The following is a 57165-nucleotide window of genomic DNA, read 5'->3' as shown; positions in this document are numbered from 1 at the left end:
CGGCGGCAGGACTTGGCGGAAAGGAAGGACTTGGCGGAAAGGAAGATCGGCGACGACGCGCTGGGATCGTCTCCGGGACGTCATGCGGCGAGGTCGAAGACAACGGTCCCGCCACCGGTCGCCATGTCGGGCGCACGGGCCGGGCGGGCAAGACGCACGCCACGCATATCCGCCACCCAGCTAGAACAAAAAGCGTACAGCTACAATATCGGCGCTGAATTCCGCGCTCGGGCGGACGCTCGCCAAGCTCTCGCGACCGAACGCACCATGGAAGTGGGACACGCTCCTCTGCTGGAGCGGCACCCGACCGCGGTGGGTCGGCACGCATTTCCAGGCCTTCGTCTGCCGCGCTCCTGCTCGCCGAACCGCCATCCGGTTCGGCGCAGAACGCCCTAGACGCTCGTCTGGAACCCGCCGAGGGGCGCGACGACCCGGCAGATCAGCCCATCGGGCTCGTAGGCGAGGGAGACCTCGCCGCCGACGGCGCCGGCGAGCCCGCGTTCGATGAGCCGTGAGCCGAAGCCCTTCCGCGTCGGGGGGCTCACGGGTGGCCCGCCATGCTCGGACCATGTGAGGTGGATCGTGTCGTCGTCTCCCACCGCGACCACCCGCCATTCCACGACGACGCGGCCGTCCGGCCTGGAAAGGGCGCCGTATTTGGCGGCATTGGTGGCGAGTTCGTGCATCATCAGGGCGAGCGACAGGGCCGCCTTGGAGCCGATGACGATCTCGGGCCCCGACAGATCGAACCGCCCCGGCTGCTGGTCGTCGTGAAGGGACAGGGCGCTCTTCAGCACAGCCGAGATGGCGGCGCTCTCGCGCTCTCCGGTCAGCAGGATGTCGTGGGCATTCCCGAGGGCGATCAGGCGCGCGGCCAAGGCATGCTTGGCCGCTTCCACATCGGTGACGTTGCGCAGACTCTGCGAGGCGATCGCCTGAACCATCGCGAGGGTGTTCTTCATGCGGTGGCTGAGTTCGCGGTTGAGAATCCGCTGCTGCTCGTCCGCCTCGATCCGGATCAGGCTGCTCCAGGCCCGTTCCGCCACTTCGCGGACGAAGGCGATCTCGTGCGGCGTCCAGGAGCGTGGCGAGGCCTCCGTCGCATAGAGCACGCCGACGAGGCGGCCGCGCTGGAGCAGGGGGACGGAGATCACCGCCTGCACACCCTCCGCGATGTAGAGTTCCGCATCGCTTTCGAGGTCGGGGGAGGTCGCGAGATCGTCCACCGCGAGGATCTCGCCGCGCCGCAGGCCGGCGATACTCGCGGGAAATTCCTCGAGCCGCAGGGTCCGGCTCGGAAAAGTCTGTCCGTCCGAGGACCAGGAATGCGCCACCGTCACCAGCCCCGCCGGAAGGTCGACCATGCCGTAGCCGGCCCGCGTCGCCCCGAGGGCGCGGCCCAGGATCTCCGCCGTCATGGCCACGACATCGGCGTTCGAGCGCAATTCACGCAGGCGGTCGCCTAAGCTGATCAGCGCCTCGCGACGGGCATCCGCGCGTTTCTCCTCGGTGATGTCCTCGATCATCGCCATGGCGTGAACGGCGTCACCCAGGGTCTGGGAGACGAGGTTCACCCTCGCCCAGATGATCCGGCCGTCGCGTCTCCGGTAGCGCTTCTCGAACCGGTCCTGCAGGGTCTCGCCGGTGGCGAGGCGGCGATGCAGGTCGTCGCGCGCATCCGCATCCTCGGCGGGGGTCCATTGGGCGAGGGAGCGACCGACGATCTCGGATTCCGGCGCACCCCAGATCTCGCAGAGCTTGGCGTTGACCCTGAGCGCCAGGACGCTGCGGGGATCGAACTGGACGATCCCGATATTGGCGCCCTCGAAGACCGCGCGGAACTGAGCCTCCAACTGGCTTCTGACGGTGACGTCGAGCATCGCGCCGACCATCCGCACCGGCGCGCCCAAAGCATCGCGGACGAGATATGCGCGGTCCAGCACATCGGCATAGGCCCCGTCTCCCTTGAGGAAACGGTACTGGCAGCTCCACCTGTCCGAGCCTCCGTCGAGAAAGGCATTCAGCCCGGCGGAGACGATGGCGCGGTCATCGGGATGGATGTTGCCGAGCCACCAGTCGGAGCCGGGACCGATATGGGCAGGCCGCCAGCCATAGGACGTCTCGAGCGCCTCGTTCCACAGGATGGCGTCGCGCAGCAGGTCCCAATCCCAGACGACATCGTTGGTCGCCCTGGCCACGAGGCGATAGCGCTCGTCGGTCGACCACCGATCGAGGGAGGCGGCACCATCGCCGATGCCAACGGCACCGTCGGTCATACCACCGGCCGCCGTCCTTACCGGCGAAGGAAGATCGCGACGACTCCCTCGGAGGGGTGGAGGTACATTCGCAGTGGTCATCGGATGCGGGTCTGATTCCGTCGATCGCCATCACATGAAATGCAGTCGGACCTCGCAACGAACAAGTCTCGCCACGAGATTTCGCGAGATCCTCCCCACCCACAGCGTATCGAACTCGGATCGGAGACTTGACCCGGCACCTGTGCCCGGGATCGGAAAGCCTCGTCCTCCCGAGCGGACATCGAGCGATGCCGCCTCAGACAGCCGCTGCCGGGACGGGATCGTCCTGGCTCGGCTGCGTCGGAGGATCGACGAAGAGCATCCGCCCGTCGGCATCGTAGACGGCCCCGAGCACGGTCTCAAAATGGCTCACCACGGCGCCATGGCACTCGCAGGCCGCCTCCTGGATCTTGGCCCGGTCGAGAATGGTGATACGGCCGCGCCCCACCTCGATCAGCCCCTGCACCTGCAGGGTGCGCAGGATCCGGGTCAGGTAGGTCCGCTGCACGCCCAGCATGTTGGCCAGGAGTTCGTGGGTCACGGGAAGCGTTTCGGTGCCGATCCTGTCCTGCAGCGTCAGCAGCCAGCGCAGGCATCGCTCCTCGATCGGGTGGAGGGCGTTGCACGCCACGGATTGCAGCACCTGGCCGAGGAGGCAATCGGCGTAACGGGTGAAGAGGTTGCGGAGCGTAGTCGAGCGAAGCTTGGCGTCCTGCAATTTCGCGGCATCGAGCCTGAGGACCGGTCCGCCGATCTGCACCAGGGCCGTGCTGAACGCCGGAAGGCTGCCGTGACTGACGACGCCGCCCACGGCGCCCTCCCGGCCGATCGTGGCCGTCTCGGCGCTCCGGCCGTCCCGCATGGAGACGATCAGGTTGATGACCGTCTGATCGCAAGGAAAGGAGATGTACGAGACCCGGGACCCGACGGAGAACAGAACCTCCCCGCGCCGAACGACGGTCGGCTCGAAATGGGGCATGAGAAGCCCGCGATCCTCTCGGGACAGCGCCTTCAGCAGGAGATTGCCTTCGATGAAGGACTCTGTCGACGGGAGCATCTGATGCGCTGTGTTCACCTTCTGTCTCGCGCTTAGCTTATCACCGCCAAGGCGTCTGTCCACTAGTTGACGAAGGTAGCGAAAAATCTTGTCGTCGCGGCGGATGCCGCGCGCCTTCCGCCTGTCACGAGCGACTGGATTCACACATCTGCATTTACAGACATAGCGCGTCCCTCTCCCCCTTGTGGGGAGGAGGGCGGGACGGAGCTTCCCGCGAAAAATGTAGAATGCCGTAGCCGCAGGCAAGAAGGCGCCCGCGCGCATCACGCCCGGGCGCGGTGTCGGTTCAGCCCTGGCCGGCCTCGTCGCCTTCGCCGATGCAGTCGAGGGCCCGCTCCACGGCGCTGACCGCTTCGCGCAGGTTGCGGACGGTGAGCTCCATCTCCCTGCGGGGACGGCCCATGGCGGCGGCACGGTGGGCGACGCCCTGAAGCAGCTCCAGGGCGGCGAACAGATCGTCGGCGACGGCGACCACATTGGAGATCTGTGGTGCGGCGGCGGGGGGGCGGGAGAAGGGGACCACGTTGCTCATGTTGGACAAGGTGTCGCCCAAGGCCGGCCCGAGCACCAGATCCAAGGAGGCTAAATCCGCGTGATTGCGGCCCCCATGCCCGAAAGCCGTCAAGCGTAGTGAGCGTTTTCGTGGCGCGAGAACATCACTCTGCCCGTAAGCTGAGACGGTTCGTTATCCTTGTGCTTGACGCGAGGGCCAACCCGGCACCACGAAAGACCCGATCGGTCCAACCGGACCAGACTCCCAGGAACTTCCGATGCGTCCCATCCCCGTCCTCTTCGCCGTCGGCCTGCTCTGTGCCCTCGGGGCCTGCAACAGCGCCGACCGCAGCGGCTTCTCGGACAGTTTCAGCACCGAGAATTTCCGCCGCTCCAACGACACCAACGGCACGCAGACCCGCCGCGACGTGAACCGCGCCTACACCGCCCCATCGATGCCCTCCATCGTCAGCCGCGGCAACTGAGAGCCTGCTCGCGTTGCTTGTCCAAGGCCTTACCTCATCCTGAGGCGCCGCGGAGCGGCCTCGAAGGAGCCCTCCAGGGATCACGCGAGCACTGGAGGGCTCCTTCAAGGCCCACTGATGCGGGCACCTCAGGATGAGGAGGTCTGATTGGATGATCGATTCTGGAATGGAAATTCGTCGAAAAATCCAATCGAACAGGCTCCGACACTCGCCATTCAGTTCTTGGCCAGGGCGTCCGCGAAGGCGATCATGCGGTTGCGGGCATAGGTCGGCAGGCCGGCACTGATCGACGTGCCGGTGTTGAAGGACGAATTGCCCATCAGCACCTGGGCCGGGAGCAGGTTCTTCAGAACCGGCACGCGGGCATATTCCTGCTTGCGGTCGAGGACATCGGCCTTGATCGCCAGCGCCATATAGGTCGTCACCACCGTCTTGCCGGGGTCGTTCGGCATGGGTTGGAACACGGCGAGGAACTTGCCGAAGCGCAGGATCTGGTTGACCCAGAAGATCGTCTGTTCGAGGCCGCCGGCCACCGGCGTGTCGACCCGCGTGAGCGCCGCGAGCGAGGCCGCTTCGGCCGCCGGCAGGGTCCGCAACTCGCTCTGGAACGAGACGAACTCGGCCACCTTCTTCGAGGCGCCGTCCTCCAGCTTGTTGGCGAGCTTCACGCCCAGCGGCAGCTTGCCCTCGAGGTCGTAGCGGGATTCGATGCAGGCGGCGGCGCCCTCGCACCAGGCCCGGTCCGGGCGGCGGGCGAAGGCGGCGGCCGGGTCCTTGGTGGGCGTCACCTCGGCGGGGCTCAGGGTCTTGTGCTTGATGACGGGGTCCATCTTGGACACGAAGCCGAGATTGGCGAAGGCCGACAGGTCGATGGAGTCCGCGGGCTTGGCCACCACGAACCGCCCCTGCGCCACATAGACCTTCAGGGTCTCGTGCCGCTGCTTCGAGACGCCGTTGAGCGTCACGCTGTAATCGGGCTCGGCATAGGCGGGGTAGGGCGCCAGGGCCGCCTGCTCGGCCGGGCGCAGCTTTCGCCATTCGAGATAGGGCGTGAGGCCGCTCTCGGGGTTCGCCGGATTGTCCCGGTGGTCGGTGAACAGGATCGTGCCCGGCTTGAGGGCGGCAAGGCCCGACGGCTCGATGGCGGGAACCTCCTTGATCCGGTCGGCGGGGACCTGGACCTTCATCCCTTCCTGCGCGGAGGCGGGGAGGCCGAGTGCCAGGACGGGCAGGAAGCTGAGAATCTGGACAAGGACACGTGTCGCCGGAAGCTGCGTCTTCACGTCGGGGCCTCGATTGCTGATGAAGGGGGATCCGCGCCTTCAGTAGCGCGGGTCGTCGCCGAACAGGTAGTCGGGATCGCGGCGGCGAGCGCGGGGAGGCTCGTCCTCGCCGAAGGGCGAGCGCTGGGTGCCGGGCCATGCCGGGCTCCGCGACCCCTCGTAGCCATAGCCATCCCCCTGCGCCCGACGGCCGCGCGGCTGCGCCGGCCTCTCGCCGAAGGGGTCGAGGGGGTCCGGCTCGGCCCCGCGCCGGGTGGTGAGGTTGCCGTACAGGTCGCCCACCACGTCGGCGCCGTCGTCGAGGCCGCCAGTGTCGCCGTCCTCGGAATCCGGCCGCATGGCGGTCTGCACCTCGCGCGGCAGCAACTGGTACTGCGTGTCGGCCACGCGACCGTTGCTCAGCCGGAAATGCTCGAGGAAGCCGCCACCCGCGACACGCTCACCGCTGCGGGCGTCGATGGGCAGGTCGGCGAGGTCACGTTTCGCCTCCGGGGAGGGCGGGGCGAGGGGAGTGCGCGCCACGCCGTTGGCCCAGGCAGCCTGCAGGATGGTGCCGGCGATCGGCACCGCGAGATGCCCGCCGGTCTGGCCGCGTCCCAGGGTCCGGCGGGTACCATCGGCATTGTCGTAGCCGACCCAGACCACGATGGTGATCTCGTTGGTGAAACCGGCGAACCACGCGTCGTTCTCGTTCTCGGACGTGCCGGTCTTGCCGGCGATCGAGCCGGAGAAGCGGGCGAGGGCCGCCGCGGTGCCGTGGTTGGTGACACCCTGCAGCATGGTCTTCAGCTGATAGAAGGCCACCCTGTCGGCCGAGCCGATCCGCACCGGCTCCTTCGGCTCGCGCTTGTACAGAACCGTGCCGTCGCGCTCCACCGCCTCCAGCGCGTAGGGCGCCGGCCGCGCGCCCTCGTTGGCCACGGCCGCGTAGAAGGCGGCGAGATCGACCATGCGGACCGGCTGCGAGCCGAGGACGAAGGGATAGTAGCGCTCGCATTCGGCATAGAGCTGCGCTTCGAGCGCGAGGTCGCAGACGCGGGTGAGGCTCGCCGGCGGCGTATCGGCGATGCCGCCCTGGAGCAGGCGCGCGGTGACGAGGTTCTTCGAGAATTCGAGCCCGCGCCGAAGGGTCGTCGCGCCCGACCCGCCGCCATCGTAGTTCTTCGGGCTCCAGGACTGGCCGACACCGCCGATGGGCGGCAGGGTCACGCTGGCATCCATCACCAGGGTATTGGGCTGCAGGCCGGCGTTCAGCGCGGCGAGATAGGTCAGCGGCTTCAGGGTCGAGCCGGGCTGGCGCACGGTCTGCGTCACCCGGTTGAGCTGGCTCAGTGGGTAGGAGAAGCCCCCATCCATGGCGAGGATGCGCCCGGTGCGGTTCTCCAGCACCAGGGCCGCGCCCTGGACCGAGGGGCGCACGCGCAGCTCCGCGCGGAGAGCCTTGGCCTTCGGGTCGCGCAGCTTCACCCGCACCACGTCGTATGTCTGCAGACGGCCCTTGGCGATGCCGGGATCGAGGCTGACGATGCGCCCGTCGGCGAGCCCCGCCTTCACCGGTCCGCGCCCGGATTCGAGCACCACGGCGAGCGGCCAATGCACGTCGTAGAGCACCGGCCGCGCGCTCTCCAGGGCGCGCTGCCAGACGGGTTTCTGCGCCAGCGGCTTCGGCCCGGCGGCCGCCGGCGCGGACTTCGCGGCAGCAGGCTTGTCCGTGGCCGATCTGGGCTTCGCCTCGCCGCCGCCGACGAGCGGCACCGACTGGACCGATCCCTCCACGGCGGGCGTCGCCCCGCCGAGCTTGGCGATGCTGTCGGCGAGGTTGAATTCCGGCCCCTCGTAGCGCTGGCGCCCGGTGGCGCGCTCGTAAGTGGCGAGCCCGTCCTGCAGGGCGGATTCCACGGCGGTCTGGAGGCCGGCATTGATGGTCGAGCGGACCACGTGGGAGGCGGAGGTGAGCGAGTCGATGCCCGCGAAGGTGCGCGCCTCGCGCGTGAGGTGATCGACGAAGTAGAAACCCGAATCCCGCCGCGTGGTCTCGATCGGCTTCAATCCGAGGGGGGCGTTGGCCGCCTCGGTCAGCTGCGCCTCGGTGATGACGCCCTCGTCCTTCATCCGCGCCAGCACATAGGCGCGCCGCTCCTTGGCGCGGTCGGGATACTTGTCCGGATTGTAGAAGTTCGGCCCCTTCGGCATGCCGCCCAACAGCGCCGCCTCCGGCACGGTGAGCTGCCCCACCGATTTCCCGAAATAGCTCCGCGCGGCCATCTCGATCCCGTAGGAGCCGCGGCCGAGATAGATCCCGTTGAGGTAGAGTTCGAGGATCTGCGGTTTGCCGAGGATCCGCTCCAGGCGCGAGGCCACGATCATCTCGCGGATCTTGCGCTCATAGGTGACGTCGTCGCCCACCGACAGGTTCTTGACCACCTGCTGGGTGATGGTGGAGCCGCCGGCCGGCCGCCCCGGCGAGGCGAGGTTGCCGATGAAGGCCCGGATGACGCCGCGCTCGTCGATGCCCTTGTGGGTCTCGAAGCGCTTGTCCTCGGCCGCCACGAACGCCTTCTGCACCATCACCGGCACGTCGGAGATCGGCACACTGAGACGGCGCCCATTGGCCTCGAACGCCTCGGCGTAGCGCTTGCCCGCCCCGTCGAGGATCAGGCTGGCGCCGGGCAGCTTGCGGTCCTTCAAGTCCTGGGCCGAGGGCAGGTCGGCCACGGCCTTGTTGTAGAAGGCGATCACTTCACCCGCGTCGAAGGGCGAGTTCGCCGGGTTCTCGCCCTTGCAGAACTGCCGGTAGCTCGTGTTGAGCTCGCCGATATCGAGCCCGTGCAGGAGCTTCGGCGCGGAGGCACCGGCGATGGCCGAGGGGTCCTCCATCGCGGTGGAGATCAGCTCGTCGAGGTTGATGTCCTCGATGTCGAAGGCTTTCCGCATATGGGCGCAGCCGTCGCGCAGGATCTGCACCACTTGGCCCTTGTCGGCCACCGGATCGAACTGCGTCTTCACGGCATCCGGCCGCGTCGTCACCTGACTGAGCGTCAGCGCCGTCGCGAACAGCTTGATCAGGATGATGTTCATCGAGGAGCGGGCACCGAAATCCAGGACGCGTCACAGGGCACGGACGACAGGATCGGCAGCCGCAACGCACTCAGCCCAAGATGGGATGCACAAGGCGGCTGATTTAAGGAGACCGCCACCGGACCGGCCTCCCGCAACGCTTCCGTCCCCGGCGACGTTGCAGGCGGATGCGCCCGCCGGCGCGGCCCTCCGGAGACCTGCGTCGCATGATCAAGGACCTTTGGTACAAGAACGCGGTCGTCTACTGCCTGTCCGTCCGGTCCTTCCTCGACGGCAACGGCGACGGCATCGGCGACTTCGTCGGACTGGAGCGCCGGCTCGATTACCTGCAGGGCATGGGCATCACGGCGATCTGGCTGATGCCGTTCCAGCCTTCGCCGAAGCGCGACGGCGGCTACGACATCACCGATTACTATGGCGTCGACCCGGATTACGGCTCGCTCGGCGACTTCGTCGCTTTTACCCACGCGGCCAAGCAGAGGGGCCTGCGCGTCCTCATCGATCTGGTGGTCAACCACACGTCGGACCAGCATCCCTGGTTCCAGTCGGCACGATCGGACCCGGATTCCCCTCACCGCGACTGGTACGTCTGGTCGAAATCCAGGCCGCCGCATGCGGACGAGGGCATGGTGTTCCCCGGCGTCCAGACCACGACCTGGACTCGCGACGCCAAGGCGGGAGCCTATTACTTCCACCGTTTCATGCCGTTCCAACCCGATCTCAACACCGCCCATCCGGCGGTGCGGGCCGAAATCCAGAAGATCATGGGGTTCTGGATCCAGCTCGGCGTCTCGGGCTTCCGCATGGATGCGGTGCCCTTCGTCATTGCCAAGAAAGGACCCGAGGTCACGGGTGAGCCCGAAGAGCAATTCGACATGCTGCGGGATTTTCGCGAGTTCCTGCAATGGCGGCAGGGCGATGCCATCATTCTCGGCGAGGCCAACATCCTGCCGAAGAAGGACCTCGACTATTTCGGCGACGATGCCGACCGGCTCCACATGCTGTTCAACTTCCAGGTCAACCAGGCTCTCTTCTACGGGCTGGCTTCCGGCGACGGCCGTCCCCTCGCCAAGGCCATGCGCAAGACCTGGAACCGACCGGATTCGGCGCAATGGGCGGTGTTCCTGCGCAATCACGACGAACTCGATCTCGGACGCCTCACCGAGACCCAACGGCAGGCGGTCTTTGCCGCGTTCGGGCCGGAGAAGGGGATGCAACTCTACGACCGCGGAATTCGGCGCCGTCTCGCCCCGATGCTGGGCGGCGACCAGCAGCGCATCGAGCTCGCCTATTCCCTGATGTTCACCCTGCCGGGCACGCCGGTGCTGCGCTACGGCGACGAGATCGGCATGGGCGACGACCTCTCGCTCAAGGAACGCGACTGCGCCCGCACCCCGATGCAGTGGAATGCCGAGGCGCAAGGAGGCTTCACCAAGAGCGAAACCCCGACCCTGCCGGTGATCGGGAGCGGCGCCTACGGCTTCGACCACGTGAACGTGGCGAGCCAGCGCCATGACCGCGGCTCGCTGCTCAACTGGATGGAGAGCGTCATCCGCACCCGCAAGGAGGTGCCGGAGATCGGCTGGGGCGATTTCGCAGTGATCGAGACGGCCTCACCCGCGATCCTGGCGATCCGTTACGACTGGGAGGGCAACTCGGTGCTCTGCGTCCACAACCTCAGCGGAACGCCGATGGAAATCTCCCTCTCACCGGAGGTAGAGGGACCGGAGGGCCGTGTCCTGGTCGATCTCCTCACTGGCCGTCGCAGCGAGGCGGGTGACGATGGCCGGCACTGCCTGATGATGGAGCGCTACGGCTACCACTGGTTCCGGCTCGGCGGCCTCGACGCGCCGCTGAAGCGACGGGTTGGGTGAAGGCCTGTCTCAGGCCGAGAGCGCGGCGGACACTATCGATCCTGCCTGCCGCGCTCGGCGAGAATGCCCTATCGAAGCCTCAACTCGGATCAGCAATCCGGAAGATCGTCCAGGTTGTTTCGGGTGGTCTGATCGCGATCCGTGCGCAGGTATTTCCCGTTCGATCCCTGTACGACCCGTATCTCGGTCCGCCCGCTCGTCCAAGGAACGTAATAGGTATGAATCCCTCGTTCGATGTCGACGATGGCATCCAGCTTGGAACGGGGTGACCAGAAATCGCCATCATTGCAAAGGGAGGTGATATCTCCCTGAGAATTCTTTCCCGTCTTTCTCACTGCACGATCAGCCATGATGCATGGTTCCTTTCCGTTTGCCGCACATATCCGACAGCAAACTTGAGGTATTCACATCACGACAATTTTCAACCTAAGGGAAATTTACGTAGAGGCTCCGCCTACTTGTTCCGCCCCAGCAGCACGAGCCAGCCGATTCCGATCACGCAGACCATCGCGCCCACCGTGATGAAGGCCGGTGTGCCGAGATCCATGAAGCGGGGGGCGAGCTGCGTCGCGAAGGCGGCGACGATGAGCGCCACGGCGATGCGGGCGGCGGCGCGCTCGATGCCGCGGGTGAGCTTCTCGATGCCCTTCAGCTCGATCTCGACGGTGACGCGGCCCTGTTTCAGGCGCACCAGCATGAGGTGAATCAGGGTGGGCAGTTCGGAGGCCGCTCCGAACAGGCCCGCTCCCACCGCCTCGACCTTGCGGCTGATGCCCTTGATCGAGAACTGGGACGCGAGCTTGCTCTTCACCGTCGGGCCGGCGGCGGTGAAGAGGTCGAATTTCGGGTCGAGATGGCGCATCACGCCATCGGCGGTCACCAATCCCTTGAACAGGATGGCGAGGTCGGTGGGCATGGCGAGGTCGTTCTCACGGGCCATGGTCATGAAATCGGTGAGGAGGTCACCGAAGTTCAGCACCGAGCCGGCATGGCGGTTGATGAAGGCCTGGGACGAGGTCTCGAGCTTGGTGAGGTCGGGGTTGCTCGATCCGGTCCAGTCGAGGAGGACGGCCATCAGCCCATCGGAATCCTCCTTCAGCATGGCGCCGATCAGCATGAGAAGCTGGGTGCGGCGACGCTCGGAGAGGCGGCCGATGATGCCGAAATCGATGAAGCCGATGCGGTTTCCCGGCATCACCAGCATGTTGCCGGGATGCGGATCGGCGTGGAACACGCCCTCGATCAGCGCCATGTTGAGGAAGGCGTCGGTGCCCTTCTGGGCGACCTTGACCTTGTCGATCCCGGCCGCGTCGAGGCGGGGATGGTCGTTGGGCGGGATGCCGTGGATGAATTCCTGGACGAGGACGCGCTCGGAGGTGAACTCCCAGTGGATCTTGGGGATGACGATGTCGTCCCGGTCGGCGAAGATCGCCGCGATGGTCTCGCAGTTGCGTGCCTCGTTGACGAGGTCGAGCTCGCCGTAGAGACCGGCGGCGAGGTGGCGCATCTGCTCCTGGGGCTGGTAGCGCCCGAATTCCGGCCACTCGTCGACCACGATGCGGGTGGCATGGGCGAGGAGACGCAGATCCGCCTCGATGATCTTGCGCAGGCCGGGGCGCAGGACCTTCACCACCACCTCCTCGCCCGACATCAGACGGGCGCGGTAGACCTGGGCGATGGAGGCCGCGGCCAACGGCACCGTGTCGAACTCGGCGAAGATCTCCGAGGGCGGCGCCCCGAGATCGGCCTCCAGCTGCGGCCGGATCTTGTCCCAGGCGATCGGCCGGACCTGGCTGTGGAGCTTCTCAAGCTCCTCCGTCCATTCCGGCGTCAGCAGGTCCGGCCGGCTGGCGAGGATCTGGCCGAGCTTGATGAAGGTCGGCCCCAGGGCCTCGATCGCGCGGCGCACGCGCTGCGGCTGGGACAGGCGGGCCACGTCAACGTGGGGCCGGCGGCGCTTGGCGAACCGCGCCAGATGGCCGAGGCCGAGGCGCTCCACGACCTTGGTGACACCGAATCCGATCAGGACAGCGGCGATCTCGCTCAGGCGCTGCCTGTCGCGAGCGGCGACGAAGGCGGTTTTCAGCATGTGCGCAAGGGACTGCCCCGTCTGGCGTGAAGGTGGCCGCGTTGAAAAGTCAGATCGGCCCGCCTGTTCGGATCGTGCCGATCTGCGGCGCGGCTCCGTCTAGGGTGACGGCGAGGCCGAAATTTGGCAGCGCCGTCGCATTTGCCAGGACGGCAGCCTCGACCGGGACGGCAGCCTCCGACGGGATTAGCGCCGCCACACGCCCGGCGCCAGACGCCTTTTCAGCCCATGCGACCCCGGAAGCGCACATCGCCGACGCGAGGCATCCCCTCCGCGTGAAAATGAGCTAAACACGCGGACCGGACACGGGCGTCCCACCGATCGCGAACGAACGCGCGGCGGGGACGGGCGCCTCCTCAGACACGCAGTTCCACGGAAACGGAGACACGGTCCCGATGGCAGGCACGCCCCGCGCAGGTATCATTCCGGTGACGCCCTTCCAGCAGAATTGCACCCTGATCTGGTCCGACGAGACCAAGATCGGCGCGGTCGTCGATCCCGGTGGCGATCTCGACCGGATCGAAGCCGCGATCCGCGACCAGGGCATCACCATCGAGAAGATCCTGCTCACCCATGGCCATATCGACCATGCCGGCGGCGCGGACGAGCTGCGCGAGCGGCTCGGCGTCCCGATCGAGGGCCCGCACGAGGCCGACCGCTACCTCCTCGACAGCCTTCCCGAGACGGGCGCGAATTACGGCATCGACGGGGCTCGCGCGGTGACACCCGACCGCTGGCTCGCCGAGGGCGACGCGGTGAGCGTGGGCGAACTCGGCTTCGACATCGTGCACGCGCCCGGCCACTCGCCCGGCAGCGTGGTCTTCGTCAGCCGCGACGCGCGCTTCGCCCTGGTGGGCGACGTGGTGTTCAAGGGCTCTGTCGGCCGCACCGACCTGCCCGGCGGCAACCACGACCAGCTCATCCGCGCCATCAAGGACAAGGTCCTGCCGCTGGGCGACGACATCGCCTTCATTCCCGGCCACGGCCCCACGAGCACGCTGGGCGAGGAGCGGATGACCAATCCGTTCCTGCAGGAGTGAACTTCGGAGATGGGTGAGAGCGTCATCGCCTGGCCCCGTCGTGACTACGCTGTGGGGCTGCGAGAGACTGTCGGCTCTTGTCTCTTGCCACTCCCCGCGGCGCCACCTCATATCCTAGCGGCGGACGATCATGGATCGCCTGCACGTTCGAGGACCAGGATCGATGTCGGACACAGTGCGGTTTGATCTCGAGGAGCAGCGCGCCCGAATCGAGCGAGCTCAGGAAGAGACCCGCAAGTTTGTCGCCGAGCAGCACAAACTGATCGCCGAGCAGAGCAAATTCGCTGCCGAGCAGAGCAAACTTGCCGCTGAAGCATCGAAGCTGGCGCGAGATCGGATGCTCGCCCCGTGGCAGATCGCCCTTTCGGGTATGGCTGCCGGCGCCGCGTTCTTCGGCGCGGGTGCGGCTTTCATAAAGGTGCTCGGGCCGTGAGGTGAGTTCGGCTCGTTCGGGCTCCGAAACGGCCTGCCTTTCTCGCCTCCTGCCCGACGCTCGGACATCTTCCGCCGCCCTATCGGCTCGGTTCGCCACAACTGGGCTGGAGCGGTGCATTTTCAAGACGCACCGCTTATATATAGCCCACTGAACGAATCGCAGGCGTACCCGGGGACCGAGCCGGGGCACGAAAATCAAGCAAAGACCCGCCTGCCTGGGGAACTTGATGTCCGACATGACCGACGACGACACCTCCCGCAACCTGGCGGCTACGGCCTATGGGGCGGAATCCATCCGCGTGCTCAAGGGGCTGGATGCCGTGCGCAAGCGGCCCGGCATGTATATCGGCGACACCGATGACGGGTCGGGCCTGCATCACATGGTCTACGAGGTGGTGGACAACGCCATCGACGAGGCGCTGGCGGGCCATGCCGACGTCGTCACCTGCACCCTCAACGCCGACGGCTCGGTGACGGTGTCCGATAACGGCCGCGGCATCCCCACCGACATCCACAAGGAGGAGGGGGTCTCGGCCGCCGAGGTCATCATGACCCAGCTCCATGCCGGCGGTAAGTTCGACCAGAATTCCTACAAGGTCTCCGGCGGCCTGCACGGCGTCGGTGTCTCCGTCGTCAACGCCCTCTCGCAATGGCTCCGCCTGCGCATCTGGCGCAACGGCAAGGAGCACGCGATGGAGTTCCGCCACGGCGACGCGGTGTCGCCGCTGGTGGTCGTGGGTGACGGCAACGGACGGCGCGGCACGGAAGTGTCGTTCCTGCCCTCCACCGACACGTTCACGATGATCGAGTTCGACTACGCGACGCTGGAAAAGCGCCTGCGCGAACTCGCCTTCCTCAATTCCGGCGTGCGCATCGTCCTCACCGACGCGCGCCATGCCGAGCACAAGCGCGAGGAGCTGTTCTACGAGGGCGGGATCGAGGCCTTCGTGCGCTATCTCGACCGCTCGCGCAAACCGATCGAGGGCATGACGAAGCCGGTCTTCGTCCGGGCCGAGCGCGACAACATCCGCGTCGAGGTGGCGTTGTGGTGGAACGACTCGTTCAACGAGACCGTGCTGCCCTTCACCAACAACATCCCGCAGCGTGACGGCGGCACCCATATGGCGGGTTTCCGCGCCGCCATGACCCGGCAGATCACCGGCTATGCCGAATCCACCGGCATCACCAAGCGCGAGAAGATCACCCTCACCGGCGAGGATTGCCGCGAGGGCCTCACCGCCGTGATCTCGGTGCAGGTGCCCGACCCGAAATTCTCGTCCCAGACCAAGGACAAGCTGGTCTCGTCGGAAGTGCGACCGGCCGTGGAGAACGTCCTCAACGAGGGCCTCTCCAACTGGCTCGAGGAGAACCCGGCCCAGGCGAAATCCGTGATGGGCAAGGTCATCCTCGCGGCCTCCGCCCGCGAAGCCGCGCGCAAGGCCCGCGAGACCGTGACCCGCAAGGGCGTGCTCGACATCGCCTCGCTGCCCGGCAAGCTCGCCGATTGCCAGGAGCGCGACCCGTCGAAATGCGAGATCCTGCTGGTGGAGGGCGATTCCGCCGGCGGCTCGGCCAAGCAGGGCCGCGATCGCCACTTCCAGGCCGTGCTCCCCCTGCGCGGCAAGATCCTGAACGTCGAGCGCGTGCGGGCGGACCGGATGCTGTCCTCGGCCGAGATCGGCACGCTGATCACGGCGCTCGGCGCCGGCATCGGCCGCTCCTCCACCGACCGCGAGGGCTTCAACCCGGACAAGCTGCGCTATCACCGCATCATCATCATGACCGATGCGGACGTGGACGGCTCCCACATCCGCACCCTGCTGCTGACCTTCTTCTTCCGGCAGATGCCGGAGCTGATCGAGCGCGGCTACGTCTACATCGCCCAGCCGCCGCTCTATAAGGCTGCCAAGGGCAAGACCGCGATCTACCTCAAGGACGAGCGGGCGCTGGAGGATTACCTGATCGATGCCGGCGTCGACGGGGCGGTGCTCCGGCTCGCATCGGGCGCCGAGTTCGGCGGGCCGCAATTGAAGGCCCTGGTGGAGGAGGCGCGCCAGTTCCGTGGCCTGATGCAGGCGCTGCATACGCGCTACGACCGCGCCACGGTGGAACAGGCCATGATCGCCGGGGCCTTCCGCACCAACGTGGACGAGAACCCCGACGAGGCGACGAAGCGCGCCACCGAGATCGCCCGTCGCATGGACGTCATCGCCGACGATATCGAGCAGGGCTGGGAAGGCTCCGTCAGCGAAGGCGGCTACATCCTCAGCCGGACCCTGCGCGGGGTGCGCCAGGTCGTGACCTTGGATGCCTCGCTCATCGCCTCGCAGGAGGCCCGCCGCCTGTCCGACCGGGCCGAGGCCCTGCGCGAGATCTACGGCGAGCCGGTGACCTATGCCCGCAAGGGCGAGGAGACCGTCCTGCACGGCCCCGTCGGCCTGTTCGAGGCGGTGATGGCCTTCGGCCGCAAGGGCCTGCAGCTCCAGCGCTACAAGGGGCTCGGCGAGATGAACCCGCAGCAGCTCTGGGAGACCACCCTCGACAGCGAGGTGCGCTCGCTCCTTCAGGTTCGGATCAAGGATACGCAGGATGCCGACGACCTGTTCGTGAAGCTGATGGGCGATGTGGTGGAGCCGCGCCGGGAGTTCATCCAGGAGAACGCCCTCAGCGTCGCCAATCTCGACGTCTGAGCCAACGCGACCGGGAGGGTCGATATGAGCAACATCATCCGTCCGACCTTCGGTCAGCCGCGTCGGCCCGAGCCCGTCAGTGACGACGACCGGGTCGAGGTCACGACGCAGCGGGTCTACGGGGAGGCCGGCGATCACCGCGTCTGTCTCGTCCGCGACGACGACGCGCCCGGCGGGGAGGTCTACAAGGTCGTCGTCGGGCGTCTCTCCGGACAGGAAGTCAGCACCGTGGCGATCCTGCCGGCCACGGCCGAGGGCGAAGTGGATGCCGAGATGGTCGCCCTCGCGATCCTTCGCACGCTGAGCCTGATCGACGAGGACGACGACACTCCGGGCATCGCCTGAGGGCCAGTCCTCCAGCCCGGCCGAGTTCTCCATCGCCGGCGCGAGGCAGGCGACAGGATGTCCCATTTCTTGCGAGCGACCACCGCCGAAGAAGCCCGCGCTCCGGGCGCGATGGCGGCTGGCGGCACCCGTTTTCCGTACTGCCGATAGCGTAAGCGTCTGCACCGGCTCCACTTACCGAGCCTCGGCGCCGCCGCGCGGCCGCTGAATCACGTCCGCCGGCACAGGCGCCTCCACCGGCGCAGTGCTCGGCAACGGACCTTCCGTAGTCCGAGGAACCATTGACGCCAGATTGGACTTATTCTAATTAGTAACTGAGGGGCAGGCGCATCGGGGGCGTCCCGAGCCGGCCCGGACATATTGGAGAGACCGATGGCACAGATCACCAGCGCAGCTTGCGAGGCCTGCCGCTTCTTCGACGACCACAAGATCAATGGCGGCCAGGCTGCCGCCGATCAGGGCCTCTGCCGCTACAACCCGCCGGTGAGCCAGCCCGAGCCGAAGTCGCCTGGCCTGTGGCCGGTGGTGGCCTCGAAGGATTGGTGCGGTCACTTCACCTCCGGCATGACCGCCGCCGAGTAAGCTCCAGCCGCCCGCCGGACCCGTCAGGCGAGACCGATCGGTCAAGCTTAGAGAGGGTTGGCACAAGGTCGGTTCCATCACGAAGGGCGAGATCGGGGCCGGTGCGGAAGCACCGGCCCTTTCTCATGTGTCGAATACGGTGGCGTCTCTTCCCGAACCTCACGAAGAATTCTCTCGCACGCGTCCCGAATTCCGTTAGGACGCCGCGAGCCGGTCATGATCCGGTCACCTTCGCGTCCGAAGCGGGGACCTTCAGACGATGGGCGGCTCCTGCCATCGCGTCCTGTGTCACGCCTCCGTATGGATGGGCGGCACAGGGACGGGCGGTTGCGTTTCGGGGCGGGTTAAGGATTTTTTCTGGATGACGTATCGACCCATTTCGGCAATGGCCGGGCGCCTCTTGGCCCCGATGGCCGGCCTCGCGCTCAGCGCGATATCGGGCTTCGCCGTGGCCGCTCCCAACGATCCGAGCGGAACCTGGCTCACCGAGGACGGGCGGGCGCGGGTCCGCATCGAGAAATGCGGCGCCAAGAACGATCACGTCTGCGGCTACGTCGTCTGGCTGAAAGTGCCGCTGAACGACAAGGGCCAGCCCCGGGTCGATTTCAAGAATCCCGACCCGAAGAAGCAGGCCCGCCCCTCCCTCGGCCACCAGCTCATCATGGGCATCAAGCCGAACGCCGAGAACCATTACGAGGGCAAGATCTACAACGCCGAGGACGGGTCGTTCTACGATGTGACGATCTGGAGCGAGAAGCCCGGCGAGCTCACCGTGCGCGGCTGCATGCTGCGCTTCATGTGCATGTCGCAGGCCTGGACCAAGGTGACGGACACGGCACCGGGCCAGATCACCGGCCCGACCAACGGCCCGGGCGGCCCCCGCTCCGATCCGGAATGGGCGCCGAAGGCCGCGCCGGCCGGGGGAGCCGGCACGCCTGCCGCATCCTCCGCCAAACCGGCCGCCACGGCACCGAAGCCGGCAGCCAAGCCGGCCGAGTAAGACGACGGCCGGAACCGTTCGATCCGGCCGAGGGTCGTTGATATGATCGACGGCCCCTCGATGACGTCCTGCACGGCCGGATCGTGCCGCTACTGTGCGAACTCCTGACGATCAGGGAGTTCGCACGGTAAGCAGGCGTCGGGAGTCGGGTTGCACGACAAGACCTATCCTCGGATCACGACCCGTCCTCGGATCAAGCCCCTCCCTTGGCCAGGGAGCCGTTGCCCACCGGCATCATCGCGAAGCTGCCACCCCTGACCGTCTTCGAGCCGTCCGGGGACGTCCCCCCGAACCAGGCGCACGGCGGACGAGGCGACCGGGATCACTCGGCGCTCGACGTAGCGGTTCCGGCAGGCCCGAGCGGCTGCAGCCACACCGGAGCCGCACCTCCGACGTTCGATCCCCAAGACCCTCGACCGATCCCCAAGACCCTCGACAACGAAGCCACCCACGAGCGCCCGACGGTGCGCGTGGCCGGCTTCATCGTGTGAGGGACACTCGACGCTGCGCGTCTGCGCCACGTCCGGTCGGGAACGACCGCCCGGAGCCGGTCTGTTTCCATCGAACAGGGCCCCATTCGGCCAAACGTTGAGTGCGCCGCAGGCTCGACATAGACTTTGCTTGTCCAAGACATCGGTCGACCTTTGTAGAGGGGTCGATCGATGGATCGGCATTGCGGAGATCCAAGTCAATCCATGAATTTCAGCTTGAAATCCCTTGTCATCCTTGCGATTTCCGGAGCACTATCCGGGGAGGCCAAGGCAATCGATTCCGGCTTCTACAATGGCAGCCATGTTTGCAACGGCGCGTTGACGCTGGACGACTGGGAATTCCGACAGGAAGGGTCGTCATTCGACGTCTTCTTTCGCAAGACGACGGCGTCTTCCTTCCAAAAGCTGGAGTTGGTCGCTCAGGATACGGATGGTGGTCTTCTCCTCGTCGATCGGCGCGGTCGCCCTTGGATCGCGGTGCGATTCGGGCAGAACGGCGATAGCCTCCAGGGGCGGTGGCTCACCGGCCAGGGCAAGCCGCAATCCGATTGCGAGCCGTTCACGCTCTCCCGGAGCGAGAGCGCGAAGGCTCGCATGGATCGCCACTTCGGTCTGCTTGGCGAGGCCCATCCGACCGTCGAAACGGTGCGGACCGTCGCCGAGGAACAGCAGAAACTCCCGCCGATCGACCTGCTGCCGGATCTGGACCAGCAAGCCTATCGCCAGCGCTACGCCGAGGCCGCGCCGAGCTTCTGGAGGCGCTTTTACGACGCCGAGCGCAAGCGGCTCGCGGAACTTCCCGTCGCACCGCCGGACGCCCGTGATCGGGCCGTCGAGGAAATGCGTGCGGTGACGAGCCTCACGCTGGCGCCCGAGGGGTCGCTCGACCGAAACGGGGCAGCCCGCCAGGCTGCCCTGGACTTCCTGCGCATCGTCGCCGACCGCCTCGCGGCGAGCGGGCGACCGCTCGAGGCCCTGCCCGGGGATACCTTGTGCGAGCGAATGTCGACGTTCGGCTCTATCGACGTCGAGCGGCTCGAACTGGCGGTCGGTCTACCGGTCGAATACTGGGACCGTGCCTTCACGGAGGACCTTCTCCAGAAAGCCCAGTCCTGCAAGGACGGCAGGACCATCGGGCGGTTGCTGTCTCAATCCTATCCCGACATCGAGAAGCGCCGGAAGGCCGCCCTCTGGCTGCGCGAGGAGCGGGAGCGTCTCCTCGCCCTTCCCCTGACCCTGACGTCGTTCCGTGACACGAACGGGTTGCAGCTCAGCAGGGACGAACTCCGCCGAAACGACGTGTCGCGAATGGCCTATGACCGCTTCCTCGGAGCCCCGCTCGAAACCCGTCGCACCGAGATGGAGCAGGCCGCCGCTCGGGAGCTTCAGGAGGTGTTCGGCGGCGACAGCCTCAAGAGCCTCCCCCTCAACGAGGCTCGCTCGCAATGTGACCGGCTCGTCGGCACGCCATGGGGCAACGAGGCCCTGTCGCGCCTCCACAAGACCTGCACCGGAATGGCGGAAGACTACGTGGCGAGAAGCGTCCGGCAGGTCTTCCAGGAGCAGGTCGGGCGGATCGAGGCCGCACCGAGGACGTTCGCAGGGCTGGAGGCCAACAACTGGTTCCTGATGGGCACGGGCGATGTGCGCGGGATCTATCCGCCGACGGCCCTCGTCACGGAGTTCAACGGCAAGGTCGCCGACGCCCGGGCCGAGGCCGTCCGCATTGCGACGGGCGAAGTCGACAAAGCCTTCGCCGCCGCCGATCCTGTGTCGGACGTCACGACGTCGCCCCTCCTGCAATGCGGGCGCGGCACGATTCCGTCGCATGAGAGTCTCAGGCCCCTCGTTCAGGCCTGCCAGGAGGGAAGCCGCGCCTTGGCCGCCCGGCGCGACGAGCTCCGGTGCCAGGAAGCCCTCAAGGCATCCGGCGGCGGCTCCGGCCTGCTGGACGCTGCGATCAGGCCGAAGGCCGCAGCGGGCAACAGCTTCCGGGTCCGTCAGCTCGTCTGCGAAGCGGCCAGGCAGAAGGTCACGGTCACCTTCCCCACCTCCGGCATGTTGTGGTGGTCCAAGCAATATGTCGAGGCGCGGCTTCCGGCCGAGAGAGGCCGCGACCAGGTCCGCGCCCTACGCTGGCTCATCGAGCCTGTCGCCGATGCGAAGGGAGAATGGGCGATCTCCAGGCTCGAATCCAAGACAGGGGAGGTGGCGCTGCCTTTCCCCGAAGACAGCCTGCTGCCCTGCCTCGCGCGGCAAAGCCTCTGCCGCTGACGTCTCTGCGCGACCTCGACACCGGGGCGGCCGAGATGGGTCTTTCGTCACGCCGGTCGATACCGGCTCGCGCTGCCCCGGATCTCAGGTCCGGGGCGACGCATCGTTTAAAGCCCCGTCACTCCACCAGGGCGGCGTAGGTCAGCACCCGCAATTCCCGCCTGATCGGCAGGGCCGAGGAGGGGATGAGCTGGGCCAGCATCACCACGGCGAGGTCTTCGGCCGGGTCGATCCAGAACGAGGTGCTGGCCAAGCCGCCCCAGGCGACCTCGCCGGGGGTGCCGACGATCTGCGCCCGCGCCGGGTCGAGCATGACCGAGAAGCCGAGCCCGAAGCCGATTCCGGTATAGGAGGATTCCGAGAAGCGCGGCTGGCCCATCGAGGCGAGGTCGCCGCCCAGATGGTTCATCAGCATCAGCTCCACGGTCTTGCGCCCAAGGAGCCGAACGCCGTCGAGGGCGCCGCGCCCGAGGATGAAGCGGCAGAAGCGCATGTAATCCGACGCCGTCGAGACGAGGCCGCCCCCGCCGGAGGCGATCGCGGGCTTGGTGGCGAAGCGGCTTCCCACCGCGTCGTCGTAGAGCTTGAGGCTGCGGTCGCGGAACAGGCTGTAATTGGCCGCCAGCCGGGAGACCTTGTCGGCGGGCACGAAGAAATCCGTGTCGACCATGCCGAGCGGGTCGATGACCCTGGTCTTCAGGAAATCGCCGAACTCCTGGCCCGAGACCACCGCGACGAGGTGGCCGAGGAGGTCGGTGGCGACGCTGTAGTTCCATTCCACGCCGGGCTGGGCGAGGAGGGGCTGCCGCGCCAGCCGGGCGACCACCTCGGCGAGGCTCGCATCCTGATTCTCGCCGAAATCGACGCCGTTCTGCCGGTAGAGCGCATCGACGAGGGTCGCCTCCATGAAGCCGTAGGTGAAGCCCGCCGTATGGGTGAGGAGGTCGCGAATGGTGATCGGGCGCTGGGCCGGCACGGTCTCGGCCTTCACCCGGTTGCCTCCGGTGAAAACCCGCATGTCGGTAAATTCGGGCAGGAAGCGGGTGATCGGGTCGTCGAGCTGGAAGCGCCCTTCCTCGTAGAGCATCATCACCGCTACCGAGGTCAGCGGCTTCGTCATCGAGTAGATGCGGGTGATCGTATCGGCGGCAAACGGCGTCGCGCGGGCGATGTCGGCCAGGCCATGGGCGCGGAAGAACGCGGTCTCCCCCCGCCGCGACAGCATCACCGAGAGGCCGGCGAGCTTGCCATCGTCCACCAGCCTGCGCATCCAGCCGTCGACGCGCTCGAGCCGCTCGGGGCAGAGACCGAGGGCCTTCGGGTCGGTTACGGGCAAGTCCTGTACCGGGGTGTCCTGCATGCGCGCTTCTCCGCCTTTACCGCCCTCGCGCGGCCGTCTCGTCGAACCTGACCCCGGCCTTTAGAGCATCGTTCGGCGCCATGGGTACCGGTATTTGCCGGCTGTCGGTCAAACGCCGAAGAGCCGTCGCATGGCGCATCGAAGGGCCGTCGCGTAACGCATGGAAAGCGCGGGACGTGGCACTCACCAGCCCATGCTGCCCGGTCCGCCCTTGAACGGGCCGACGACCTCCGGCGTGATCCAGCCGCCATAGAAGCCGCCGGGCTGCGGCTCGGCCTTCACGTCGCCGACGAAACAGGCCTCCATCGCCCCGGCATAAAAGGCGACGAAGCCGGCAATGGCCGTGAAATCCGGTGTGGGTTCCGGGTAGGCCCAGGCCGCGCCCGGCGCCCGATGGCCGCCGGCTAGGACATCGTGGAGGACGGCGCGGCCCTTCCATTCGCAGATCCCCGCCATGATGGGCGGCCCGAGCACGCCATCGGCCACATCGCCGGGGGGCAGGTAATAGGTCGGCGGATGGCTGGTCTCCAGCACGCGGTACCCGGCCACCGTGTCGGCGACGGTCGCACCGGCGAACACCACGCGCAGGCGCCGGGCCACGCGCTCCAGCCGCGGCGGGCGCGGATAATTCCACACGCTTTCCTGGCCGGGGCCGAAGGGCAGGGGGGTGGGGTGCATCGGAATCATCCAACTTCTAAGGCGTATCAATGGGTTACCGGGAGAACACCCTTCCGGAAACGGGAGACCGTTTTCGCGATGGGGGCCGGCACGCAGGCGATATTCGAGACGCGGCGTTTGCGCGTGGCGCGGGCCATGCTAGCCCGGCTCGCGACGCGGATGATAGAAATTCGGCCGCTCCGATGGATCGGCCGTCTCGGTGAGCCGGCCATCCCGAGCCAGACACCCTGGGACAATGCCTGTGACGGATTTCGCCCTCTTTCTCGATTTCGACGGCACCCTCGTGGAGATCGCTCCCCGACCCGACCAGGTGGTGGTGCCCCCGGAGCTCGCGCCCGCGCTCCTGCGCCTGCGGGACCGGCTCGGCGGAGCGCTCGCCATCGTCACCGGCCGCCCCATCGCGGTGATCGACGACTTCCTCTCGCCCGCCAGGTTCGATGTGGCGGGCCTTCACGGGGTCGAGCGGCGGGTCGACGGGGTGGTGTCGGGAGGCAGCGCCGAGGATCATCCTGCCCTGCGCGCCCGCATCACGGGGTTGAAGGACGCCGTGCGCGACCTCGAATCCGTACTGATCGAGGACAAGGGCGCCTCCGTCGCGGTGCATTGGCGCCTCGCCACGCCCACCGACGCCGCGCAGGCGGAGGAGGCCGTGAAGGCGGCCGCGGCCGATCTCGGTGACGCCTATCGGCTGCAGCTGGGCAAGGCGGTCGGCGAGATCGTCCCGGCTTCTGCGACCAAGGGCCATGCCATCCGCGCCCTGTCCGAGGCGCCGCCCTATGCCGGCCGCCGCGCGATGTTTCTGGGCGACGACCTCACCGACGAGAAGGCCTTCGCCGTGGTCAACGAGGAGGGCGGCGTCAGCGTCCGCATCGGCGGCAGCGACACCATCGCCACGCGGCGCCTCACCGATCCCGATGCGGTGCGCGCGCTGATCTATGCCTGGGCCGACGGCGCGCCGATCGATCCCGACGCCCTGCCGCCCGCCTGAGGGCGCGACTGGCCGCGATCCCGCATCGGGGCCGGTGCCGCAGACCAGACCGTGACGCCCCGCACCCGCATCGAGGGCGGGCGAGATGTGAAATTCCGGATTCCAGCGCGAAGGACAACCGCACGCATGTTCGAGTTCCCGGTCCTCGTCGGCGATATCGGCGGCACCAATGCCCGCTTCGCGCTCGTGCCGGAGGCGGGCGCCGGGGCGGAGATCGTCGGCCATGTCCCGACCAACGCCTTCCCCGACCCGAGCGCCGCGATCCGGTCCGTTCTCGAAAAGTATGACGGACCGGCGCCGCGCTCGACGATCCTGGCGGTCGCCGCCCGGATCGATGGCCCCGCCGTCCGTCTCACCAATGCGAACTGGGTCATCGAAGGCGCGCGGATCGGCCGGGATTTCGGCCTCTCGCGCGCGGTGGTCGTCAACGATTACGTCCCCGTCGCCGCCGGCGCCGTGGATATCGCCCCCACCGACCTGACGCCGATCGGCCCCTATCGTGATGGCGGGCTGAAGGGCGACCAGGGGACGAGGCTCGTCCTCGGCCCCGGAACCGGGTTCGGCGCAGCGGCCGTGATCGCTTACGCAGATCATCTCGCCATCGTCTCTACAGAGGCCGGCCACGTGGATTTCGGCCCCGCCGATGCGGCCGAGGAAGAGATCTGGCGGCATGTGGAGCGTATCGAGGGACGGGTGACGGTGGAGGCGCTGCTCTCGGGACCCGGCCTCGCGCGGCTCTACAAGGCCATCCATCTCGCGCGAACCGGGCGAGAGGCGGCGGATGCCGAGCCCGCCAAAGTGACCGATACGGGTATCGACGGCAGCGACCCGGTTGCGGCCGAGGCCGTCACACTGTTCGCCAAGCTGCTCGGCCGAGTCTGCGGCGACCTCGCCCTGACCTTCCTCGCCACGGGCGGCGTCTATGTCGGCGGCGGCATCGCCCCGCGAATCCTGCCCATCCTGAAAAAGGGCGATTTCCGGCGGTCCTTTGAGCATAAGCCGCCCTTCGTCACGCAGATGGAGGCGATCCCCACCAGCGTGATTTCCGTCCAAGATCCAGCCTTTTCCGGTCTCGCCGCCCTGGCCAACCGGCCCGAGGTGTTCGTGTATCACGGGCAGGTCTGGACCGAGGACTGATCCGGGCGGCTACTCGTCCGACTCGTTGTCGACGTTCTGCTCCGCCTCGTCGTAGGTGTACCCTTCGAGCCAGTCGGCGCTGTTCTGCGATCCGGCGGGGTAGGGGTTTGACGCATCCGTCTGGCCGGCAATCTTGGCGGCCTTGCCCTCTTCCATCACGGTCTTCGAGACGTAGCCCATCGATCGATTCCTCCGCGCCGGCGCGATACCGGCCGTCACCGTGCAAGATGAGCGAGCGCCCGGAATTTCAAGGGCGCGGCTTCGTCAGATGCCGTCCCCCGCCACTTCGCGGGCCACGGCCCGCCGGCCGATGTCCCGGCGGCAGAAGCCCTCGGGCCAGTCGATCCGCGACACCGCCGCATAGGCGCGAGCCTGAGCCTCCATCATGCTGTCGCCGGTGGCTGTCACCGCCAGCACCCGGCCGCCATCGGCGACGATACGGCCATTCTCCGCCCGCGTGCCGGCCTGGAAGACGATGACCGCGTTGTTGGCGCCGGCTTCGGCGATCCCCCGGATCGTCGAACCGCGCATCACCGCGCCGGGGTAGCCGGCTGCCGCCATCACGACGGTCAGTGCGGCGCGATGAGCGTCGAACTGCAGGGTGATGCCAGTGACGTCGCCCTCGCAGGCGGCGAGCAGGGCCGGCACCAGATCGGAAGCGAGACGGGGCATCAGCACCTGCGCCTCGGGATCGCCGAACCGGGTGTTGTACTCGATGAGCTTCGGGCCATCGGCCGTCAGCATCAGGCCGGCATAGAGGATGCCGGTGAAGGGCGTCCCGCGCTCGCGCATTCCCGCCAGGGTCGGGGCGATGATCGTCTCCATCACCTCCCGTTCGATGGCGGGCGTCAGGATGGTGGCCGGGGAATAGGCGCCCATGCCGCCGGTATTCGGGCCGCGATCCCCGTCGAAGACGCGCTTATGGTCCTGCGCCGTTCCGATCGGCACGGCGCTCGTCCCGTCGCAGAGGGCAAAGAAGCTCGCCTCCTCGCCGAACAGGCACTCCTCGATGACGATCTCACCACCCGGTTCGCCAAGCATGGAGCGGACAGCGTTCTCCGCCTGATCCAAGGTCTCCGCCACCACGACGCCCTTGCCGGCGGCGAGCCCATCGGCCTTCACCACGATGGGCGCGCCGGATTGCGCCAGATAGGCGAGGGCAGCGTCCTGATCGGTGAACCGGGCGAAGGCGGCGGTCGGGATGCCGCGTTCCGTGCACAGATCCTTGGTGAATCCCTTCGAGCCTTCGAGCTGCGCCGCGGCCTTGGTAGGTCCGAAGGCACGGATACCGGCCGCCTGGAGATCGTCGACTAAGCCCGCAACCAGCGGCGCTTCCGGCCCGACCACCACGAGGCCGATCCCGGAGGTCTCGCAGAACTTCTTCACCGCCTCATGATCGGCGACAGCGAGATCGGGACGGTTCTCGCCGTACTCGGCCGTACCCGGATTGCCCGGGGCCGTGAACAGGCGGGTGCAAAGCGGACTTTTGGCGATCGCATAAGCCAGCGCATGTTCGCGTCCGCCGGAGCCGATGAGGAGGATGTTCATAAGTCACGCTTCGAAGGACACGGAAGGCATGGCGAGATGCCGAACCGGTATGGACAAGAGCCTGCACAATGCGCCGAATGGCTCTCCATCATAGCATTGTCCCGGCCTCGCAGCGCCGCCCCCTAAGCATCCCGGCATGGCGTTTCCCCCGAAAAGCAGGGGATGGAAAGTCCCGGCCACGGTCCCGGTCGCGGATTCCCGTGATTTCGAGGATGCTTGGCACGCACGAAATTCATTCCCCAACCGCATATGATCGATGATAATCGGAGGAACGATGCCGGCTGTCCCCGAGTTGAATATCGTCATGCCAGGATGTCGCCACTCCGCTTCCCCGCCAATGGCCCCGACGCCGGGGTCGGGAGTGCGTTTGTCGCAGTTTCTTCAAAGCGGTCGCGTCACCGTCAAGGCCGCCAATGACAATCGCCCATCCCATATTCCGGCGTTTTGGCCTTGGGCCGTGGCTATTGGTGTCGCACCGGTGCTGTCGGGCATCCTACTCCTGGCCCTGATCTTCTGACGCTGCCTGCTCGCTCCGGGGTTTACCTGCGTCCGTGCCGAGCCTAGCGTCCGCCGCGACATGGCCCTCGTTCCTCCTCCATCAACGTCTCCGCCGATCTCCAATGCTCCCGAATGGTCGGTGGGGGATCTCGCCTCGGCCCTGAAGCGAACGCTCGAGGACGCGTTCGGTCATGTCCGGCTGCGCGGCGAGATTTCCGGCTATCGCGGCCAGCATGGCTCGGGCCACGCCTATTTCTCGCTGAAGGACGGGACCGCCAGGATCGACGCGGTGGTGTGGAAGGGGACTTTCAACCGCCTGCGCCAACGGCCGCAGGAAGGCTTGGAGGTGGTCGCCACCGGCCGTATCACCACCTTCGCCGGTAAGTCCTCCTACCAGATCGTCGTCGAGACCCTCGAGCCGGCGGGGATCGGCGCCTGGATGGCCTTGCTGGAGGAGCGCAAGCGTGTCCTCTCGGCGGAGGGGCTGTTCGCGGCCGAGCGCAAGCGCGCGATTCCCTACCTACCCCGGGTCGTCGGGGTCGTGACCTCTCCCACCGGTGCCGTCATTCGGGACATCCTTCACCGGCTGGAAGACCGCTTTCGGAGGCCGGTCCTCGTCTGGCCCGTACGCGTCCAGGGGGAGGGCGCGGCCGAGGAAATCGCGACCGCCATCCGCGGCTTCAATGCGCTTCTCCCGAACGGCGCCATCCCACGGCCGGACGTGCTCATCGTCGCCAGAGGTGGCGGCTCGATCGAAGATCTCTGGCCGTTCAATGAGGAAATCGTGGTCCGTGCCGCCGCGGAAAGCGCCATTCCCCTGATCTCGGCGGTAGGCCACGAGACCGACACCACCCTCATCGATTTCGTCTCGGACCGACGTGCACCGACTCCCACCGGAGCCGCCGAGATGGCCGTTCCCGTGCGCGCTGATCTCGTCGCCGAGATCCGCGACCTTGGTCATCGTCAACGCGAAGCCGTCCAGCGCAGGCTCGACCGTGAGGGTTCAGACCTGCGCGCGCTTCTCCGCGCCATGCCGGGCGCGGATGCGTTCCTGTCGGCAAAACGCCAACGCCTCGACCTTGCCGAGGCCCGGCTCATGCCGGCGCTCGCTGGCAATGCGCGCGATTACCGGGTTCGTTTCGGCCGCCTGCTCGACAGGCTCGGGCGTCATCCGCCGGAATTGCGCCTGACCCAGGCGCGTGTTCGGCTCGCCCTGGTGGCCGATCGTCCCCATTCAGCCCTGCGGAACTACGCGGCGCGCAAAGGAGAGGCCCTAGCCTATCTCGGCCGCCGCCTCGTGGTCGCCCGTGAGCAAACCCTCGTGCGTGCTCGGTCGGAGGCGGTTCGCCGACAGGAGCGGCTCGGCGCACTCGACGCTCGCCTGGGACAGGCAGCCCGTCGCCTGCTCGAGCGGCGAGCCGACCGGCTCGCAAGTTTCGCATCGCTCCTCGGGTCGTTGAGCTATCGCGCGGTTCTTGCGCGAGGTTTTGCCCTCGTGCGCGACGAGGAGGGAGCGCCGATCCGCGCCGCCGCATCGGCGATGCAGGGGCAGCGCCTGAGCCTCGAATTCGCCGACGGCACGCTTCTCGCCCGGACGGAGGCTTCGGATGCTCCGACGCCGGGAGGAGCAGAGCCTCCGAAGCGCAAGCGACAGTCGCGGAAAACGGTGGAAACACCACCGCAGCAATCCCTGTTCGAGCTATGACCCGATCACGCCGTGGGTCCTGTCGAGCAAGTCCCGCCGCAGACGCATGGCATGGCCGTGAACCTTGGCGCGAGCGATGCGTCTTGGCCCGCCGTGGCTCGCAAGCCGTCGAGAACACCGCTAAAGGCATCCGCTGAAGTCTCGCCGCTGGGGAGCAAAGCCGCCAACGGAGGGATTTTCCTGAGAAACGGTTGAAATGCATGGCGGCGCGTCGAAACACGACCTCAACACCGCCGGTATCGGCCCTGCGCAGGCTTGCCAAGGAGAGACGATGACCACCACGATCGACAGCGGACAGAAGCTACACCTCGTCTTCGGCGGCGAGCTCGAGAACCTCGACGGAGTCAACTTCCGTGACGTGAAGGGGCTCGACATCGTCGGAATCTTTCCGGACTATGCCTCCGCGCAGAGCGCCTGGAAATCGAAGGCACAGGCCACCGTCGACAGCGCTCAGACGCGCTATTTCATCGTCCATCTCCATCGCCTGCTGGAGCCATGATCTGTGCAGGGCATCCCCCAATCATAAGTGAAGGCATTGTGACGCCGGGGCGGGGGTTGTAATGGGTGCCGCGCCGATGGGCCGGTATCTGGCGCGGCTGGAAAATGTGAGATGAAGACGGCGGCATGAAGTCCTCGATCAAGATCATCGCTGGAAATGCCAGCCGTCCGCTTGCGGAGGCGATCTCCGCCTATCTCGAGCTTCCCCTGGCCAAATGCATGGTCCGTCGCTTTGCGGACATGGAAATCTTCGTCGAGCTTCAGGAGAATGTCCGCGGCGAGGACGTCTTCATCGTTCAATCGACCTCGTTCCCCGCCAATGACCACTTGATGGAGCTGCTCATCATGATCGATGCGGCGCGGCGCTCCTCGGCGCGGCGCATCACGGCGGTGATCCCCTATTTCGGCTATGCCCGACAGGACCGTCGCACCTCCGGCCGCACGCCGATTTCGGCTAAGCTTGTCGCCAACCTCATCACCGAAGCCGGCGCCGACCGCGTGATGACACTGGACCTCCATGCAGGCCAGATCCAAGGCTTCTTCGACATCCCAACCGACAACCTCTTCGCCGCGCCGGTGATCGTGCGCGACATCAAGGAGCGTCTCGACCCGAAGGAATGGATGGTGGTCTCGCCCGATGTCGGTGGTGTGGTCCGCGCCCGCGCCATCGCCAAGCGCATCGACGCGACACTGGCCATTGTCGACAAACGCCGCGAGCGCCCCGGTGAATCGGAAGTGATGAACATCATCGGCGAGGTCGAGGGCCGTTCGTGCATCCTCGTCGACGACATCGTCGATTCCGGCGGTACGCTCGTGAACGCCGCAGAAGCCCTGCTGAACGCCGGCGCCAAGGATGTGTCAGCCTACATCACCCACGGGGTGCTCTCGGGCGGCGCCGTCTCCCGCATCGCGGCTTCGCGGATGAAAGAGCTGGTGATTACCGATTCGATCCAGCCGACACAGGCGGTCAAGCTCGCCCGCAATATTCGCGTGGCCACCATCGCGCCGCTGCTCGGCGAGGCCATCGGTCGGACCGCGACAGAATCGAGTGTGTCGAGCTTGTTCGTCTGATTGGCCCGATGCCTGACCGATACGGCAGCGGTCATCGTCCGCTGGCCAAGTTACGGCGCTCGACGCCAAAATCTCAGGGACCTCGCGTCGCGCGGGTCCTCCGTCGGCGGTGACCGGACGCGAAGGCAATTGCGCGCTCTTCTGCCGCCGCCTATATACGCTGATCCCCTTTTGAGAGCGTGAGACGGGACTTCCGGATCGATTCATCCGGAGCCTGCGGACCGATGCCCGGCGCCGCCCGTTCCCCGCTAACGTCGGAGCCACAGAGCATGTCCCAAGGTCCGCTAATGCCGAAGGCGACCGCCGTCTGGCTGGTCGAGAATACCTCGCTCGCCTTCGAGCAGATCGCCGATTTCTGTAAGCTTCACCCGCTCGAAGTGAAGGGTATTGCCGACGGCGAAGTCGCTGCCGGGATCAAAGGCCTCGACCCGATCACCACGGGTCAGCTTACCCGCGACGAGATCGAGAAAGCGCAGAAATCTCCTAATTACAAGCTGAAGGTTGCCGTCTCGAAGGTGAAGTTGCCGGAGGTCAAGCGCACCACCAAGGGTCCGCGCTACACCCCTCTGTCACGGCGCCAGGACCGGCCGAACGCCATCCTCTGGCTGCTCCGCAACCACCCGGAGTTGAAGGATGCGCAGGTCATCCGCCTCGTCGGCACCACCAAATCGACGATCCAGCAGATCCGTGAGCGCACCCACTGGAATTCGAGCTCGCTGCAGCCGATGGACCCGGTGACCCTTGGTCTCTGCACGCAGATTGATCTCGACTTCGAGGTTCAGCGCGCCGCCAAGGACCGACCGGCCGTTCTGCCGACCGATGCCGGCGCAACCCTGTTGCCCACAGAGGTGTCCACCGCAGGCAGCTACGAAGAGGCGGACGAGCATCATCGCAACGAACGCGACGAGAAGCTCAACGCGGATTCGGTCTTCGCCAAACTCAAGGGCATGCGCAACACTGAGGATGACGACGAGGAATAATCGTCACCTCGACGACACCACAACCCAATCGAATCTTCCCGAGGGCGCTGCTGTTGCAGCGCCCTTCTTCGTGTTGGTGCACCGCATGATCGCCAACCATAAGAAAATGCGTAATATTGATCCTCCTCGATCCACGGGGACACTTTTTCGGGGCGGATAATGGCCTCTCGCGAGACAGGACACGATGTGGCGGAGCACCAGCCGGGCAGCCACGGATTCGGACCGGACATCCTGGTGACAGGATCACTCCCTGACGCGGCGACCGGGGATGTTGTCCCGCGCATGGCAGCGTCGGAGCCTGTGACCCTGGCGGAGTCGTTGATGAGCGAGGAGGGCTGGAGCCCGCTGAATTTCGACGAGACTGGCCCAAACCCGCCCTACTTACGCATCGGCGGCAAGCTCTCGATGACGCTGACGGAATATGAGCCGTGTTTTTCGTCGTATAGCCGGGATCGCATCCTGTTCCGATCCAAGGTTTCGATGGCCGAGCATTTGCGGAAATACGATCAGATGATGATTGATCCGCTCGCCTTCGAGGAATGTTTCGGCCCTGGCGAGGGGACCGACGCGACATTCCCGTTCGGCGCTTGGCTTACGATCCGCAAGGTTGGATTTTCCGGCATCGAACTCTGGGATAAGGGCCGGGGCGATGTAGTTCTTCCACTCGAGGCACTCTCGATCGCCTCCGCGATCTGGCTGCGCCACGCCGAGACGCCTCGCTGGATGCTCACCTGATCGCCCCACCCACCAACGATCCGAAGCGTTATGTTGCCGAAACGCACGAGATCAGGTATGGGAGCGCCGTCCTCCAATCGGATTCGACTGCGCGCGGGCGTCTCGTCCCGTCACCGGCCCGTTGGAGAATGGCCCTCGACCATCGCTTCATATTGCGTTGGCCCTCCTACGGGGGGTGAGCCTGTCGGATCCCATCAGGGGCCGCGGGCGGTGATCGCCGAGGGTGCCCCGTCACACGAACCGCCGACGCCGGCCTCGCACGAGAGGCCTGTCAGGAGACAGAATGACCGCTGGTAACGCCCTGCAGCGTAGCCCGAGCCGCGACGACTTCGCGGCTCTCCTCGAGGAGAGCTTCCTCGAGCACGAGATCACCGAAGGGTCCGTCGTCAAGGGTCGCGTCGTCGCGATCGAAAAGGACGTGGCCGTCATCGACATCGGCGCCAAGACGGAAGGCCGTGTCGCCCTCAAGGAATTCAACGGCCCCGGCCGCGAAGGCGAACTTGCCGTCGGCGACGAGGTCGAGGTCTATGTCGACCGCATCGAGAACGCCCTCGGCGAGGCCGTCATCTCGCGCGATAAGGCACGCCGCGAGGAGAGCTGGGTCAAGCTCGAGAAGGCCTTCGAGGCCAATGAGCGCGTCACGGGCGCGATCTTCAATCAGGTCAAGGGCGGCTACACCGTCGATCTCGATGGCGCCGTGGCCTTCCTGCCGCGCTCGCAGGTCGATATCCGTCCCGTGCGCGACGTCACGCCCCTCCTTGGCACCCCGCAGCCGTTCCAGATCCTCAAGATGGATCGTCGCCGCGGCAACATCGTCGTGTCGCGCCGCACCGTCCTCGAAGAGAGCCGCGCCGAGCAGCGCTCCGAGCTCGTGGCCAACCTTGAAGAAGGCCAGGTCATCGACGGCGTCGTCAAGAACATCACCGAGTACGGCGCGTTCGTCGACCTCGGCGGCATCGACGGCCTGCTCCACGTCACCGACATGGCATGGCGTCGTGTGAACCACCCGTCCGAGGTCGTGACCATCGGCCAGACGGTCAAGGTCAAGATCATCAAGATCAACCACGAGACCCACCGCATCTCGCTCGGCATCAAGCAGCTGCTCGCGGATCCGTGGGAGGGTATCGCCCAGCGCTACCCGGTCGACGCCAAGCTCAAGGGCCGTGTCACCAACATCACCGATTACGGTGCCTTCGTGGAGCTGGAGCCGGGCATCGAAGGCCTGATCCACGTTTCCGAGATGTCCTGGACGAAGAAGAACGTCCATCCGGGCAAGATCGTCTCCACCTCGCAGGAAGTGGAAGTGCAGATCCTCGAAGTCGATCCGGTCAAGCGCCGCATCTCGCTCGGCCTCAAGCAGACCCTCCAGAACCCCTGGGAGGCCTTCGCCGAGCAGCATCCGGTCGGCTCCGAGGTCGAAGGCGAGGTCAAGAACAAGACCGAGTTCGGTCTGTTCATTGGTCTCGACGGCGACGTCGACGGCATGGTTCACCTGTCGGATCTCGACTGGAACCGCCCCGGCGAGCAGGTCATCGAAGAGTTCAAGAAGGGCGATATGCTGCGCGCCCAGGTTCTGGACGTCGATGTCGAGAAGGAGCGCATCTCGCTCGGCGTGAAGCAGCTCGGCGGCGACCCCTTCACGGAAGCCGGCGAACTCAAGAAGGGTCAGATCGTGACCTGCGAAGTGGTGGAAGTGAAGGATTCGGGGGTCGAAGTTAAGATCGTCGACACCGATCTCTCCACCTTCATCCGCCGGGCCGAACTCGCCCGCGATCGTGGTGATCAGCGTCCCGAGCGTTTCGCCGCCGGCGAGAAGTTCGATGCCCGCGTGATCCAGTTCGATCGCAAGGCCCGTCGGGTTCAGCTCTCGATCAAGGCCCTGGAAATGGCCGAGGAGAAGGAGGCGATGGCCCAGTTCGGCTCCGCCGATTCCGGCGCCTCCCTCGGCGAGATCCTCGGTGCTGCCTTCAAGAAGGCCCGCACCAGCGACGACAAGGACGACGCGCAGGACTAGGCCCCGCGCAGATACGAATGGCGTCCAGCTCGTTCGAGCTGGACGCCATATCTCGAAACGCCCGCGCGGGATCGTCTCTCGCGCGGGCGTTTTCGTGTCTTGGTACGAGACCTCATGACAGGACGGTTTCAAAACGCGACGTTTGAACGGATTGCGGCATCCGGCAGATTGTTGACCGCCGGCCCATCGGCTAGGAACCCGGCGACCGAAGAAACGGCTCGAACTGCACACGCCACTTTTCGAGACATAGCCGGTGCCAGACACTCGTCTGCAGTGGCAGCCACGTATGACATTCGGGTCGCACTTTAATCAGCTGAAAACAGCACTCACGTTTCATCGGCGGTGGTCGGCCATAAGCTTGTGCCGGCTCGCCATGATTCGGACCTCTTCGGGCCTTGGACACATAGCCCCATCTCAAGACGTCGCATCGAGGCCTGTTCTATAAGTGTTCCAGAGAGAAAATCGGAACACCGAAACGTTCGACGAGACTGATAAATAATAGCTGGAAGACTATCGCCGATCCCTTTACCGACCAGGGTCAGCGAGGCATCGATCCGGCAGACTGGTCAAGCCAGCACACCGGGCAAGAATGCCCATGGGAAGAAGCGCTCCTCCGATCCTCTCGATCCGATGCCCTGGACGGACAGACGTCCGATGAGGGTCCTCCGGACGTGTTCTGCAGAACGAGGTATGGCGATGAGCGCCGATAATAACGATACGAGCCCGTCCAACGGCGCTTCCTCCACTACGCCTGCCCTGAACCGCAGGCAGATTCTTGGCACGGCCCTGACCGGAATGGCGGCCGTGGCAATGCCCGGCTCCCTGGTCCTCGCTGCCCCTCCAGCAAAGAAGGTTGATGTCCTTCTGATCGGCGGCGGCATCATGAGCGCCACCCTCGGCGTCTGGCTGCGCGAACTCGAACCCAACTGGTCGATCCAGATGATCGAGCGTCTCGATGGCGTGGCGAAGGAGAGCTCCAACGGCTGGAACAACGCCGGCACGGGTCATTCCGCCCTCGCGGAACTCAACTACACGCCCGAGAAGAAAGATGGGCAGATCGAGATCGCCAAGGCCGTCGAGATCAACGAGGCCTTCCAGGTCACCCGCCAGTTCCTGGCGTGGCAGGTTCGCAACGGCGTCCTGAAGAACCCGCGCTCCTTCATCAACTACACCCCACATATGAGCTTCGTGTGGGGCGACGAGAACATCGCCTTTCTCGAGAAGCGTCATGCCGCGCTCAAGGCGAGCCCCCTCTTCGCCGGCATGGATTATTCGACCGATCCCGAGCAGATCCGGAAATGGGTTCCCCTGATGATGGAGGGCCGCGATCCCAAGCAGAAGATCGCAGCCACCTGGACCTCTTTGGGTACCGACGTGGAGTTCGGCGAGATCACCCGCCAGTTCGTCGCGCATCTGCAGAGCCAGCCGAATTTCCACCTGCAGGCCTCGTCCGAGGTCCGGACCATCGACAAGAACCCCGACGGCTCCTGGCGCGTGGTCTCTCGGAACCTCAAGGACGGGTCCGAGCAGAGTATCGACGCCAAGTTCGTCTTCATCGGCGCTGGCGGCGGATCCCTGCATCTCCTGCAGAAATCCGGCATTCCGGAAGGCGAGGATTACGCGGGCTTCCCCGTCGGCGGCTCGTTCCTCGTCAATGAGAATCCGGATGTGACGACGCAGCATCTGGCGAAGGCCTACGGCAAGGCCTCGGTCGGCTCGCCGCCGATGTCCGTTCCGCATCTGGACACGCGCGTCCTCGACGGCAAGCGCGTCCTGCTATTCGGTCCCTTTGCGACCTTCTCCACCAAGTTCCTGAAGGAGGGCTCCTATTTCGACCTCCTCTCCTCGACGACCACCAGCAACGTCTGGCCGATGGTTCGCGTGGGCGTGGATGAATATCCGTTGGTGGAGTATCTGGCCGGTCAGCTGATGCTCTCGGACGATGACCGCATCGCCGCCCTGCGTGAGTATTTCCCCAAGGCCAAGAAGGAAGAATGGCGCCTGTGGCAGGCGGGCCAGCGCGTGCAGATCATCAAGCGCGACAAGGACAAGGGTGGCGTTCTGAAACTCGGCACGGAGATCGTCAGCGCGAAGGACGGCAGCATCGCGGCGCTGCTCGGCGCCTCCCCGGGCGCGTCCACGGCCGCTCCGATCATGCTGAAGGTGCTGGAGAAGGTGTTCGCCTCGAAGGTTTCGTCCCCTGAATGGCAGTCGAAGCTTCGGCAGATCGTCCCGAGCTACGGATTGAAGCTGAACGACGATCCGGAACGGGTCGCGCAGGCCTGGGCCTATACGAGCGAGCAGTTGCAGCTGCCGTCTCCTCCGCAGATCGACGTCGAGGCACTGAAGCAGACGCCGGTCAGCAACACCGTCCTCAACAGCAACCCTACCACCACGACGAAGCCGGTCCACGACCTCGCTCCCTGAACGAGCGAAGCCAAGCGCTGAAATCCTCCGATGTCGCCCGTTCGCCATCGGAGGATTTTGCTTGGGTTGAACGATCGAAGCGAAAACCCGTCGCCGCGCCGGCACGACGCCTCGGCTTCGACCAATCCTAAACCACCCATCGGGCCCCGTATCCCTTGAGGCAGTGTCCTGACGCCGCGCATCCGGCCAACGAGTGCTCTTGCCGGTCCGCAGAAGGGAGCGCTAGAACACGGCCCTGCTTTCGCGTCCCCCCGGGCTTCGGCGACCTTCCGGCGGAAGGACGTGTGAGCTCCCAAAGGTTTGGTGCAAACCACCGGCGGGTGTGAAACAAGTCTTGACGGGCGGAGGGGTGCACCATGGATGCACGCCTCCTTGCCCATGAGCGAAGAACCGGCCGAAACGGGCGGAAACGTTAAGGGAACGGGACGATCGCATGGCTGCAGACGCCGAACTTCTGATCGATCGTCGGCGCCTGCGCCGCAAGCTCTCCCTCTGGCGCGTCGTGGGAATCGGCGGGTTGATCGTCGCCGTCGGTGCGGTGGGCTACCGTGTCCGGGGCAATGACGGGTTCGGTTTCCCAGCCGTGAAACCACAGATCGCGCGAATTTCCATCGGTGGCTTCATCGCCGGCAGCGAATCGACGACGAAGCTGATCGAGCGCGTCCGCGATGCCAGCGCCGTGCAGGGCGTCATCGTCTCGATCTCCTCGCCGGGCGGCACAACCACCGGCTCTGAGGAACTCTACCGCAACCTACGCTCGCTGTCCGAGAAGAAGCCGATGGTGGCCTTCGTCGATGGCACGGCGGCCTCCGGCGCCTATATCGCCGCCATCGCGGCCGATCATATCGTCGCTCGGGAAACCGCCCTGGTCGGCTCCATCGGCGTGCTGTTCCAATATCCCGATCTGTCCGGGCTGCTCGACAAGGTCGGCGTCAAGGTCGAGTCGGTGAAGTCGTCGCCCCTGAAGGCCGAGCCATCCGGCTTCACCCCGACCTCGCCCGAGGCACGGGCCGCCCTGGCCTCCGTTGTGGGCGACACCTACGCCTGGTTCAAAGGCCTCGTCTCCGAGCGGCGCAAACTCTCCGAGAAGGAATTGGCGACCGTTTCCGACGGGCGCGTCTTCAGCGGCCGCCAGAGCGTTCCGTTGAAGCTGGTGGATAGCGTCGGCGGCGAACGTCAGGCGGTGACTTGGCTCGAGGCGGAGCGCAACGTCGCCAAGGGCCTGCCCATCCGTGATTGGAAGCCCAAATCCGAGAGCGACTTCAAACTCTGGTCGGCTCTCGGCACGGGCGCCGATCTCCTTGGCATGGGCGGTCTCGCGACGCGCCTGCGTCAGGTCGGCGACGAGACGGCGAGCATCGCGCAAGGGGGAATGCTGGCTCTCTGGCGTCCGGCCTCAACCGATGCGCCTTGAGGGCGACGCCGAATCACCCCTGCCTGGATCACGTCCGCAGGGGTGCCGGAACCGCATGAAGTCAGGGAAGACCGCCGCATGATCAAGTCGGAGCTCGTGCTCAGGATCGCAGAGCAGAACCCGCATCTCTACCAGCGCGACGTGGAAACCCTCGTGAAGGCGATCCTCGACACGATCGCGGAAGCCTTGTCACGCGGCGACCGGGTCGAGTTGCGCGGCTTCGGCGCTTTCTCGGTCAAGCGTCGTGATGCGCGCCGCGGGCGCAACCCGCGCACCGGTGAGCCCGTTGCCGTCTCCGAGAAGGCCATCCCCGTGTTCAAGACGGGCAAGGAGATGCGCCAGCGACTCAACGAGGCCGGCATCGGCGCAGAGGAGCCCTCCGAGAATGAGGAATCCTGAGCCCATGCAAAGCCTCGTCCTACCGACCGGAGTGTCTCGATGATCCGCTTCTTCAAGGGTTTGGTGCTGCTTCCCGTCGCGATCGTGGTCGTGGCCCTGGCCGTGGCGAACCGGGAGGTCGTCCGCCTGTCCTTCGATCCGTTCACGGCGGACACGCCGGCCTTCAGCCTGCCATTGCCACTCTACGTCCTGATCTTCGCCTCTGTCGCCATCGGCATTCTCTGCGGCGGTATCGGCACCTGGCTCGGCCAGTCCGGCACCCGGCGCACGAGCGCCGCCCGCCGCCGTGAGATCCGTCGCCTGGAGGGCGAGACCGAGCGTCTGAAATCCCGCGTCGCGGCCAGCGAGCCCACGCCGGCCGAGCGTTATCCCGGCCAGGACGGCCGCGTCGCGCTCCCCGCCCCGCGCTAGAGGCCAAGCGCAGCCATGTCGTCGATCCGCGTCAAGATCTGCGGGCTCAGTACCCCCGCGGCCCTCGACGCAGCGCTCTTGGCGGGGGCTGACCTTGTCGGCCTCGTGCATTTCGCGAAGAGCCCGCGTCATGTCGACTTCGAGACGGCGGGTCGGCTGTCGGAACAGGCGAAGGGCAGGGCGGAGCGGGTCATCCTTCTCGTCGATCCCGACGATGCTCTGATCGATGCGGCCCTGAGGGCCGTCGATCCGGATTGGATCCAACTTCACGGCCATGAGACCCCGGAGCGGGTCGCGGCCATCCGTGCCCACAGCAATCGCCCCGTGATGAAGGCGCTCGGCGTCTCGACGCGTTCGGATCTCGACGTTCTCTCCGCCTATGAAGCGGCCGACCGCATTCTCCTCGACGCGAAGCCTCCGCCCGACGCGGCCCTGCCGGGCGGCAACGGCATTGCCTTTGATTGGGACATCCTCGCGGGGCTGGACCTGCCGGCGGGGACGATGCTGTCCGGCGGCCTCGCTCCCGGCAATGTTGCCGAGGCCCTCCGTCGGACGGGCCTTCGCGCTGTCGACGTCTCTTCGGGGGTCGAGACCCGGCCGGGAGAAAAGAGTTCCGAGCGCATCGGAGCCTTCATTGCGGCGGTTCGGACTGGCGAATAGCGTCCGATTTCACAAATCGACGCGTTCGCCGCATTGTAGCCGCCCCCCGCACGGGTCTAGGCATTGGCGCAACCCCATACCGAACGCACAGGCCCGGCGGCGATCCGCCAGCCGACGACGTGAAGGACGACTGACCTTGACCATCGCCCCCTCTCCGAACTCGTTCCGCAACGGACCGGACGAGCGCGGCCGCTTCGGCATCTTTGGCGGACGCTTCGTCGCCGAGACGCTGATGCCGCTCATCCTCGATCTCGAGAAGGCCTATACGGAAGCGAAGGCAGATCCGTCCTTCCAGCAGGAGATGAACGGCCATCTGACCCATTATGTCGGCCGTCCGAGCCCGCTCTACTATGCCGAGCGCCTGACCGAGCACCTGCGCGCGGCATCGGCCCCGGGTCACGGAGCCAAGGTCTTCTTCAAGCGCGAGGAGTTGAACCATACCGGTTCGCACAAGGTGAACAACGTGCTCGGTCAGATCATGCTGGCCCGCCGCATGGGCAAGCCCCGGATCATCGCCGAGACGGGCGCCGGGCAGCACGGGGTCGCCACCGCCACCCTCTGCGCCCGGTTCGGCTTGAAATGCGTCGTCTACATGGGCGCCGTCGACGTAGCGCGCCAAGCGCCCAACGTCTTCCGCATGAAGATGCTCGGCGCCGAGGTGATCCCGGTGGAATCCGGCACCAAGACCCTCAAGGACGCCATGAACGAGGCGTTGCGCGACTGGGTCACCAACGTCGCAGATACGTTCTACTGCATCGGCACGGTGGCCGGCCCGCATCCCTATCCGGCGATGGTGCGCGATTTCCAATCGATCATTGGCCGGGAGACGAAGGAGCAGATGCTGGAGATGGAAGGGCGACTGCCCGACTCGCTCATCGCCTGTATCGGCGGCGGCTCCAACGCCATGGGGTTGTTCCACCCGTTCCTCGACGACCGCGAGGTGGAGATCTACGGCGTCGAGGCCGCCGGCCACGGCATCTCGTCGGGCCTGCACGCCGCCTCCCTCTCCGGCGGGAAGCCGGGAGTGCTCCATGGCAACCGAACCTACCTTCTTCAGAACGAGGACGGCCAGATCGCCGACGCCCACTCGATCTCCGCCGGCCTCGATTATCCCGGCATCGGCCCCGAACACGCTTGGCTGCACGAGGCCAAGCGCGTCACCTACCTCTCGGCGACGGATTCCGAGACGCTGGAAGCGTTCAAGCTGTGCTCGATGCTGGAGGGCATCATCCCGGCCCTGGAGCCGGCTCACGCCCTCGCCAAGGTGTTCGAAATCGCGCCGACGAAGCCGGCCGAACACCTGATGGTGCTCAATCTCTCGGGCCGTGGCGACAAGGACATCCCGCAGGTGGCCGAAATCCTGGGAACCCGCCTCTGAGAAAACCGCAACGGGGAGCTCGCAAGTGGCAAACTCCCCGTTGACACCCGAAGGCGGATTTCTTTATACCGCCGATCTCTTCAGGGGCGCCTGCACCGCGCGGGTTCCTTTGTTGTGGCGGGGTAGCTCAGTTGGTTAGAGCAGAGGAATCATAATCCTTGTGTCGGGAGTTCAAATCTCTCCCTCGCTACCAATCATTCCTAGTCGTTAGATCGACCTAGCCTTTGAGCCCTGGACCCCTGGTCCGGGGCTTTTTGGTTCTCTGAGAGGTATCTGCCGGACAGCGCGAACAATCGGGACGTGGTGTCCACCTGACGGCATCGATGAGCAGTTTTTGCGTGGCCCCTGCCTGGTATCCTCAGTCTCGCTCGCGATGCTCCTCAGCGATGATCCCATGGCGCTTCGTCCCCACTCGCCACTCATCGGCGCAATCGGGAGGCCACGACCTCGTTCGGTACGGAGGGCTAGGTCGACCTTAGTGTAGATTGATCTTGATCGCGGGAACCGGACGCTCGGTCGTCGCCCCGAATGGAAGTCACAGGTGGACTTCAACCGGCTGTTTGCCGGGAGCGGACGACGAAAGTACCGGCGCCGGAAGGTCCGACGCCGGTCTGATCGAGTATGCGGCCTTCGGCGTCGGTGGCCGCGTCCTGCCGTTCCAGCCGGATGCCCTTATCCGAGGGCTTCTTCCACCGCCCTGCCGCAGGCTTCGGTATCGGCGTTGCCGCCGAGATCGCGGGTGCGCAGGGTCCGCTCGGAGAGGACGCGCTCGATACCTGTGACGATCTCCCGGGCGGCCTCGGGCTCGCCGAGATGCTCCAGCATCATCGAGCCGGACCAGATCTGGCCGATGGGGTTGGCGATGCCCTGGCCGGCGATGTCGGGGGCCGAGCCGTGCACCGGCTCGAACACCGAGGGGAAGAGCCGCTCCGGGTTGATGTTGCCGGAGGGCGCGATGCCGATCGTGCCCGTGCAGGCGGGTCCGAGGTCGGAGAGGATGTCGCCGAACAGGTTCGAGGCGACAACCACGTCGAACCGGTCCGGGTTCAGCACGAAATGGGCCGTCAGAATGTCGATATGGTACTGGTCCCAGGCCACGTCCGGGTAGGCCTTGGCCATCTCCTTCACCCGCTCGTCCCAATAGGGCATCGTGATCGAGATGCCGTTGGACTTGGTGGCCGAGGTCAGGTGCTTTTTCGGGCGGCTCTGGGCCAGCTCGAAGGCGAATTTCAGGATGCGGTCGACGCCGTGGCGCGTCATGATCGTCTCCTGCAGGGCGAATTCGCGGTCCGTGCCGGCGAACATGCGCCCGCCCGCATTCGAGTATTCCCCTTCCGTGTTCTCGCGGACCACCCAGAAATCGATGTCGCCGGGCTTGCGGTCAGCGAGCGGGCTCTTCACGCCCGGCATCAGGCGCACGGGGCGCAGGTTGGCGTATTGGTCAAACTCACGCCGGAACAGGATCAGCGAGCCCCAGAGCGAGACGTGATCGGGCACCCTGTCCGGCATGCCGACGGCCCCGAAGAAGATCGCGTCGTGGCCGCCGATCTGCGCCTTCCAGTCCTCCGGCATCATCCGGTTGTGCCGCTCGTAATAATCGCAGCTCGCGAAGTCGAACCAGTCGAACTCGAGGCTAAAGCCGTGGCGCTTGGCCGCCTTCTCGAGGACGCGCACGCCCTCCGGCACGACCTCCTTGCCGATCCCGTCGCCCGGAATGACGGCGATGCGATAGCTGCGTGATGTCATGGAAATGGAACTCCGCGGAGGGGTTTGGGGATTAGTCGGCGCTCGATGGCCACGGCGTCTCGGCGACAGGCGTCACCGGTCCCCGACCCTCGAACCAGGAGACCAGATTGTCCACGAGGAGGTTTCCCATGGCGCGGCGGGTGTAATGGGTGGCCGAGCCGACATGGGGCAAAAGAACGACGTTGTCCAAGGCCATGAGGGCATCGGGAACCCGAGGTTCGTTCGCGAATACGTCGAGGCCGGCCGAGTGGATCACACCCTGCTGGAGGGCCGCGATCAGGGCCGGCTCGTCGATGAGGCTGCCGCGCGCCACGTTGATGAGGATGCCCTCCGGGCCGAGGGCGCCCAGCACCTCCGCGGTGACGAGGGGCCCGGCTCCGCCGCCGGGCGCCACGACTACGAGGATGTCGCAGGCCCGCGCCAATTCAACCGCGCTCGGGTGGTAGTCATAGGCCACCTCGGTTTGCCTGCGGCGGCCGTGATAGGCGATGGCGCAGCCGAATCCGTCGAGGCGCGTGGCGATGGCGTGCCCGATCCGCCCGAGGCCGAGGATGCCGATGCGGCGCCCGCGCAGGGAGGGCGAGAGCGGAAACGGGGCTTTCGGCCAGGCGCCCGCGCGGAGATAGCGGTCGGCCTGTGGGAGGCGGCGGACGGTGGCGAGGAGCAGGCCGAGGGCGAGGTCGGCGACCTCCTCGGTGAGCACGTCCGGGGTGTTGGTGACGACGGCGCCCCGGTCCTTGGCGGCCGCGACGTCGATCGTGTCGTAGCCGACACCGAAATTGGCGACGATCTCCAGGGCGGGGAGGCGCGCGAAGAGATCGGCTTCCGCCGGCGCCTGTCCTCCCACCACCACGCCGCGAATGGCCGGGCCGACCTCCGCCAGGAACGCGTCCCGGTCGGTGGCCCGATCGAGGCGGTGGAGGACGAAGCGCTCGTCGAGGGCCCGGATCGTATCGGGCAGGATCGCCTTCAGCAGCAGGATCTCCGCCTTCGCATGCGCTGTCATGGGGCCTCTTCGCGGTTGCGTGTTCCGTGGAGGTGGCGCTCCCGCTCCGGGGCGAAGCCACCTTGTGCTTTCCGCCAACGGAGGGTGGACCGCAACCCGGAGCCGACCCGCTCGGCAAGACCGCGTTGCGCCAATCCCATACAGGCCGCGAGGACTGTCTCGTTCCTCTGGCCGCGCGGAAGGCCGGACCTGACCTTGACCACCGTGGCGCTGACGAAATCTTCGGTCAAAGCGGACAGAACGGCTCGCTCCTCATCACTGAGCGGTCGCATCGTACGGATTTCCTCGGCACGTCGATTCCCGGGAGACGGCCGCCGCCCGGAGCCGGGCGACGGCGGTGGAAGCCGTGCGGGGCCGGATCGCGCCCCGCACGGATCGGTCGCCGCTTACTCGGCGAGTTCGCGCATGACCTTGATCAGGTCCGACTTGCCCTCGAAGCCGATGCCGGGAAGCTCCGGCATGACGATGTGGCCGTCCTCGACCTTCACCCCGTCCGGGAAGCCGCCATAGGGCTGGAACAGGTCCGGGTAGCTCTCGTTGCCACCCAGCCCGAGGCCGGCCGCAATGTTGAGCGACATCTGGTGACCGCCATGCGGGATGCAGCGTTTGGGCGACCAGCCGAACTGCTCCAGCACGTCGAGGGTGCGCAGGTACTCGACGAGTCCGTAGGACAGGGCGCAGTCGAACTGCAGGTAGTCGCGGTCGGGCCGCATGCCGCCGTAGCGCAGGAGGTTGCGGGCATCCTGGTGCGAGAACAGGTTCTCGCCGGTCGCCATCGGGCCGGGATAGAACTCGGAGATCGCGGCCTGCAGGGCGTAGTCGAGGGGATCGCCGATCTCCTCGTACCAGAACAGCGGATACTGGCGCAGCATCTTGGCGTAGGCGATGCCCTGTTCGAGGTTGAAGCGGCCGTTCACGTCGACGGCGAGCTGCGCCTGCGAGCCGATCTCCTTCAGCACGGCCTCGATGCGGCGCTGGTCCTCCTCGATCGGCACGCCGCCGATCTTCATCTTCACGACGTTGTAGCCACGGTCGAGGTAGCCGCGCATCTCGGCGCGCAGCTGGGTGTCGTCCTTGCCGGGATAGTAATAGCCGCCGGCCGCGTAGACGAAGACGCGCGGATTGGCCTCGACGCCCTTCTGCTCGGCGAGCATCCGGAACAGCGGCTTGCCGGCGATCTTGGCGGTGGCGTCCCAGATGGCCATGTCGAGGGTGCCCACCGCCACCGAGCGCTCGCCGTGGCCGCCGGGCTTCTCGTTGGTCATCATCGCCGCCCAGAGCTTGTGCGGGTCGAGATTGTCACCGGCCTCGTTGAGCACGCTCGCGGGCTCGGCCTCGAGGATGCGGTTCTTGAAGCGCTCGCGGATCAGGCCGCCCTGGCCGTAGCGGCCGTTGGAATTGAAGCCGTAGCCCACCACCCGGCGGCCGTCGCGCTCCACGTCCGTGACCACGGCCACGAGGCTGGCGGTCATCTTCGAGAAGTCGATATAGGCGTTGCGGATGGGCGAGGAGATCGGCTTGGTGATCTCGCAGACGTCGACGATACGCATGGTGGCTCTCCTTGAGATGCGAAGGGATTCGCGCGGGGGGAAGGGATGGAAGCGGACGAAAGCACCCGGAAGGTCTAGTGGGCGGCCGCCACGGGGCGGGGCAGGGCATGCCCGGCTTCCGTGTCGGGAACGACGTCCTCGGATGAGACGGCGGCCCGGTTGCGGTAGGCCTCCTCCGCCTTGGCGAGGTCGAAGGCGCCTTCCCACTTGGCGACCGCGATGGTGGCGACCGCATTGCCGATGAGGTTCGTGACCGCCCGTGCCTCGTTCATGAAGCGATCGACGCCGAGCAGAAGGACGAGGCCGGCGACCGGGACGGTGTGGATGCTCGACAGGGTGGCGGCGAGGGTGACGAACCCGGCCCCGGCGACACCCGCCGACCCTTTCGAGGTCAGGAGCAGCACGCCCAGGACGACGAGCTGGTCGCCGATGCCCAGCGGCGTGTTGGTGGCCTGGGCGACGAAGATCGCCGCCATGGTCAGGTAGATGCAGGTGCCGTCGGCGTTGAAGGTGTAGCCCGTCGGCAGAACGAGGCCGACCACCGACTTCTCGCAGCCCACCCGCTCCAGCTTGGCCATCATCCGGGGCATCACGGCCTCGGTGGAGCAGGTCCCGAAGGTGATGAGGATCTCGTCCTTGAAGAAGCCGAGGACCTTGAAGAGCGAGAACCCGGTCCAGGCGCAGACGGAGCCGAGCACCAGCACGACGAACAGGATCGACGTGGCGTAGACACCGAGCATCAGGTAGGCGAGGGACCAGACGGTGCCGAACCCGTACTTGCCGATGGTGAAGGCGACGCCGGCACCCGCACCGATGGGGGCCAAGCGCATCACCATGGCGACGATGCGGAACAGCGCGTCCAGCAGGCTGTCGATGACGACGACCACCGGCTTGCCGCGTTCGCCCGCCTGAACCAGGGCGAGGCCGAAGAGCAGCGAGATCAGGATGATCTGCAGCATGGCGCCCTTGGCGAAGGCATCCACCATCGTCGAGGGGATGATGTCCATCAGGAAGCCGACGATGCCGGGCTGCGCTTCCGCCCGCTTGGCGTAGGAGGCGATGGCGCTGCCGTCGATATGCGTGGCGTCGATGTTCATGCCGACGCCCGGCTGCATCACGTTGACCACCACGAGGCCGATGACGAGGGCCAGCGTCGAGACGACCTCGAAGTAGATCAGCGCCCGCACACCGATGCGGCCGACCTCCTTCATGTTACCCATCTTGGCGATGCCGACCACGATGGTACCGAAGATGACCGGCGCGAGCAGCATCTTGATCAGCTTGATGAAGCCGTCCGCCAGGGGCTGCAGCGTGACGGCGACGTCGGGCAGGAAATACCCGACGAACCCGCCGATGACGATTGCTATGAAGACTTGAACATAGAGTCGGCTTAGCCATGACTTCATGATCTGTTTCCTCCTGATCTGCCACTTAGCGGGCAGCTTGATTAGTGATCCCTCTTGTGGGGCTTGATGCTGTGGGTACGCCTGGACACCCTCGTCCGGCCAATGCCATGTTCGGTTCGGGCTATGCGCGAACGGCATCGGGCTGGACGGACGGATGGACATGGTCCGACCGATGGATCTGGGCTGATCGATGGATCTGGACTGGCTGAAGGACTTCCTCGCGCTGGCGGAGCAGAAGACGTTCTCGCGGGCGGCGGAGGCCCGGAGCGTGACGCAGCCGGCCTTCAGCCGGCGCATCCGGGCTCTCGAGGATTGGGTCGGGACGCCGCTCTTCGCACGGGGCGCGCAAGGGGCGGCGCTGACCCCGGCCGGCGTCACCTTCCTCCCGGCAGCCCAGGCTCTGCTGCACAGCCTGGAGCGGGCCCGCCGCGAGACGCGGGCGGTGGGCGCTCAGGATACGGCGACGCTCTCCATCGCCGCGACCCACGCTCTATCGTTCACGTTCTTTCCGAGTTGGGTCCGCCGGGTCATGCGATCCCGGACCCTGGGCACGCTCAATCTCATTTCGGACAGCATGGAAGCGTGCGAGCAGATCATGCTGTCGGGCGAGGTGCACTTCCTGCTCTGCCACTTCCACGGGAACGCCCCGACACGGTTCGAGCCCGACCGGTTCGAGAGCGTGCGGGTCGGCGACGATCGTCTCATCCCGCTTTGCGCGCCCTCGGGAGACGGCGCGGGTCTGTGGTCGTTGCCGGGATCGTCCGCCGAGCCGGTTCCCTACCTGGCCTACAGCCAGGCCTCGGGCCTCGGGCGCATCCTGGCGAGCTGCCGCAACGGGGATTCGTTCCACCTCGACACCCGCTTCACCTCGCATCTCGCCGCGACGCTGACGACCATGGCGCGCGAGGGGCACGGCGTCGCCTGGCTCCCACAAACGGTCGCGGCCGACGATCAGACGCGCGGTCGCCTCGTCCGCGCGGGGCACGAACAGTTCGACGTGCCCATCGAGATCAGACTGTTCCGCTCGCTCGAGTGCCGCAATCACGCCGCCGACGAGCTTTGGGACTATCTCACCGAAGCGCAAACCTCATAGCTCGTGGGTGCGTCGATCACAGCCGCATCCCCGTGGAGCACGGCCAGTCTTGGGCCGGTGGACATCTGCTTTCGGGAAGTCAGTCAATCGCCGTCTATGGCAAGGTTGGGATCTGCCCGCTCCTCGGTGATGAATCGGCAAGACAGGTCGATAGCCTATGAACCGAATCGGGCCGCCCCCTGAACGGCCCACTCCCGCATATCTCCCGGGGGGCTCCGCGATCCTACCCAGGGTGCTTGACGATACCGTCACTCGGCATCCGGCTGGCGAGCGCATCGATGGCGAGGCGTGACCGCAACGGCAGATACCGTGCCGCGGGCCAGACGGCGTAGCAATCCATGGTCGCGTAGGGCCGCTCCGCCCAGAGCTGGACGAGTTCACCCTTTTGCAGGCTGTCGCGGATCAGCCAGTGTTGAAGCCAGCAGAGGCCGAGCCCCGCCTTGGCGGCGCTCAGGATGACTTCGACGTCGTCGAACCGCAGCCTGGAATGTGGGGAAACCGGGACGAGGACGCCGTTGGCATCCGGCAGGCGCCAAGCATAGCCGCGGTCGCCGCGCGCATAGGCGAGCGCGTCGTGCCCGGCGAGATCCGCGAGCTCCTCCGGGCGTCCGCGCGCATCGAGGTAGGACGGGGAGGCGCAGAGCACCATACGTTCCGTCACCAGCCGCCGGGCACGCAGGGAGCTGTTGTTGCCGAGCGCGCCGAAGCGCAGCCCGAGGTCGAAGCCGTCGGCGATCAGATCGATGACCCGGTCGCTGAAATTCAGGTCGAGTTCCAGCTTCGGATGCGCCTTGGCGTAGTCGAGCAGGATCGGCGCCGCGCAGCGCCGGCCGAGGAGAACCGGCATCGAGATCCGCAATCGCCCCGCCACCTCCTGGCGGCCCGATTCGAGGAGCGCCTCGCCGGTCCGCAATTCCGCGACGGCGCGCAGGCAATGTTCGTAGAATTGCTGCCCGGCTTCCGTCAGGCTCTGGGTGCGCGTGGTCCGCTGGAACAGACGCACGCCGAGCCGCTCCTCGAGCCGGGCCACGGCCTTGCCGACGGCGGACCGGGACAGGGACAGCCGGTCGGCCGCCCGCGCGAACCCGCCAGCCTCTACCGCCTCCACGAAGATCTGTACGCCGTCGAACTTGTCCCGCATCGGTCGCCCAGTCCTGCCGATCCTGATCCGTCGATTGTAGCGCCACAGGCAACAAAGAAGCGAATACTCAGATCTGAAGCCGCAGAAAAATCTACGCTAGAGGAAGGGCGGACGGACGGCGAGGCCCCGACAGGAGCGGCCCCGCCCAACGGGCGGCAGAGGTCGAGTCCCGTAGGCACGCCCCGGATGGAAAAGGAAGAACTGAGGATGAGCGCGAAAGTCGTTGTGGTCACCGGCGCGAGCAGTGGCTTTGGAAAACTCACGGCCCTGGAACTGGCAAGGCGCGGTCACACCGTCATCGCGACCATGCGGGATGTCGAGGGCCGGAACAGCGCGGTCCGGAACGAACTGATCGAGGCCGCAAAGGCGGAGGGGAAACCCCTGCAGGTCCTCGAAATGGATGTGGTCAGCGACGACTCGGTCGAGGCCGCCATCGCTCGGGTCATCGCGCAGCACGGCAGGATCGACGTTCTGGTCAACAATGCCGGCCTGATGCCCATCGGGGTGACGGAAGCCTACACGATCGCCGATGTCGAACGGCTGTTCGCGGTCAATGTTTTCGGGGCGGTCCGCGCCGACCGTGCCGTCCTGCCGCATATGCGCGACGCCGGCAGCGGACTGATCGTGCAGGTCACGTCGCTGATGGGACGCTTCGTCATCCCGTTCTTCGGTGTCTATGCGGCGACCAAGTTCGCGCTCGAGGCCCTGGCGGAGACTTATCGCTACGAGCTGAGCGGCTTCGGGATCGATTCGGTCATCGTGGAGCCGGGCCCGTTCCCCAGCAACCTGATCTCGTCCAGCCCCGAGCCGTCCGATACGGGCGTACTGACCGCCTATGGCGCAGTGGCGTCGATCCCGGGCCAGATCAAGGACAACGCCGACAAGTCGTACGACCCCGCCCATCCTCCGCGCCCGCAACTCGTCGCCGATGCGATCGCCGGGCTGGTCGAGGCAACGGAGCGGCGTCCCCTGCGCACGGTGGTCATGCCAGAGGGCGTGGATTTCGGCGTCGCGCGCATCAATGAGGCGGTGGCTCCGATCCAGAACGACATGCTTCGGGCCATGGGCATGGCACACGTCATCTGAAACATGAGGCGGCGGGACATGCGACCCGCCGCTTTTCGACGGGTTCGGTTTCGCTCGATGGAGGGGACGTTGCCTCGTAGGGGCCTTCCAGCCCCTGCGCTGAACGGATCGGGATGCCCCGGATGTGGCCGAACGTCCGGTTCGGCACGCTCCCGGATGCCTGCGGGATCAGAGCTGATTGAACCGCTGCCGCTGCCCCCGCGACCGGTACAGTTGCTAACTTTTGACAGCTTCATGTCCCTGTGACACCGTTCGGTCATGTCGAGCACGCCGACCCGCAACATCGCCCTGACCCATGAGCTGGAGAGCTACATCAAGGGTCAGGTCGCGAGTGGGCATTATGCAAATGCCAGCGAAGTCGTCCGCGCTGGTCTTCGCCTTTTGATCGAGCGTGACCACGCGGTGCCTCGCTCCCGCGGCCATAGCTCCGCCAAAGCGGCGGACAGATGATGACCGCCTCGATTGCCGCTCCGTCCGCCCCGCACGACTTCCAGGCGGATATCATTGCGGTCGAGGGCATCGCCGCGGTTCCGACGATCCTGAACGTGGTCTGTCGGACGACGGGCATGGGCTTCGCCGCCATCGCCAGGGTGACGGACGACCGCTGGGTCGCCTGTAGCGTCAAGGACGACATCGCCTTCGGTCTGGCGCCGGGCGGCGAGCTGCCGGTCGCCACCACGATCTGCGACGCGATCCGCTCGTCCGGGACGGGCGTGGTCATCGACCACGTGTCCGAGGACCCGGCGTACCAGGCGCATCCGACCCCGGAGATGTACGGCTTCCAGAGCTACATCTCGATGCCCATCACGCTGCCGGACGGCAGCTTCTTCGGCACGCTCTGCGCCATCGACCCTCGTCCGGCCCGACTGAACACGCCGGAGACCGTCGGCATGTTCAGGATGTTCGCCGACCTCATCGGCTTCCATCTCGACGCGCATAGGCGCCTCGCCGACCGGGAGGCGCTCCGGCGCAGCGACGCCTTCGTCAGAGGCATCCTCAGGGCGAGCCCAGATTGCGTGAAGGTGCTCTCCGCCAACGGCACGCTGGAATTCATGAGCGCGCGGGGGCTCGAACTGAACCAGATCGGATCGCTCCAGGACGTGGTGGGGCAGGAATATGCCGGCCTCTGGCCGGAGAGCGAGCGCGCCAAGCTGCGCGATGCCGTCCGGCGGGCGGCCGCCGGAGAGGTCTCACGCATCGAGGGGCAGGCCCAGACGGCCGATGGCGACCTCCGCTGGTGGGAGGTGAGCTTCGCGCCATTCCAGCCTGACGAGGGCAGTGCCCTCAAGCTCGTCGGCATCTCCCGCGACATCACCGAGCGCTACCGGGCCGAGACCGCGCGGCAAGCCGGGGCGGAGGCCCTGCAAGCCCTGAACGACGACCTGGAGCGGCAGGTCGCGGAGCGGACGGCGGAGCTTCGTCTGTCGCGCGACATCCTCCAATCCAGCGCCGCGCCCATCTGCGCCTTCGACACCGCGTACCGGCTCATCGCCTTCAATCAGGCCCATAGCGACGAGTTCTTCCGCATCTTCGCCCACCGCGTGCAGGTCGGCGAGGTGTTCCCCGACCTGTTCCCGCCGGACCAGGCCCCGGTCATGCGCGGGTTGATGGAGCGCGCGCTCCGGGGCGAGACATTCACCGTCACCGAGGAATTCGGCGACCCCGACCTGGCGAAGCCCTATTGGGAGGTGTCCTACTCGCCCTTGCGCGACGAGGTGGGACACATCGTCGGGGCGTTCCACTACGCCAAGGATATCTCGGAGCGGCTGCGCGCCGAGACCGCACTCGCCGACACGCAGGAAGCGTTGCGCCAATCGCAGAAGATGGAGGCCGTCGGGCAGCTGACCGGAGGCGTGGCGCACGATTTCAACAACCTCCTGACCATCATCCGCTCATCCGTCGATTTCCTACGCCGGCCGGAGCTGCCCGAGGAGCGCAAGCGGCGCTACCTCGATGCCGTGTCCGATACGGTCGACCGCGCCGCGAAGCTGACCGGGCAGCTCCTCGCCTTCGCCCGCCGCCAGGCCCTCAAGCCCGAAGTGTTCGAGGTCGGCGAGCGCCTGCGCGCCGTCTCCGAGATGATCGACACCGTGACGGGGGCCCGCATTCGCCTGACGGTGGAAACGCCCGACGAGCCCTGCTTCGTGAAGGCGGACCTGAGCCAGTTCGAGACCGCCCTCGTCAACATGGCGGTGAATGCCCGCGATGCGATGGACGGGGAGGGGACCCTGACCCTGACTCTGGTGCGCCGGGGAAAGCTGTCGCCGATCCGGGGGCATGCGGTCGCCCTCGGAGCCTTCGCGGCGATCTCCCTCACCGATACGGGCACCGGAATCGCGCCTGAGCAGTTGGGCCGCATCGTCGAGCCGTTCTTCACCACCAAGGAGGTGGGGAAGGGAACCGGCCTCGGCCTCAGCCAGGTGTTCGGTTTCGCCAAGCAGTCGGGCGGCGATGTCGACGTGTCGACCAGGCTCGGGCACGGCACGACGTTCACACTCTACCTGCCCGAGATCGTGATCGAGCAGAACGGCGCGGACCGCGAGATACCGCAGCCGGCCCCGGGCTCCCCGATGGGTGCGGGCCAGCGCGTCCTGGTGGTCGAGGACAATATCGAGGTGGGCCGCTTCGCCACGCAGATCCTCGAAGACCTCGGCTACCGCACCACCTGGGCCGTCAATGCCGAGGAAGCGCTGGAGCTGTTGGGGAGCGAGGGCAACGGATTCGACGCCGTGTTCTCGGATGTCGTGATGCCGGGCATGGGCGGCATCGCCCTGGCCAAGCGATTGCGCGCGCAACTGCCGAGCCTGCCGATACTGCTCGCTTCAGGCTACAGCCACGTCCTGGCGCAGGATGGAACGGAGGGTTTCGAGCTTCTGCACAAGCCGTACTCGGCCGAACAGCTCGGGCGCATCCTAAGGCAATTGACGACGAAGCCGATGAACGCGCTCGTCGGCTGATCGAAGCGGCATTCGCGAATTCCACCCGGCAAACTTAAGAAGCCTCCCCCCTGACATCGATCGTCCGCTGGTGATTCCGTGCTCGGAACCTAGATCCAGCCCCGCATCGTCACCACGCTCCCGGACATTTCATGGCTCATCGCATCCTCGTCACCGGAGCAAGCGTGGCCGGCTGTACCCTCGCATGGTGGCTTGCCCATCTCGGAAACGAGGTCACCGTGGTCGAACGGGCACCCACCTTCCGGGACGGCGGGCAGAACATCGACGTGCGCGGCGTCGGCCGTGACGTGCTGCGCCGGATGGGGCTGGAACAGATCGCCCTCGAACGCGGAACGGGCGAAACCGGAACCGCTTGGGTCGATGGCGAGGGCCGGATCGCCGCTCAATTCCTCGTGGACAGGGACGGCGGCGACGGACCGACGGCCGAGATGGAGATCCTGCGCGGGGACCTCGCCCGCCTCCTCTACGAGGCCGGGCGCGACACGGCACGGTTTCGCTTCGGTGACAGCATCGACAGGATCGACCAGGACGGGGAGGCGGCGACCGTCACCTTCGCGAACGGTCGCACCGAGCGCTACGACGCCGTCGTCATCGCCGAGGGTGTCGGTTCGGCGACGCGCGAGCTCGTCTTCCCCGGCGAGAACGATCCACGCTGGATGGATCTCGTCATCGCCTATTTCACCATCCCGCGCGTCGCCGACGACGACCGGCTCTGGCGCTGGTACAATGCGACCGGTGGCCGGAGCGTCTCGCTTCGACCTGATCGCAACGGCACCACACGGGCGATGCTGTCCCTCCGGCAGCCGCCGGGGAACGAGCAAGGCTGGGACAGCGACCAGCAGAAGGCGTTCCTGCGGGAGCGCTTCGCCGATGCCGGCTGGCAGACCGGACGTGTCCTCGCCGGCCTGGACACGACGGAGGATTTCTACTTCGACGTCCTTCGCCAGGTCCGGATGCCGCGCTGGTCGAAGGGCCGCGTCGCACTGGTGGGTGATGCGGCCTGGTGCGCCACGCCGCTCGCGGGCATCGGCACTACCCTCGCCATCACCGGCGCCTTCGTGCTGGCCCACGAGTTCTCGCGGACCGCCGATATTCGCTCGGGCTTCGATGCCTACGAGAGGGCGATGCGACCGATGGTCGAGCAGGGCCAAGGCGTCCCGAAGATCGCCCCGAAATTGGCGAACCCGAAAAGTCGCCTCGGCATCCGTCTCCTCCACGGTGCGTTGCGGTTCGCCAGCATGCCCATCACACGGCGTGTCGCGGGAAAACTGTTCTCGAATGCGCCGAAGGCACCCGACATGTCGCGTTACGACCCTCCGCCCACGGCTGACGAGGGGCCATCCTCCACGCTTCGGACAGTTTGATCGCGGCGCGACGAAAGCGCCGGGACCCGACAGGGCCAGCCGAGCGACGGACACCGGACCGAACGGCCAGGCGACTCCTCACTCTCAGCGCGGGCGCGCGGACATCGGCGTCATTGGCCCAGCGCAAGGGTGAGGCGGTAACGCGCCTGGCTCACCCGGCCCCTCACGGTGCCGACAGGGCACTCGAGCACGGCGGCCGCCTCCTCATGCGTGAGTCCATCCACCGTCACCAGCAACAACGTCTCTCGCTCCTCCATGGGAACGGCATCCAGGGCAGTCTGTAATGCGAGATGGGCGGCCCCTTGCTGCTGGTTGGCAGCCGCCGAGTGTTCGGCCGCGACGGCACCGTCGAAATCCAAGATCCGGCGCCTCACGCGCCTGTGCTTGTTGTGGTGGATATTGCGCAGGATCGTGAACAGCCACGCCACGAGGCTGGTGCCCTCAGCGAACTGGGAGCGCTGTTCCCAAGCCCGCATCAGCGTGGCCCGGACCATGTCGTCGGCCTCCACGATGTTGCCGGTGCGCAGGAGAGCGGAGCGGCGCAGGCGCGGCACGAGGGCGATCACCCCGTCGCCGAACGCCTTCGAGACCTGCCGCTCCGCCTCCGCGTCGAGCAGGGCGGCTCTGAGCCGGAGCAGAACCCTACCGAGCCGCGTATCGGCCTCGACCGTGCCCGCTCTGGGAATGAGCTCTTCAAGTCTTCGTCCAAGCTCATCCTGCACAGGGGGATTCGAGCCATCTGGATATGAAGATTCTTTAGCTTCTGTGGTGGCGTACATTCCGCAGATACGTCCTTGTACCGGATAGCGGCCGGAGGTCGCCGTGCTTCTACGGTTGAGAATACGTACGCGCTTCTGGATGATCGCTCACGTTCACGTCAATGATCCAGATATACCAGTCTTTCGCTTTCACACATCGGAACCGCCGGCCACCCCCACCTGTTAGAGGCGGGCTTGATACAGGCGGCACGGAAGGCGGTCGAAGGTGGTTGGCGGCGGCAGGCATGAGCTTCGGCGGGTCGGCGGGCGCAAGGACTGTCTTGTCTCGATCGTCATGACAGGCGGCCACACGGAGGCCGCCCGCCGGAAGCTCAACGAGCACGAGCATTCCGCAGACGTTGTCCAGAGCCGTAGCGACAGTTTCCCCTTGCTCTGAACTGACGAATAAAAATCACTCTACTAGTAGATTTGCATCATTGCTCGGCAGTGAGCACGGGCCACTTGAGGGGTGCGTCAGTCGCTGAGGCATTGGAGCATCCCGTGAGCGCGCAAAAGACGACCGATGCTTCCGACAAGCTCAAGGCCTCGGTGAAAGAGGCCATCGGTAAACTGGTCGGAGATCCAGAAGTCGAAGCCGATGGCAGATCTCAGCAGAAATTACTGAAACCCGACGTGAAACCGAAGACCACCCCAAAGTCGTAGCTTCGGCGGAACGTCACGCTTCACGAACATCCTTCACGACAAGAACAGGAGAGACATCATGGTCGATGCGGATCGCATCACGGGCGCCGCCAAGGAACTCGGCGGCAAAGTGCAGGGCACGGTGGGCGACCTCACCGGTTCGAAGCGGGATTCGGTGGAGGGCCGTGCGCGCGAGGCACAGGGTGCTGCCGAGAACCTCTATGGCCAAGCCAAGGACACCGTGCGCGACGCGGCCGACCAAGTGGTCGATACCGCCCGCGACATCGGCGGTAAGGTTCGCGACACGGTCGGCAACCTGATCGGGTCCGACGACGTCGAGGACCGCGCGCGCCGCGCCCAGGGCGCCGCTGCCGACACCTACGACCGCGCCGAGCGCTCCGTCCGCAGCGCTGGCCGCGAGGCCTATGACCGGGCCGAGGACGCCTACGAAAACGGCGGCAATTATCTGCGCCAGGGCAGCCGCGAAGCCAGCAACCAGATCGCCGAGCACCCTGTCGCCGCCCTGCTGGTCGCCGGCCTCCTCGGCTACGGAATCGGCCTCCTCATCCACGGCCGCGACTGACGCTTAGCGCTGCGATCGATCGGTCCGACCGCGCCGTGACCGCGCGGTTGGACCCATGAGTTCACCCACCCCCGAACGACCGAGCTTCTCGGACGACCGACGACCCGGAGTACCAGTATCGTGTCCACTTCCCCCCTTCTTGCGACCTCATCCACCCCGGCCGCCGCCGACACCCGCACCGTCCTGCTGAACCAGGTGTCGTGGGGCGCGATCTTCGCCGGCGCCGTCACCGCCCTGGTGACCCAGGTCATCCTCAACATGGTCGGCGTCGGCATCGGCCTGTCCAGCGTCGGACCGGTGGCCGCCGAYAACCCGGCYGCCTCGACCCTGTCGCTCAGCGCCGGCATCTGGTTCATCGTCTCGGGCATCGTGGCCGCCCTGGCGGGCGGCTTCATCGCCGGGCGCCTGTCGGGCAAGCCC

The 57165-nt window shown here is 66.4% G+C and carries 49 protein-coding genes, 1 tRNA gene and 1 pseudogene; 33 read left to right on the top strand and 18 right to left on the bottom strand.

Features of this window, described 5'->3' with window-relative positions:
* Positions 1–392: 392 nt before the first annotated feature.
* From ASF32_RS21340 to ASF32_RS21330, 3 genes are all read right to left on the bottom strand, one after another.
* Positions 393–2276: a PAS domain S-box protein gene (locus tag ASF32_RS21340; RefSeq protein WP_056433318.1), complete on the bottom strand. Its 1884-nt coding sequence runs from the start codon at positions 2274–2276 to the stop codon at positions 393–395.
* Positions 2277–2553: 277 nt separating this feature from the next.
* Positions 2554–3354 carry a Crp/Fnr family transcriptional regulator gene (locus tag ASF32_RS21335; RefSeq protein ID WP_056433314.1) on the bottom strand — a complete coding sequence of 267 codons (801 nt, stop codon included), beginning with the start codon at positions 3352–3354 and terminating at the stop codon, positions 2554–2556.
* A 286-nt stretch (positions 3355–3640) separates the two neighbouring features.
* The gene (locus ASF32_RS21330; protein ID WP_311274099.1) at positions 3641–3922 is read right to left on the bottom strand and encodes a hypothetical protein; all 282 of its coding nucleotides are present in this window, start codon (positions 3920–3922) and stop codon (positions 3641–3643) included.
* Between the two features lie 202 nt (positions 3923–4124).
* Between ASF32_RS21330 and ASF32_RS21325 the strand changes: the two genes are divergently transcribed.
* Entirely contained in the window at positions 4125–4331 is a 207-nt protein-coding gene (locus tag ASF32_RS21325) for a hypothetical protein (protein ID WP_056433311.1), read from the top strand.
* 215 nt (positions 4332–4546) lie between these two features.
* Here the strand turns inward: ASF32_RS21325 and ASF32_RS21320 are convergent, their stop codons facing one another.
* Both ASF32_RS21320 and ASF32_RS21315 read right to left on the bottom strand, forming a co-directional pair.
* Complete coding sequence (locus ASF32_RS21320; RefSeq protein WP_244478003.1) at positions 4547–5518, bottom strand: hypothetical protein; 972 nt, start codon at positions 5516–5518, stop codon at positions 4547–4549.
* Positions 5519–5653: 135 nt separating this feature from the next.
* A complete protein-coding gene (locus ASF32_RS21315; RefSeq protein WP_056433306.1) occupies positions 5654–8692 on the bottom strand; it encodes a transglycosylase domain-containing protein in 3039 nt (1012 codons plus the stop codon).
* A 206-nt stretch (positions 8693–8898) separates the two neighbouring features.
* On the opposite strand from ASF32_RS21315, the gene ASF32_RS21310 reads away from it, so the two are divergent.
* A complete protein-coding gene (locus ASF32_RS21310; RefSeq protein WP_056433302.1) occupies positions 8899–10566 on the top strand; it encodes an alpha-amylase family protein in 1668 nt (555 codons plus the stop codon).
* An 89-nt stretch (positions 10567–10655) separates the two neighbouring features.
* Here the strand turns inward: ASF32_RS21310 and ASF32_RS21305 are convergent, their stop codons facing one another.
* Complete coding sequence (locus tag ASF32_RS21305; protein ID WP_056433299.1) at positions 10656–10916, bottom strand: DUF3892 domain-containing protein; 261 nt, start codon at positions 10914–10916, stop codon at positions 10656–10658.
* A 104-nt stretch (positions 10917–11020) separates the two neighbouring features.
* A complete protein-coding gene (locus ASF32_RS21300) occupies positions 11021–12655 on the bottom strand; it encodes an AarF/UbiB family protein (RefSeq protein ID WP_056433296.1) in 1635 nt (544 codons plus the stop codon).
* A gap of 395 nt (positions 12656–13050) precedes the next feature.
* Between ASF32_RS21300 and ASF32_RS21295 the strand changes: the two genes are divergently transcribed.
* The 8 genes from ASF32_RS21295 (at position 13051) to ASF32_RS21260 (ending at position 21512) form a co-directional block, all read left to right on the top strand.
* On the top strand, positions 13051–13695 hold the full coding sequence (locus tag ASF32_RS21295; protein WP_056433292.1) for an MBL fold metallo-hydrolase: 645 nt from the start codon (positions 13051–13053) through the stop codon (positions 13693–13695).
* A 163-nt stretch (positions 13696–13858) separates the two neighbouring features.
* Complete coding sequence (locus ASF32_RS21290; protein ID WP_056433289.1) at positions 13859–14128, top strand: hypothetical protein; 270 nt, start codon at positions 13859–13861, stop codon at positions 14126–14128.
* A 229-nt stretch (positions 14129–14357) separates the two neighbouring features.
* A complete protein-coding gene (gyrB, locus tag ASF32_RS21285) occupies positions 14358–16820 on the top strand; it encodes a DNA topoisomerase (ATP-hydrolyzing) subunit B (RefSeq protein ID WP_244477967.1) in 2463 nt (820 codons plus the stop codon).
* A gap of 24 nt (positions 16821–16844) precedes the next feature.
* On the top strand, positions 16845–17165 hold the full coding sequence (locus tag ASF32_RS21280) for a hypothetical protein (protein WP_043764525.1): 321 nt from the start codon (positions 16845–16847) through the stop codon (positions 17163–17165).
* 372 nt (positions 17166–17537) lie between these two features.
* Positions 17538–17747 (top strand): hypothetical protein, encoded by a 210-nt coding sequence (locus ASF32_RS21275; protein WP_056433285.1) that lies wholly within the window; start codon positions 17538–17540, stop codon positions 17745–17747.
* A gap of 361 nt (positions 17748–18108) precedes the next feature.
* A complete protein-coding gene (locus ASF32_RS21270; protein WP_056433281.1) occupies positions 18109–18747 on the top strand; it encodes a DUF2147 domain-containing protein in 639 nt (212 codons plus the stop codon).
* 206 nt (positions 18748–18953) lie between these two features.
* Positions 18954–19238: a hypothetical protein gene (locus ASF32_RS21265; RefSeq protein ID WP_156467923.1), complete on the top strand. Its 285-nt coding sequence runs from the start codon at positions 18954–18956 to the stop codon at positions 19236–19238.
* Between the two features lie 204 nt (positions 19239–19442).
* Entirely contained in the window at positions 19443–21512 is a 2070-nt protein-coding gene (locus ASF32_RS21260; RefSeq protein ID WP_244477968.1) for a hypothetical protein, read from the top strand.
* A 118-nt stretch (positions 21513–21630) separates the two neighbouring features.
* Here ASF32_RS21260 and ASF32_RS21255 read toward each other — a convergent pair whose 3' ends face one another.
* Both ASF32_RS21255 and ASF32_RS21250 read right to left on the bottom strand, forming a co-directional pair.
* Positions 21631–22872 (bottom strand): beta-lactamase family protein, encoded by a 1242-nt coding sequence (locus tag ASF32_RS21255; RefSeq protein ID WP_244477970.1) that lies wholly within the window; start codon positions 22870–22872, stop codon positions 21631–21633.
* Positions 22873–23055: 183 nt separating this feature from the next.
* Positions 23056–23550 (bottom strand): DUF427 domain-containing protein, encoded by a 495-nt coding sequence (locus ASF32_RS21250; RefSeq protein WP_056433707.1) that lies wholly within the window; start codon positions 23548–23550, stop codon positions 23056–23058.
* A gap of 241 nt (positions 23551–23791) precedes the next feature.
* Here ASF32_RS21250 and otsB point away from each other — a divergent pair, with 241 nt between their 5' ends.
* Positions 23792–24538, top strand: coding sequence for a trehalose-phosphatase (gene otsB, locus ASF32_RS21245; protein WP_244483690.1), 747 nt, complete (start codon positions 23792–23794; stop codon positions 24536–24538).
* Between the two features lie 126 nt (positions 24539–24664).
* On the top strand, positions 24665–25675 hold the full coding sequence (locus ASF32_RS21240) for a glucokinase (protein WP_056433267.1): 1011 nt from the start codon (positions 24665–24667) through the stop codon (positions 25673–25675).
* A gap of 9 nt (positions 25676–25684) precedes the next feature.
* Here the strand turns inward: ASF32_RS21240 and ASF32_RS26075 are convergent, their stop codons facing one another.
* Together ASF32_RS26075 and purD are read right to left on the bottom strand one after the other, a co-directional pair.
* A complete protein-coding gene (locus ASF32_RS26075; RefSeq protein WP_200919216.1) occupies positions 25685–25855 on the bottom strand; it encodes a hypothetical protein in 171 nt (56 codons plus the stop codon).
* Between the two features lie 84 nt (positions 25856–25939).
* Positions 25940–27223, bottom strand: coding sequence for a phosphoribosylamine--glycine ligase (purD, locus tag ASF32_RS21235; protein WP_056433264.1), 1284 nt, complete (start codon positions 27221–27223; stop codon positions 25940–25942).
* Positions 27224–27800: 577 nt separating this feature from the next.
* On the opposite strand from purD, the gene xseA reads away from it, so the two are divergent.
* The 13 genes from xseA (at position 27801) to ASF32_RS21170 (ending at position 41606) form a co-directional block, all read left to right on the top strand.
* Positions 27801–29426, top strand: a complete 1626-nt coding sequence (xseA, locus tag ASF32_RS21230; protein WP_056433262.1) for an exodeoxyribonuclease VII large subunit — start codon at positions 27801–27803, stop codon at positions 29424–29426.
* Between the two features lie 271 nt (positions 29427–29697).
* Positions 29698–29925, top strand: coding sequence for a DUF4170 domain-containing protein (locus tag ASF32_RS21225; protein ID WP_056433705.1), 228 nt, complete (start codon positions 29698–29700; stop codon positions 29923–29925).
* 125 nt (positions 29926–30050) lie between these two features.
* On the top strand, positions 30051–30995 hold the full coding sequence (locus ASF32_RS21220) for a ribose-phosphate pyrophosphokinase (protein WP_019903469.1): 945 nt from the start codon (positions 30051–30053) through the stop codon (positions 30993–30995).
* A gap of 269 nt (positions 30996–31264) precedes the next feature.
* Entirely contained in the window at positions 31265–31975 is a 711-nt protein-coding gene (locus ASF32_RS21215; RefSeq protein ID WP_056433259.1) for a DUF1013 domain-containing protein, read from the top strand.
* A gap of 282 nt (positions 31976–32257) precedes the next feature.
* The gene (locus ASF32_RS21210; RefSeq protein ID WP_244477971.1) at positions 32258–32710 is read left to right on the top strand and encodes a hypothetical protein; all 453 of its coding nucleotides are present in this window, start codon (positions 32258–32260) and stop codon (positions 32708–32710) included.
* Positions 32711–32993: 283 nt separating this feature from the next.
* A complete protein-coding gene (rpsA, locus tag ASF32_RS21205) occupies positions 32994–34724 on the top strand; it encodes a 30S ribosomal protein S1 (RefSeq protein WP_056433243.1) in 1731 nt (576 codons plus the stop codon).
* A 696-nt stretch (positions 34725–35420) separates the two neighbouring features.
* Positions 35421–37151 carry a malate dehydrogenase (quinone) gene (mqo, locus tag ASF32_RS21200; RefSeq protein WP_244477972.1) on the top strand — a complete coding sequence of 577 codons (1731 nt, stop codon included), beginning with the start codon at positions 35421–35423 and terminating at the stop codon, positions 37149–37151.
* 433 nt (positions 37152–37584) lie between these two features.
* Positions 37585–38565 (top strand): signal peptide peptidase SppA, encoded by a 981-nt coding sequence (gene sppA / locus ASF32_RS21195; RefSeq protein WP_056433234.1) that lies wholly within the window; start codon positions 37585–37587, stop codon positions 38563–38565.
* A 78-nt stretch (positions 38566–38643) separates the two neighbouring features.
* Complete coding sequence (locus ASF32_RS21190; RefSeq protein ID WP_056433233.1) at positions 38644–38964, top strand: integration host factor subunit beta; 321 nt, start codon at positions 38644–38646, stop codon at positions 38962–38964.
* A gap of 39 nt (positions 38965–39003) precedes the next feature.
* On the top strand, positions 39004–39375 hold the full coding sequence (locus ASF32_RS21185) for a LapA family protein (RefSeq protein ID WP_056433230.1): 372 nt from the start codon (positions 39004–39006) through the stop codon (positions 39373–39375).
* A gap of 15 nt (positions 39376–39390) precedes the next feature.
* Positions 39391–40035 (top strand): phosphoribosylanthranilate isomerase, encoded by a 645-nt coding sequence (locus ASF32_RS21180; protein WP_056433227.1) that lies wholly within the window; start codon positions 39391–39393, stop codon positions 40033–40035.
* Positions 40036–40171: 136 nt separating this feature from the next.
* Entirely contained in the window at positions 40172–41413 is a 1242-nt protein-coding gene (trpB, locus tag ASF32_RS21175) for a tryptophan synthase subunit beta (RefSeq protein ID WP_056433223.1), read from the top strand.
* Positions 41414–41529: 116 nt separating this feature from the next.
* Positions 41530–41606 (top strand) — tRNA-Met (locus tag ASF32_RS21170).
* Positions 41607–42085: 479 nt separating this feature from the next.
* Here the strand turns inward: ASF32_RS21170 and ASF32_RS21165 are convergent.
* The 5 genes from ASF32_RS21165 to dctA form a co-directional block, all read right to left on the bottom strand.
* Positions 42086–43165: a tartrate dehydrogenase gene (locus tag ASF32_RS21165; protein ID WP_156467922.1), complete on the bottom strand. Its 1080-nt coding sequence runs from the start codon at positions 43163–43165 to the stop codon at positions 42086–42088.
* Between the two features lie 25 nt (positions 43166–43190).
* Positions 43191–44165: a 2-hydroxyacid dehydrogenase gene (locus ASF32_RS21160; protein WP_056433216.1), complete on the bottom strand. Its 975-nt coding sequence runs from the start codon at positions 44163–44165 to the stop codon at positions 43191–43193.
* Positions 44162–44437, bottom strand: coding sequence for a hypothetical protein (locus ASF32_RS21155; protein WP_056433208.1), 276 nt, complete (start codon positions 44435–44437; stop codon positions 44162–44164). The genes ASF32_RS21160 and ASF32_RS21155 overlap by 4 nt, the downstream gene beginning before the upstream one ends.
* A gap of 114 nt (positions 44438–44551) precedes the next feature.
* Positions 44552–45715, bottom strand: coding sequence for a mandelate racemase/muconate lactonizing enzyme family protein (locus ASF32_RS21150; RefSeq protein WP_056433205.1), 1164 nt, complete (start codon positions 45713–45715; stop codon positions 44552–44554).
* Between the two features lie 74 nt (positions 45716–45789).
* Positions 45790–47121 (bottom strand): C4-dicarboxylate transporter DctA, encoded by a 1332-nt coding sequence (gene dctA, locus ASF32_RS21145; protein WP_056433200.1) that lies wholly within the window; start codon positions 47119–47121, stop codon positions 45790–45792.
* A gap of 190 nt (positions 47122–47311) precedes the next feature.
* Here dctA and ASF32_RS21140 point away from each other — a divergent pair, with 190 nt between their 5' ends.
* Positions 47312–48214 (top strand): LysR family transcriptional regulator, encoded by a 903-nt coding sequence (locus ASF32_RS21140; RefSeq protein ID WP_056433197.1) that lies wholly within the window; start codon positions 47312–47314, stop codon positions 48212–48214.
* A 223-nt stretch (positions 48215–48437) separates the two neighbouring features.
* On the opposite strand, the gene ASF32_RS21135 is transcribed toward ASF32_RS21140, so the two are convergent.
* Positions 48438–49355 (bottom strand): LysR family transcriptional regulator, encoded by a 918-nt coding sequence (locus ASF32_RS21135; RefSeq protein ID WP_056433193.1) that lies wholly within the window; start codon positions 49353–49355, stop codon positions 48438–48440.
* Between the two features lie 207 nt (positions 49356–49562).
* Between ASF32_RS21135 and ASF32_RS21130 the strand changes: the two genes are divergently transcribed.
* The 4 genes from ASF32_RS21130 (at position 49563) to ASF32_RS21115 (ending at position 54762) form a co-directional block, all read left to right on the top strand.
* Positions 49563–50441: an SDR family oxidoreductase gene (locus ASF32_RS21130; protein WP_056433190.1), complete on the top strand. Its 879-nt coding sequence runs from the start codon at positions 49563–49565 to the stop codon at positions 50439–50441.
* A 258-nt stretch (positions 50442–50699) separates the two neighbouring features.
* A complete protein-coding gene (locus ASF32_RS21125) occupies positions 50700–50891 on the top strand; it encodes a type II toxin-antitoxin system ParD family antitoxin (RefSeq protein WP_056433188.1) in 192 nt (63 codons plus the stop codon).
* Positions 50891–53398: a PAS domain-containing protein gene (locus ASF32_RS21120; protein ID WP_056433185.1), complete on the top strand. Its 2508-nt coding sequence runs from the start codon at positions 50891–50893 to the stop codon at positions 53396–53398. The genes ASF32_RS21125 and ASF32_RS21120 overlap by 1 nt, the downstream gene beginning before the upstream one ends.
* A gap of 131 nt (positions 53399–53529) precedes the next feature.
* Positions 53530–54762, top strand: a complete 1233-nt coding sequence (locus tag ASF32_RS21115) for an FAD-dependent monooxygenase (protein ID WP_056433182.1) — start codon at positions 53530–53532, stop codon at positions 54760–54762.
* 110 nt (positions 54763–54872) lie between these two features.
* Here the strand turns inward: ASF32_RS21115 and ASF32_RS21110 are convergent, their stop codons facing one another.
* Positions 54873–55484: a sigma-70 family RNA polymerase sigma factor gene (locus ASF32_RS21110; protein WP_244477984.1), complete on the bottom strand. Its 612-nt coding sequence runs from the start codon at positions 55482–55484 to the stop codon at positions 54873–54875.
* Positions 55485–56021: 537 nt separating this feature from the next.
* Here ASF32_RS21110 and ASF32_RS25640 point away from each other — a divergent pair.
* The 3 genes and pseudogenes from ASF32_RS25640 to ASF32_RS21100 form a co-directional block, all read left to right on the top strand.
* Positions 56022–56183 (top strand): CsbD family protein, encoded by a 162-nt coding sequence (locus ASF32_RS25640; RefSeq protein WP_200919214.1) that lies wholly within the window; start codon positions 56022–56024, stop codon positions 56181–56183.
* 58 nt (positions 56184–56241) lie between these two features.
* Positions 56242–56745 (top strand): CsbD family protein, encoded by a 504-nt coding sequence (locus tag ASF32_RS21105; protein WP_056433174.1) that lies wholly within the window; start codon positions 56242–56244, stop codon positions 56743–56745.
* 120 nt (positions 56746–56865) lie between these two features.
* Positions 56866–57165 (top strand): annotated as a pseudogene (locus tag ASF32_RS21100) (PhnA-like protein); the annotation flags it as partial.

The organism is Methylobacterium sp. Leaf91 (genome assembly GCF_001422815.1).
In the GTDB taxonomy this organism is placed as follows: Bacteria; Pseudomonadota; Alphaproteobacteria; order Rhizobiales; family Beijerinckiaceae; genus Methylobacterium.
The sequence above is the reverse complement of the archived record's forward strand: the minus strand, read 5'-3'. Positions and strand labels throughout refer to the sequence as shown.

What these genes read in the sequence shown, in the direction of transcription:
- ASF32_RS21340 (WP_056433318.1), bottom strand. Translation starts at nt 2,276, where the DNA reads ATGACCGACGGTGCCGTTGGCATCGGCGATGGTGCCGCCTCCCTCGAT.
- ASF32_RS21335 (WP_056433314.1), bottom strand. Translation starts at nt 3,354, where the DNA reads ATGCTCCCGTCGACAGAGTCCTTCATCGAAGGCAATCTCCTGCTGAAG.
- ASF32_RS21325 (WP_056433311.1), top strand. Translation starts at nt 4,125, where the DNA reads ATGCGTCCCATCCCCGTCCTCTTCGCCGTCGGCCTGCTCTGTGCCCTC.
- ASF32_RS21320 (WP_244478003.1), bottom strand. Translation starts at nt 5,518, where the DNA reads ATGAAGGTCCAGGTCCCCGCCGACCGGATCAAGGAGGTTCCCGCCATC.
- ASF32_RS21315 (WP_056433306.1), bottom strand. Translation starts at nt 8,692, where the DNA reads ATGAACATCATCCTGATCAAGCTGTTCGCGACGGCGCTGACGCTCAGT.
- ASF32_RS21310 (WP_056433302.1), top strand. Translation starts at nt 8,899, where the DNA reads ATGATCAAGGACCTTTGGTACAAGAACGCGGTCGTCTACTGCCTGTCC.
- ASF32_RS21305 (WP_056433299.1), bottom strand. Translation starts at nt 10,916, where the DNA reads ATGGCTGATCGTGCAGTGAGAAAGACGGGAAAGAATTCTCAGGGAGAT.
- ASF32_RS21300 (WP_056433296.1), bottom strand. Translation starts at nt 12,655, where the DNA reads ATGCTGAAAACCGCCTTCGTCGCCGCTCGCGACAGGCAGCGCCTGAGC.
- ASF32_RS21295 (WP_056433292.1), top strand. Translation starts at nt 13,051, where the DNA reads ATGGCAGGCACGCCCCGCGCAGGTATCATTCCGGTGACGCCCTTCCAG.
- ASF32_RS21290 (WP_056433289.1), top strand. Translation starts at nt 13,859, where the DNA reads ATGTCGGACACAGTGCGGTTTGATCTCGAGGAGCAGCGCGCCCGAATC.
- gyrB (WP_244477967.1), top strand. Translation starts at nt 14,358, where the DNA reads ATGTCCGACATGACCGACGACGACACCTCCCGCAACCTGGCGGCTACG.
- ASF32_RS21280 (WP_043764525.1), top strand. Translation starts at nt 16,845, where the DNA reads ATGAGCAACATCATCCGTCCGACCTTCGGTCAGCCGCGTCGGCCCGAG.
- ASF32_RS21275 (WP_056433285.1), top strand. Translation starts at nt 17,538, where the DNA reads ATGGCACAGATCACCAGCGCAGCTTGCGAGGCCTGCCGCTTCTTCGAC.
- ASF32_RS21270 (WP_056433281.1), top strand. Translation starts at nt 18,109, where the DNA reads ATGACGTATCGACCCATTTCGGCAATGGCCGGGCGCCTCTTGGCCCCG.
- ASF32_RS21260 (WP_244477968.1), top strand. Translation starts at nt 19,443, where the DNA reads ATGAATTTCAGCTTGAAATCCCTTGTCATCCTTGCGATTTCCGGAGCA.
- ASF32_RS21255 (WP_244477970.1), bottom strand. Translation starts at nt 22,872, where the DNA reads ATGCAGGACACCCCGGTACAGGACTTGCCCGTAACCGACCCGAAGGCC.
- ASF32_RS21250 (WP_056433707.1), bottom strand. Translation starts at nt 23,550, where the DNA reads ATGCACCCCACCCCCCTGCCCTTCGGCCCCGGCCAGGAAAGCGTGTGG.
- ASF32_RS21240 (WP_056433267.1), top strand. Translation starts at nt 24,665, where the DNA reads ATGTTCGAGTTCCCGGTCCTCGTCGGCGATATCGGCGGCACCAATGCC.
- ASF32_RS26075 (WP_200919216.1), bottom strand. Translation starts at nt 25,855, where the DNA reads ATGGGCTACGTCTCGAAGACCGTGATGGAAGAGGGCAAGGCCGCCAAG.
- purD (WP_056433264.1), bottom strand. Translation starts at nt 27,223, where the DNA reads ATGAACATCCTCCTCATCGGCTCCGGCGGACGCGAACATGCGCTGGCT.
- xseA (WP_056433262.1), top strand. Translation starts at nt 27,801, where the DNA reads ATGGCCCTCGTTCCTCCTCCATCAACGTCTCCGCCGATCTCCAATGCT.
- ASF32_RS21225 (WP_056433705.1), top strand. Translation starts at nt 29,698, where the DNA reads ATGACCACCACGATCGACAGCGGACAGAAGCTACACCTCGTCTTCGGC.
- ASF32_RS21220 (WP_019903469.1), top strand. Translation starts at nt 30,051, where the DNA reads ATGAAGTCCTCGATCAAGATCATCGCTGGAAATGCCAGCCGTCCGCTT.
- ASF32_RS21215 (WP_056433259.1), top strand. Translation starts at nt 31,265, where the DNA reads ATGTCCCAAGGTCCGCTAATGCCGAAGGCGACCGCCGTCTGGCTGGTC.
- ASF32_RS21210 (WP_244477971.1), top strand. Translation starts at nt 32,258, where the DNA reads ATGGCAGCGTCGGAGCCTGTGACCCTGGCGGAGTCGTTGATGAGCGAG.
- rpsA (WP_056433243.1), top strand. Translation starts at nt 32,994, where the DNA reads ATGACCGCTGGTAACGCCCTGCAGCGTAGCCCGAGCCGCGACGACTTC.
- mqo (WP_244477972.1), top strand. Translation starts at nt 35,421, where the DNA reads ATGAGCGCCGATAATAACGATACGAGCCCGTCCAACGGCGCTTCCTCC.
- sppA (WP_056433234.1), top strand. Translation starts at nt 37,585, where the DNA reads ATGGCTGCAGACGCCGAACTTCTGATCGATCGTCGGCGCCTGCGCCGC.
- ASF32_RS21190 (WP_056433233.1), top strand. Translation starts at nt 38,644, where the DNA reads ATGATCAAGTCGGAGCTCGTGCTCAGGATCGCAGAGCAGAACCCGCAT.
- ASF32_RS21185 (WP_056433230.1), top strand. Translation starts at nt 39,004, where the DNA reads ATGATCCGCTTCTTCAAGGGTTTGGTGCTGCTTCCCGTCGCGATCGTG.
- ASF32_RS21180 (WP_056433227.1), top strand. Translation starts at nt 39,391, where the DNA reads ATGTCGTCGATCCGCGTCAAGATCTGCGGGCTCAGTACCCCCGCGGCC.
- ASF32_RS21160 (WP_056433216.1), bottom strand. Translation starts at nt 44,165, where the DNA reads ATGACAGCGCATGCGAAGGCGGAGATCCTGCTGCTGAAGGCGATCCTG.
- ASF32_RS21155 (WP_056433208.1), bottom strand. Translation starts at nt 44,437, where the DNA reads ATGCGACCGCTCAGTGATGAGGAGCGAGCCGTTCTGTCCGCTTTGACC.
- ASF32_RS21150 (WP_056433205.1), bottom strand. Translation starts at nt 45,715, where the DNA reads ATGCGTATCGTCGACGTCTGCGAGATCACCAAGCCGATCTCCTCGCCC.
- dctA (WP_056433200.1), bottom strand. Translation starts at nt 47,121, where the DNA reads ATGAAGTCATGGCTAAGCCGACTCTATGTTCAAGTCTTCATAGCAATC.
- ASF32_RS21140 (WP_056433197.1), top strand. Translation starts at nt 47,312, where the DNA reads ATGGATCTGGACTGGCTGAAGGACTTCCTCGCGCTGGCGGAGCAGAAG.
- ASF32_RS21135 (WP_056433193.1), bottom strand. Translation starts at nt 49,355, where the DNA reads ATGCGGGACAAGTTCGACGGCGTACAGATCTTCGTGGAGGCGGTAGAG.
- ASF32_RS21130 (WP_056433190.1), top strand. Translation starts at nt 49,563, where the DNA reads ATGAGCGCGAAAGTCGTTGTGGTCACCGGCGCGAGCAGTGGCTTTGGA.
- ASF32_RS21125 (WP_056433188.1), top strand. Translation starts at nt 50,700, where the DNA reads ATGTCGAGCACGCCGACCCGCAACATCGCCCTGACCCATGAGCTGGAG.
- ASF32_RS21120 (WP_056433185.1), top strand. Translation starts at nt 50,891, where the DNA reads ATGACCGCCTCGATTGCCGCTCCGTCCGCCCCGCACGACTTCCAGGCG.
- ASF32_RS21115 (WP_056433182.1), top strand. Translation starts at nt 53,530, where the DNA reads ATGGCTCATCGCATCCTCGTCACCGGAGCAAGCGTGGCCGGCTGTACC.
- ASF32_RS21105 (WP_056433174.1), top strand. Translation starts at nt 56,242, where the DNA reads ATGGTCGATGCGGATCGCATCACGGGCGCCGCCAAGGAACTCGGCGGC.